The organism is Pseudomonas nitroreducens NBRC 12694 (assembly GCF_002091755.1).
GTDB lineage: Bacteria > Pseudomonadota > Gammaproteobacteria > Pseudomonadales > Pseudomonadaceae > Pseudomonas > Pseudomonas nitroreducens.
Genome location: NZ_BDAI01000005.1, coordinates 56,538 through 111,795, shown reverse-complemented (window position 1 = coordinate 111,795; position 55,258 = coordinate 56,538). Strand labels below are relative to the sequence as shown.

General features: G+C 62.4%; 53 protein-coding genes, 2 tRNA genes and 1 other RNA gene (2 of these 56 only partly in view). 36 read left to right on the top strand and 20 right to left on the bottom strand.

The features are described 5' to 3' along the window. The 4 genes in view from PNI01S_RS15345 to PNI01S_RS15330 are tightly spaced (at most 49 nt apart) and all read left to right on the top strand, a layout consistent with a single transcriptional unit that may run on beyond the window. Positions 1 to 957, top strand: the 3' portion of a protein-coding gene (locus PNI01S_RS15345) for a GMC oxidoreductase (RefSeq protein ID WP_024764801.1). 522 nt of this gene lie to the left of the window's left edge; 957 of the gene's 1,479 nt are visible here — the last part of the coding sequence; its start codon lies off the left edge, out of view; its stop codon occupies positions 955 to 957. After that, complete coding sequence (locus PNI01S_RS15340) at positions 954 to 1,958, top strand: WavE lipopolysaccharide synthesis family protein (protein WP_024764802.1); 1,005 nt, start codon at positions 954 to 956, stop codon at positions 1,956 to 1,958. Before PNI01S_RS15345 ends, PNI01S_RS15340 begins: the two co-directional genes overlap by 4 nt. Positions 1,959 to 2,007: 49 nt before the next feature. After that, a complete protein-coding gene (locus tag PNI01S_RS15335) occupies positions 2,008 to 2,418 on the top strand; it encodes a hypothetical protein (protein ID WP_024764803.1) in 411 nt (136 codons plus the stop codon). A 22-nt stretch (positions 2,419 to 2,440) separates the two neighbouring features. Next, on the top strand, positions 2,441 to 3,577 hold the full coding sequence (locus tag PNI01S_RS15330; protein WP_024764804.1) for a glycosyltransferase: 1,137 nt from the start codon (positions 2,441 to 2,443) through the stop codon (positions 3,575 to 3,577). Positions 3,578 to 3,622: 45 nt separating this feature from the next. Here the strand turns inward: PNI01S_RS15330 and PNI01S_RS15325 are convergent, their stop codons facing one another. Together PNI01S_RS15325 and PNI01S_RS15320 are read right to left on the bottom strand one after the other, a co-directional pair. After that, the gene (locus tag PNI01S_RS15325) at positions 3,623 to 5,107 is read right to left on the bottom strand and encodes an APC family permease (protein WP_024764805.1); all 1,485 of its coding nucleotides are present in this window, start codon (positions 5,105 to 5,107) and stop codon (positions 3,623 to 3,625) included. A 131-nt stretch (positions 5,108 to 5,238) separates the two neighbouring features. Continuing rightward, positions 5,239 to 6,732 carry an aldehyde dehydrogenase gene (locus tag PNI01S_RS15320; RefSeq protein ID WP_024764806.1) on the bottom strand — a complete coding sequence of 498 codons (1,494 nt, stop codon included), beginning with the start codon at positions 6,730 to 6,732 and terminating at the stop codon, positions 5,239 to 5,241. Between the two features lie 304 nt (positions 6,733 to 7,036). On the opposite strand from PNI01S_RS15320, the gene PNI01S_RS15315 reads away from it, so the two are divergent. From PNI01S_RS15315 to PNI01S_RS15295, 5 genes are all read left to right on the top strand, one after another. Continuing rightward, positions 7,037 to 7,783: a FadR/GntR family transcriptional regulator gene (locus PNI01S_RS15315; RefSeq protein ID WP_084358535.1), complete on the top strand. Its 747-nt coding sequence runs from the start codon at positions 7,037 to 7,039 to the stop codon at positions 7,781 to 7,783. A 108-nt stretch (positions 7,784 to 7,891) separates the two neighbouring features. Then, complete coding sequence (locus PNI01S_RS15310) at positions 7,892 to 8,647, top strand: cache domain-containing protein (protein WP_024764808.1); 756 nt, start codon at positions 7,892 to 7,894, stop codon at positions 8,645 to 8,647. A gap of 61 nt (positions 8,648 to 8,708) precedes the next feature. Continuing rightward, a complete protein-coding gene (locus PNI01S_RS15305; protein ID WP_024764809.1) occupies positions 8,709 to 9,380 on the top strand; it encodes a YceH family protein in 672 nt (223 codons plus the stop codon). Between the two features lie 109 nt (positions 9,381 to 9,489). Next, entirely contained in the window at positions 9,490 to 9,792 is a 303-nt protein-coding gene (locus PNI01S_RS15300) for a hypothetical protein (RefSeq protein ID WP_024764810.1), read from the top strand. 343 nt (positions 9,793 to 10,135) lie between these two features. After that, entirely contained in the window at positions 10,136 to 10,465 is a 330-nt protein-coding gene (locus PNI01S_RS15295) for an ankyrin repeat domain-containing protein (RefSeq protein WP_159457347.1), read from the top strand. A 245-nt stretch (positions 10,466 to 10,710) separates the two neighbouring features. Here PNI01S_RS15295 and PNI01S_RS15290 read toward each other — a convergent pair whose 3' ends face one another. From PNI01S_RS15290 to PNI01S_RS15280, 3 genes are all read right to left on the bottom strand, one after another. Beyond that, positions 10,711 to 11,412 carry a hypothetical protein gene (locus PNI01S_RS15290; protein WP_143514256.1) on the bottom strand — a complete coding sequence of 234 codons (702 nt, stop codon included), beginning with the start codon at positions 11,410 to 11,412 and terminating at the stop codon, positions 10,711 to 10,713. An 82-nt stretch (positions 11,413 to 11,494) separates the two neighbouring features. Further along, positions 11,495 to 12,001, bottom strand: coding sequence for a hypothetical protein (locus PNI01S_RS15285; RefSeq protein ID WP_084358532.1), 507 nt, complete (start codon positions 11,999 to 12,001; stop codon positions 11,495 to 11,497). Positions 12,002 to 12,133: 132 nt separating this feature from the next. Beyond that, positions 12,134 to 12,409 carry a hypothetical protein gene (locus PNI01S_RS15280; protein ID WP_033998342.1) on the bottom strand — a complete coding sequence of 92 codons (276 nt, stop codon included), beginning with the start codon at positions 12,407 to 12,409 and terminating at the stop codon, positions 12,134 to 12,136. Between the two features lie 210 nt (positions 12,410 to 12,619). Between PNI01S_RS15280 and PNI01S_RS28855 the strand changes: the two genes are divergently transcribed. The 6 genes from PNI01S_RS28855 (at position 12,620) to PNI01S_RS15250 (ending at position 16,267) form a co-directional block, all read left to right on the top strand. Further along, a complete protein-coding gene (locus tag PNI01S_RS28855) occupies positions 12,620 to 12,754 on the top strand; it encodes a hypothetical protein (RefSeq protein WP_023088508.1) in 135 nt (44 codons plus the stop codon). Further along, positions 12,751 to 12,966: a helix-turn-helix domain-containing protein gene (locus PNI01S_RS15270; protein ID WP_084358530.1), complete on the top strand. Its 216-nt coding sequence runs from the start codon at positions 12,751 to 12,753 to the stop codon at positions 12,964 to 12,966. The genes PNI01S_RS28855 and PNI01S_RS15270 overlap by 4 nt, the downstream gene beginning before the upstream one ends. Next, positions 12,959 to 13,348, top strand: coding sequence for a hypothetical protein (locus PNI01S_RS15265; protein ID WP_084358529.1), 390 nt, complete (start codon positions 12,959 to 12,961; stop codon positions 13,346 to 13,348). The genes PNI01S_RS15270 and PNI01S_RS15265 overlap by 8 nt, the downstream gene beginning before the upstream one ends. 375 nt (positions 13,349 to 13,723) lie before the next feature. Continuing rightward, positions 13,724 to 13,897, top strand: coding sequence for a hypothetical protein (locus tag PNI01S_RS28515; RefSeq protein ID WP_167632566.1), 174 nt, complete (start codon positions 13,724 to 13,726; stop codon positions 13,895 to 13,897). 85 nt (positions 13,898 to 13,982) lie between these two features. Then, positions 13,983 to 15,275, top strand: coding sequence for a phage replication initiation factor (locus tag PNI01S_RS15255; protein ID WP_084358528.1), 1,293 nt, complete (start codon positions 13,983 to 13,985; stop codon positions 15,273 to 15,275). Beyond that, positions 15,275 to 16,267: a phage integrase gene (locus PNI01S_RS15250; protein ID WP_084358527.1), complete on the top strand. Its 993-nt coding sequence runs from the start codon at positions 15,275 to 15,277 to the stop codon at positions 16,265 to 16,267. Before PNI01S_RS15255 ends, PNI01S_RS15250 begins: the two co-directional genes overlap by 1 nt. On the opposite strand, the gene PNI01S_RS15245 is transcribed toward PNI01S_RS15250, so the two are convergent. The 11 genes from PNI01S_RS15245 to PNI01S_RS15195 all read right to left on the bottom strand — a co-directional run bounded on the left by PNI01S_RS15245 (position 16,255) and on the right by PNI01S_RS15195 (position 31,972). Beyond that, entirely contained in the window at positions 16,255 to 17,112 is an 858-nt protein-coding gene (locus tag PNI01S_RS15245) for a toll/interleukin-1 receptor domain-containing protein (RefSeq protein ID WP_256576657.1), read from the bottom strand. The genes PNI01S_RS15250 and PNI01S_RS15245 overlap by 13 nt on opposite strands. A gap of 188 nt (positions 17,113 to 17,300) precedes the next feature. After that, positions 17,301 to 17,658: a transfer-messenger RNA gene (ssrA, locus tag PNI01S_RS15240) on the bottom strand. Positions 17,659 to 17,731: 73 nt separating this feature from the next. Next, positions 17,732 to 18,409, bottom strand: a complete 678-nt coding sequence (locus tag PNI01S_RS15235) for a type 1 glutamine amidotransferase domain-containing protein (protein ID WP_024764811.1) — start codon at positions 18,407 to 18,409, stop codon at positions 17,732 to 17,734. An 86-nt stretch (positions 18,410 to 18,495) separates the two neighbouring features. After that, on the bottom strand, positions 18,496 to 19,509 hold the full coding sequence (locus PNI01S_RS15230) for a sodium:calcium antiporter (protein WP_084358525.1): 1,014 nt from the start codon (positions 19,507 to 19,509) through the stop codon (positions 18,496 to 18,498). Between the two features lie 400 nt (positions 19,510 to 19,909). Then, a complete protein-coding gene (locus PNI01S_RS15225) occupies positions 19,910 to 23,194 on the bottom strand; it encodes an acetyl-CoA carboxylase family protein (RefSeq protein ID WP_084358524.1) in 3,285 nt (1,094 codons plus the stop codon). 150 nt (positions 23,195 to 23,344) lie between these two features. After that, positions 23,345 to 23,611, bottom strand: coding sequence for a PA2433 domain-containing protein (locus PNI01S_RS15220; RefSeq protein WP_024764813.1), 267 nt, complete (start codon positions 23,609 to 23,611; stop codon positions 23,345 to 23,347). A gap of 86 nt (positions 23,612 to 23,697) precedes the next feature. Then, a complete protein-coding gene (locus PNI01S_RS15215; RefSeq protein WP_084358673.1) occupies positions 23,698 to 25,050 on the bottom strand; it encodes a sensor histidine kinase in 1,353 nt (450 codons plus the stop codon). Positions 25,051 to 25,097: 47 nt separating this feature from the next. Continuing rightward, positions 25,098 to 25,775, bottom strand: coding sequence for a response regulator (locus PNI01S_RS15210; protein ID WP_037017122.1), 678 nt, complete (start codon positions 25,773 to 25,775; stop codon positions 25,098 to 25,100). 205 nt (positions 25,776 to 25,980) lie between these two features. Then, on the bottom strand, positions 25,981 to 28,791 hold the full coding sequence (locus tag PNI01S_RS15205; protein ID WP_084358523.1) for an FAD-binding and (Fe-S)-binding domain-containing protein: 2,811 nt from the start codon (positions 28,789 to 28,791) through the stop codon (positions 25,981 to 25,983). A gap of 194 nt (positions 28,792 to 28,985) precedes the next feature. Further along, the gene (lldD, locus tag PNI01S_RS15200) at positions 28,986 to 30,131 is read right to left on the bottom strand and encodes an FMN-dependent L-lactate dehydrogenase LldD (RefSeq protein ID WP_024764816.1); all 1,146 of its coding nucleotides are present in this window, start codon (positions 30,129 to 30,131) and stop codon (positions 28,986 to 28,988) included. Between the two features lie 161 nt (positions 30,132 to 30,292). Beyond that, positions 30,293 to 31,972 carry a lactate permease LctP family transporter gene (locus tag PNI01S_RS15195; RefSeq protein ID WP_084358522.1) on the bottom strand — a complete coding sequence of 560 codons (1,680 nt, stop codon included), beginning with the start codon at positions 31,970 to 31,972 and terminating at the stop codon, positions 30,293 to 30,295. A gap of 342 nt (positions 31,973 to 32,314) precedes the next feature. On the opposite strand from PNI01S_RS15195, the gene PNI01S_RS15190 reads away from it, so the two are divergent. Then, complete coding sequence (locus PNI01S_RS15190; RefSeq protein WP_024765303.1) at positions 32,315 to 33,091, top strand: FCD domain-containing protein; 777 nt, start codon at positions 32,315 to 32,317, stop codon at positions 33,089 to 33,091. A gap of 36 nt (positions 33,092 to 33,127) precedes the next feature. Here the strand turns inward: PNI01S_RS15190 and smpB are convergent, their stop codons facing one another. After that, on the bottom strand, positions 33,128 to 33,607 hold the full coding sequence (smpB, locus tag PNI01S_RS15185; protein ID WP_024765304.1) for an SsrA-binding protein SmpB: 480 nt from the start codon (positions 33,605 to 33,607) through the stop codon (positions 33,128 to 33,130). A gap of 176 nt (positions 33,608 to 33,783) precedes the next feature. Between smpB and PNI01S_RS15180 the strand changes: the two genes are divergently transcribed. Together PNI01S_RS15180 and PNI01S_RS15175 are read left to right on the top strand one after the other, a co-directional pair. Further along, entirely contained in the window at positions 33,784 to 34,218 is a 435-nt protein-coding gene (locus PNI01S_RS15180; protein ID WP_024765305.1) for a type II toxin-antitoxin system RatA family toxin, read from the top strand. Next, positions 34,211 to 34,519, top strand: coding sequence for an RnfH family protein (locus PNI01S_RS15175; protein WP_024765306.1), 309 nt, complete (start codon positions 34,211 to 34,213; stop codon positions 34,517 to 34,519). The genes PNI01S_RS15180 and PNI01S_RS15175 overlap by 8 nt, the downstream gene beginning before the upstream one ends. Before the next feature lie 72 nt (positions 34,520 to 34,591). Here PNI01S_RS15175 and PNI01S_RS15170 read toward each other — a convergent pair whose 3' ends face one another. Beyond that, complete coding sequence (locus PNI01S_RS15170; protein ID WP_024765307.1) at positions 34,592 to 35,128, bottom strand: outer membrane protein assembly factor BamE; 537 nt, start codon at positions 35,126 to 35,128, stop codon at positions 34,592 to 34,594. 96 nt (positions 35,129 to 35,224) lie between these two features. On the opposite strand from PNI01S_RS15170, the gene fur reads away from it, so the two are divergent. Next, on the top strand, positions 35,225 to 35,629 hold the full coding sequence (fur, locus tag PNI01S_RS15165; RefSeq protein ID WP_009613072.1) for a ferric iron uptake transcriptional regulator: 405 nt from the start codon (positions 35,225 to 35,227) through the stop codon (positions 35,627 to 35,629). Positions 35,630 to 35,702: 73 nt separating this feature from the next. Here fur and recN read toward each other — a convergent pair whose 3' ends face one another. Beyond that, a complete protein-coding gene (recN, locus tag PNI01S_RS15160; protein WP_037014362.1) occupies positions 35,703 to 37,379 on the bottom strand; it encodes a DNA repair protein RecN in 1,677 nt (558 codons plus the stop codon). A gap of 198 nt (positions 37,380 to 37,577) precedes the next feature. Here recN and grpE point away from each other — a divergent pair, with 198 nt between their 5' ends. From grpE to PNI01S_RS15115, 9 genes are all read left to right on the top strand, one after another. Then, a complete protein-coding gene (gene grpE / locus PNI01S_RS15155) occupies positions 37,578 to 38,141 on the top strand; it encodes a nucleotide exchange factor GrpE (protein ID WP_024765309.1) in 564 nt (187 codons plus the stop codon). 90 nt (positions 38,142 to 38,231) lie between these two features. Then, complete coding sequence (gene dnaK, locus PNI01S_RS15150; RefSeq protein WP_084358521.1) at positions 38,232 to 40,148, top strand: molecular chaperone DnaK; 1,917 nt, start codon at positions 38,232 to 38,234, stop codon at positions 40,146 to 40,148. Between the two features lie 122 nt (positions 40,149 to 40,270). After that, a complete protein-coding gene (gene dnaJ / locus PNI01S_RS15145; protein ID WP_038803372.1) occupies positions 40,271 to 41,401 on the top strand; it encodes a molecular chaperone DnaJ in 1,131 nt (376 codons plus the stop codon). Between the two features lie 57 nt (positions 41,402 to 41,458). After that, a complete protein-coding gene (dapB, locus tag PNI01S_RS15140) occupies positions 41,459 to 42,265 on the top strand; it encodes a 4-hydroxy-tetrahydrodipicolinate reductase (protein ID WP_024765311.1) in 807 nt (268 codons plus the stop codon). 188 nt (positions 42,266 to 42,453) lie between these two features. Further along, positions 42,454 to 43,590, top strand: a complete 1,137-nt coding sequence (gene carA / locus PNI01S_RS15135) for a glutamine-hydrolyzing carbamoyl-phosphate synthase small subunit (RefSeq protein ID WP_024765312.1) — start codon at positions 42,454 to 42,456, stop codon at positions 43,588 to 43,590. A 28-nt stretch (positions 43,591 to 43,618) separates the two neighbouring features. Continuing rightward, positions 43,619 to 44,272, top strand: a complete 654-nt coding sequence (leuE, locus tag PNI01S_RS15130; RefSeq protein WP_024765313.1) for a leucine efflux protein LeuE — start codon at positions 43,619 to 43,621, stop codon at positions 44,270 to 44,272. Between the two features lie 19 nt (positions 44,273 to 44,291). Further along, positions 44,292 to 47,513, top strand: coding sequence for a carbamoyl-phosphate synthase large subunit (carB, locus tag PNI01S_RS15125; protein ID WP_038803373.1), 3,222 nt, complete (start codon positions 44,292 to 44,294; stop codon positions 47,511 to 47,513). Then, the gene (gene greA, locus PNI01S_RS15120; RefSeq protein ID WP_017518953.1) at positions 47,510 to 47,986 is read left to right on the top strand and encodes a transcription elongation factor GreA; all 477 of its coding nucleotides are present in this window, start codon (positions 47,510 to 47,512) and stop codon (positions 47,984 to 47,986) included. Before carB ends, greA begins: the two co-directional genes overlap by 4 nt. Positions 47,987 to 47,996: 10 nt before the next feature. Continuing rightward, positions 47,997 to 48,401 carry a hypothetical protein gene (locus PNI01S_RS15115; protein WP_024765314.1) on the top strand — a complete coding sequence of 135 codons (405 nt, stop codon included), beginning with the start codon at positions 47,997 to 47,999 and terminating at the stop codon, positions 48,399 to 48,401. A gap of 42 nt (positions 48,402 to 48,443) precedes the next feature. Here PNI01S_RS15115 and PNI01S_RS15110 read toward each other — a convergent pair whose 3' ends face one another. Beyond that, the gene (locus PNI01S_RS15110) at positions 48,444 to 48,758 is read right to left on the bottom strand and encodes a YhbY family RNA-binding protein (protein ID WP_024765315.1); all 315 of its coding nucleotides are present in this window, start codon (positions 48,756 to 48,758) and stop codon (positions 48,444 to 48,446) included. A gap of 79 nt (positions 48,759 to 48,837) precedes the next feature. Between PNI01S_RS15110 and rlmE the strand changes: the two genes are divergently transcribed. From rlmE to PNI01S_RS15070, 8 genes are all read left to right on the top strand, one after another. After that, on the top strand, positions 48,838 to 49,461 hold the full coding sequence (gene rlmE / locus PNI01S_RS15105) for a 23S rRNA (uridine(2552)-2'-O)-methyltransferase RlmE (RefSeq protein WP_065085392.1): 624 nt from the start codon (positions 48,838 to 48,840) through the stop codon (positions 49,459 to 49,461). A 201-nt stretch (positions 49,462 to 49,662) separates the two neighbouring features. After that, the gene (gene ftsH, locus PNI01S_RS15100; protein ID WP_038803374.1) at positions 49,663 to 51,579 is read left to right on the top strand and encodes an ATP-dependent zinc metalloprotease FtsH; all 1,917 of its coding nucleotides are present in this window, start codon (positions 49,663 to 49,665) and stop codon (positions 51,577 to 51,579) included. Positions 51,580 to 51,588: 9 nt separating this feature from the next. Continuing rightward, the gene (gene folP / locus PNI01S_RS15095; RefSeq protein WP_024765317.1) at positions 51,589 to 52,458 is read left to right on the top strand and encodes a dihydropteroate synthase; all 870 of its coding nucleotides are present in this window, start codon (positions 51,589 to 51,591) and stop codon (positions 52,456 to 52,458) included. Then, on the top strand, positions 52,455 to 53,795 hold the full coding sequence (gene glmM, locus PNI01S_RS15090) for a phosphoglucosamine mutase (RefSeq protein ID WP_024765318.1): 1,341 nt from the start codon (positions 52,455 to 52,457) through the stop codon (positions 53,793 to 53,795). The genes folP and glmM overlap by 4 nt, the downstream gene beginning before the upstream one ends. A 65-nt stretch (positions 53,796 to 53,860) precedes the next feature. Then, positions 53,861 to 54,616, top strand: a complete 756-nt coding sequence (gene tpiA, locus PNI01S_RS15085) for a triose-phosphate isomerase (protein WP_024765319.1) — start codon at positions 53,861 to 53,863, stop codon at positions 54,614 to 54,616. Positions 54,617 to 54,618: 2 nt separating this feature from the next. After that, positions 54,619 to 55,011, top strand: coding sequence for a preprotein translocase subunit SecG (gene secG / locus PNI01S_RS15080; RefSeq protein ID WP_024765320.1), 393 nt, complete (start codon positions 54,619 to 54,621; stop codon positions 55,009 to 55,011). A gap of 16 nt (positions 55,012 to 55,027) precedes the next feature. Continuing rightward, a tRNA-Leu gene (locus PNI01S_RS15075) sits at positions 55,028 to 55,113 on the top strand. 92 nt (positions 55,114 to 55,205) lie between these two features. Next, a tRNA-Met gene (locus PNI01S_RS15070) sits at positions 55,206 to 55,258 on the top strand; it runs 24 nt beyond the window's last position.

Genomic DNA, 55,258 nt, shown 5'->3' with positions numbered 1-55,258 from the left:
TCTGTCGCCGATACCCAAGGACAGGGAGTATGTATGGGGGCAGGGGACTGCGAACTCTGCCCAATGGACGCGAAGACCCGATCGCTGCATATCCGTAACGATGTCGAGGTGCTCAATGAGGTCATGGTCGAGCACTTGCGCTTCGAAGGTGACAAGGCTGTCGAAGCGATCTGTCAGACTCCCAAGGGGCAACTGAAAATACGCTTCGACCGAGTGGTGGTGGCTGCACATGGCGTCGAATCGCTGAAGCTGTTGTGGAAGAGCAATCTTCCGCCGGCCACTCCTCAGGAGTTCATGGGCCACTACTATCAGGACCATGCCGTTGCCGAACTGGCCTGTTATCTGCCTGGCGCGAGGATTCCGTATTTCCAGGTCAATACTGCGGCCCAGGTGGTTATTCCCGAGCTGTCTGGCGAACTTGATGGGATCGAATACACCACGCTGGGACTGATGACACCGCCGAGCAGTCAGGCCCTGGCTGGTTCGCTGGATATTGACAAGCTCAATGCGGGCGCCGTCGAGGAAGCGATCGCCGACCTGGCGGGGACCATGAGCCTTTACATCCTGCTGGAAGTTCCGCCTGAGTGGGATGTATCACTCTTCTACGATGCTGGTGGAGTGCACATGGACTCCGACGGCTATCACGGTAACAAGCACCTCTACGACAAGGTCATCGAGGCCATCTACACGAAGATGCGAGCCTTGGGTGTCGTTCCGTTACTGTCGGCCGAACAGCGGCACTATCGCAATGCGTTCGGTACCCATCATCTGGTCGGGATGCTGAACATGAGCGATGGAGACAACGGGGTAGTCGATGCTGACTTCCGCCTGAAAGGAAGCGCCAATGTCTATGTCGCCGGCTCGTCTCTCTTCCCTCGCTGCGGTTCGCGAAATCCGACTGTGACCGTGGTGGCTTTGGGAATGATGCTGGCAGACAAGCTGAACGATAACGTATGACCATCGACTCCAGCCAATTGACGGTGCTACTCCAGGGGCCGCTGCGCGAGGCCGGCGAAGATATTGCCGGTCGTGCCATCGAGTCGATTCGTGAGCATTTGCCGCGCGCGCAGATCGTGCTGTCCACTACCGATACCGGTCCAATGCCGACATACGACGATGTGCTGATCGTGGTAGACCACTCCGCGGTTCATCTCAATGACGTCAATGGCAATGTCAATAACGTCAACAAGCTCATTTCCAGTATGGCCAATGGCCTGGCGGTGGCGGAGCGCGAGTACTGCCTCAAGCTGCGCACCGATCATCTGGTGCTTGGGGACCGAGTGCTCTCGTTGCTGGGCGAGGGGCAGAAAGCCCAGCTCTTCGGCGAGCGAATCAGCGTCTCCAATCTCTTTCTGCGTAACCCGACCCGGTTGTCCTACCTGTTTCATCTCACCGATACCCTGCAGTTCGGCCGGACGCAGGACTTACGCAAGCTCTGGAATATAGGCGCGCTGCCACAGGACTACGTCTATCTGAAGGATGGGCCTCGCACTAACCCGATCGGTACCTTCCAGGGCTTCACGTCGTTCCGTCTACTGCCCGAGCAGGCAATATTCCTGCGCTTTGCTCAGTTGAGCGGATTGCAGCTGGACCTACCGCATATCTCCTATACGAGTTATGCGTTGTTCTGTGCCTGGGAAGACCTGCTGGCGGAGAATTTCGAGGTGCACGACTGGCATCGCTTGATGATCCTGCCGCCCAAACGCTTTCTCAGCCGCCCCTATTCGCCAGAGTCGGTCATGACCCGGAGCGAACTGCAGTCCCTGCGCAAAAGACGCGCGCCGCGGCAACGGGCACTGCGCTATGCCCATCTGCTGATCAACAAATACCTGCTTTGCTGGTTCCGGCGCCGCTGGCTTGTCTCTGTCGCTTCACTGCTGCTGTTCTCGCTGTCTTCGGAGGTCGCGGTGAACGCGCGGGAACTGTATCGGCGCCTGACTGGTGCCCGGCGGGTCTGAAGCGAACCCTCTACTCAAGTTGATAACAATCCCCTCAGGAGTCACTTTCATGAACAAACTGTTCGTCGTTGGCGCGGCATTGCTTGCCCTAACCGGTTGCGACAAACCTGCAAATACCGTCGCGAAGCCGTCGGTAGCCAGCGTTCCGCAGCAGAACGGCCAATACCTACGCTTCAATCAGTTGGCTAACGGTGAGACTCGCCTAGAAGCTCATCGCATCGTGGGCAAGGTAGTGAAGGTCATCAGTGGCTATCCGGGTTTCGCTGTCGATCCGGGTAAGTTTCCGGATGTCAGCCCTCTGGTCGTGCGGATCAAGGACTGTGGCGTCATCACTTTCCGCAAGTCCACCAGTGGCGCTGACGGAATGTCGGCTGAGCGCACCGATGTCAGCGGCTTCAATGACCAGTGCCCCATCCAGAACCTCGATGGCACCTGGACACCGCTGACGGCAGGTATCTGATGTCTGCTGGCGTCTGCTTGCCATGAGGATCCTGCACTTCTACAAGACCTTCGGCCTGGAGCAATACGGTGGTGTCGAGATGTTCATTCGGCACCTGACCCATGCGACCTCGATCCAGGGTTGCCAGAACACTGTGCTGTCTCTGGCGAAGGAGCCGATGAAGCCCGTGACGACCTCCAGCTTCCGTCTGGTCCAGGCAAAGCAGGATCTGCAAATCGCGTCGACTGGGTTTTCCTGGTCTTCGTTGGGCGCATTCGCGCGCCTTGCGAGGCAAGCGGACGTCATCCACTACCATTTTCCCTGGCCCTTCATGGACCTGGTCCATTTGCTTAAAGGCCTGGGCAAACCTAGTGTGGTGACCTATCACTCGGATATCGTGCGGCAGAAGGCTTTGCTGCAACTCTATCGCCCCTTGATGCGAGCCTTTCTGGGACGAGTCGATTCGATTGCCGCGACCAGCCCCAACTACCTGGAAAGCTCAACTGTCCTGCAGCGTTATCAGGAAAAGGCCTGCTCCATTCCCATAGGCCTGGAGCAGGACCTCTACCCGCGCCCGGATGTCACCGAGGTGGGCAAGTTGCATCGGCATTATGGTGAGCGTTTCTTTCTGTTCGTTGGTGTGCTGCGCTACTACAAGGGCTTGCACTATTTGCTCGAAGCGGTGAAGTCGGCGCCTTGGCCGTTGCTGATCGTCGGTGCCGGGCCGATGGAGCAGGAACTCATGCAGATGGCAACGGCGCGCGGCCTGAGCAATGTGCATTTCCTGGGGCAGGTCAGCGAGCAGGAAAAGATCGATCTGATGTGGGCCTGCTATGGCGTGATCTTCCCCTCGCACCTGCGCTCGGAAGCATTTGGCATCGGCTTGCTGGAAGGTGCGATGATGGGCAAGCCGCTGATCTGCAGCGAGATTGGCACTGGCACCAGTTTCATCAATCAGCACGAGGAAACCGGCATCGTGGTTCCACCAGCCGACGCCTCGGCACTGCGCCAGGCCATGCAGAGGCTGTGGGACGATCCTGCACTAGCCGCAAGGTATGGCGAGGCTGCACGTGCTCGATTCCTCGCTATCTTCACTGCGCGTGGGATGGGGGAGGCCTACGCTGAACTTTACGCACGCGTGGCCGGGCAACAGCGCACTGGGCAATCACCCGCTCAATGAAAAGCGCCCGGCATCCCGCCGGGCGTTCTCATTTCACTCCAACACCTACTGCTGATGCAGCTTCCACGCATCCCCATGGGGCGCGGTGCCCTTGTCGTAGGGTCGGAACAGGGTCATGTAGGCCAGGCCCAGGACGATCACGATGCCGCCCACCAGGATGATCCCGTAGTTCAGGTACCAGGGCGCATCCGGCGTGCGCGGCCAGGACATGTTGATGATCGCCAGCACGCCGTAGGTCAGCGCCAGGATGTTCACGATCCAGCCCCAGTTGCCCAGGGTGAAGGCGCCGCTCGGCTTCCAGCCGCGCAGGCGGGCGAACAGGGCGCCGCCGACGATCATCTGGAACGACAGGTAGATGCCGATGGCGGCGAAGCTGACCACCATGGCAATGGCATTCTGCAGGTAGAAACCGGCGCAGACGATCACGCTTGGGATCACGCCGCAGGCGATCAGTGCAGCCACCGGTACGTGGGTGTTGGGCGACAGGCGTTTGAGCAGGCCGCTGCCCATCACCATTTCGTCGCGGGCGTAGGAGTACAGCAGGCGGCTGGCAGCAGCTTGCAGGCTGAGCACGCAGGAGACGAACGAGACGATGATCACCGCCATCACCAGGCGCGCGCCGGCCACGCCGAAGGCGTTGTCGAGGATGGTGGTCATCGGGTCCTTGTCGGCGCCGGAGATCACTGCCTGCATGTCCGGTACCGCGAGGATCAGCGCCAGGGCGGCGAAGATGGCTGCGCCGCCGCCGATCCAGATGGTCATGCGCATGGCCTTGGGAATCCGGCGGCTGGGGTTCGGGGTTTCCTCGGCGACATCACCGCAGGCCTCGAAGCCGTAGTAGAGGAACATCCCCGCCAGCGAGGCGGTGAGGAAGGCTGGCCAGTAGCTGCCGTCGATGCGGATGTCGAAGGTGTTGAACAGCACCGAGAACGGCTGGTGACGCTCGAAGATCAGCAGATAGGTGCCGATCACCAGCGCGCCGAGCAGTTCGCAGATAAAGCCGAACATCGCCACGCGGGCCAGCAGCTTGGTGCCGGACAGGTTGAGCAGGGTGGCGATCACCGTCAGCGCCAGGGCGACGAAGGTGTTGGTCACCGGCGTGGATTCGAAGCCGAGCAGTGTGGCGATGTACGGGCCCGCGCCAAGTGCCACGGCGGCGATGGTCACGCACAGCGACACGGAGTAGATCCAGCCGACCATCCAGGCCCAGCGCTTGCCCACCAGGCGCCGAGCCCATGGGTAGACGCCACCGGAGATGGGGAATTGCGAGACGACTTCGCAGAAGATCAGGCACACCAGCATCTGGCCGATACCCACCAGCAGGTAGGACCAGAACATCGGCGGTCCGCCGGCGGCCAGGCACAGGCCGAACAGGGTGTACACGCCGACCACCGGCGAGAGGTAGGTGAAGCCCAGGGCGAAGTTCTGCCAGAGGGTCATGCTGCGTTCGAAATTGGAGGTGTAGCCCAGCGCGCGTAGTTGCTCCGCGTCGCGGTCCAGGGCGGCGCCTGGCTGGATAGAGCTGTTCATCGTGGGGTTCCTGTCTGAGGTTTTCGCGTCGGCAGCCAATCGGGTGCAACGGAAAGCGTTGTTGTTATTGTTCGGCGCGCGGCATCAGCCGCGCGCCGTCTTGCTCCAAACCTCTCGTGTTCCGGATCGCGTTACAGCTTGATCCAGGTCGCCTTCAGCTCGGTGTACTTGTCGAAGGCGTGCAGCGACTTGTCGCGCCCGTTGCCAGACTGCTTGAAGCCGCCGAAGGGCGCGGTCATGTCGCCGCCGTCGTACATGTTCACCCACACGCTGCCGGCGCGCAGGGCACGGGCGGTGAGGTGGGCCTTGGAGATGTCGCGGGTCCAGACTGCCGCCGCCAGCCCGTACGGGGTGTCGTTGGCAATGCGGATCGCTTCTTCGGCGTCCTCGAACTCGATGACCGAGAGTACCGGGCCGAAGATTTCCTCGCGGGCGATCTTCATCGCGTTGCTCACGCCGTCGAACAGGGTCGGCTCGACGTAGGTGCCACCGGTTTCCTCCAGCACGCGCTTGCCGCCGGTGAGGATCTTCGCGCCTTCGTCCTGGCCTGCCTGGATATAGCCGAGCACCTGCTCCAGCTGGCGACCATCGACCAGGGCGCCGACGTTGGTTTCCGGGTCCAGCGGATGGCCGGCTTTCCAGCCTTTGAGCGCCTCGACCACCAGCGGCAGGAACTTCGCCTTGATCGACTTCTGCACCAGCAGGCGAGATCCGGCGGTGCAGACTTCGCCCTGGTTGAAGGCGATGGCGGCGGCGGCAGCTTCGGCGGCGGCCTGCAGGTCCGGGGCATCCTCGAAGACGATGTTCGGGCTCTTGCCGCCAGCTTCCAGCCAGACGCGCTTCATGTTCGATTCGCCGGCGTAGACCATCAGCTGCTTGGCGATCTTGGTGGAGCCGGTGAAGACCGCGGTGTCCACATCCATGTGCAGCGCCAGGGCCTTGCCGACGGTATGGCCGTAGCCGGGCAGCACGTTCAGCACGCCGGCCGGCAGGCCAGCGTCGATGGCCAACTGGGCGATGCGGATGGCGGTCAGCGGCGAGCGCTCGGACGGCTTGAGAATCACCGAGTTGCCGGTGGCCAGCGCCGGGCCAAGCTTCCAGGCCGCCATCATCAGCGGGAAGTTCCACGGCACGATGGCGGCGACCACGCCCACCGGTTCGCGGGTGACCAGGCCGAGCTGGTCATGGGCGGTCGCAGCGACTTCGTCGTAGACCTTGTCGATGGCCTCGCCGCTCCAGCGCAGGGAGTCGGCGGCGCCTGGCAGGTCGACGTTCAGCGAATCGCCGATGGGCTTGCCCATGTCCAGGGTTTCCAGCAGCGCCAGCTCCTCGGCATGTTCTTCCAGCAGGGCGGCGAAGCGGATCATCACGGCCTTGCGGGTGGCTGGCGCTTCACGCGACCAGACGCCGGAGTCGAAGGTGGCGCGGGCGCTCTGCACGGCACGCTCGGCGTCGGCGGCGTCACAGCTGGCGACCTTGGCCAGCAGACGGCCATCCACCGGGCTGATGCAATCGAAGGTGTCGCCGGAGGCGGCGGCGAGGTACTCGCCCTGGATGAAGGCGCGGCCTTCGATCTTCAAGGCCTTGGCGCGGGCTTCCCATTCGGCGCGGGTTGGCTGGCTCATGCGTATCGCTCCTCGTTCTTGCTGTTGTGGGCGGAGACGGCCTGCGGACCGTCGCTGGCAAATACATTTGAAACCATATCTTAAGATTTTGCGGTTGCCAATACAGGTCGAAAAATGAACGTTTCAAAGCTCTTTTCAGAGCGAAATACCTTGCTGAAAGTGCCGAAAGCGATTTAAAAATATGGAGACATAGTTTTGAACGAAGGTGCTGCCAGCCTGCAGATAGACTTCGTCATCACCGCCAGAACAGGAACTTTTCGCGCAGGAAGCGTCCGCCCCAAGCGCCCCCTTCGCACTGCCGCCTATGAACGAATTCAGGAAAGTCCGCCCCGCCAGCTTCATGCGCCTGCGCCAGGAAGGGCGCACCGAGGAAGTCGCGCGCCGTCTGGTGGAGGTGGTCGATCTCGGCCTCTACGCCGAGGGCGAGCAACTGCCCAGCGAAAGCGAGTTGGCCATGCAGTTCGGCGTCGCCACCGTGACCCTGCGCGATGCGCTGGCGGATTTGCGCGAACGCGGCGTGATCGAAACCCGCCGTGGGCGTAATGGCGGGAGTTTTGTCTGCTCGCCGCAGCACACGTCCGAGGACGCTCTGCTGGGGCAACTGCGCCAGATGAGTGCGCTGGAACTGCGCGACCTGGGCGACGAGCATGTCGCCATCGCCGGCGCCGCTGCGCGCCTGGCGGCGCAACGCTCCACCTCCGATGAGCAGGCGCGCATCGCTCAGTACCTGGATGCGCTGGCGAACGCCACGACTCGGCAGGAACAACGCCGCGCCGATGCGCGTTTCCATATCGAGATTGCCGTCGCCGCCCAGTCCGTGCGCCTGACCCACGCGGAGACGCGCCTGCAGGCGGAAATCGGCGAATGGCTTTGGCTGCTGGTGGAAGGCTTTCCGGGCGCTGCGGCCATCGAGCAGGAACACCGCGCCATTCTCGAAGCGATCAGTGCGGGCGACTCGAATCTCGCCAGCGCGCTGGCCGAAGCCCACGTCACCCGGGGCATCAGGCGGCTGATCAATCTGCGCCTGAGCTTGCTGGCCGACGACGGCTGAGTGGCACAACGCTTGCTGCTTTCCGGCGCGCACGAGTGGGTGCGCAGCGAACCGACTGAGCGGGCCTCTCTGGCCTGCGCGATAACAAGAACAGCGAGGCACGCGGTCATGTCCAGCGAACAACCCTCGGATGAACTCCAGCGCTGCGCCCAGCGCATTGACGCTTCCATCCGTAACGTTTTCCAGCGTCTCGACGAACTGGCGGGCGACGTCGTGGCGATCTGGCGGGCGCTGGCGGAGGAAGGCAAGCGTCCGTCCTCGAAGGATCTCGGTGCACTGCGCCCGCGCATCCAGCACGACCTCACCGATGACGGTACGCGTCTGCACGGCACCGGTGTGGTGATCGAGCCGGGAGAACTGGCCGACCAGGACATGTACCTGGAGTGGTGGTACCACGGCCGCGGCGACAAGGTCGTGCCCATGAGCCTGAACTTCAACCGGCGCAGCGAGAGCTTCTACAACTACCTCAACATGCCCTGGTTCTCGCGCCCGCGCGCCAGCGGCCAGCCCTCGGTGGTCGGGCCCTTCGTCGATCTCTATGGCACCGACCTGTACATCCTCGCCTTCTCCGTACCGATCCAGGTAGATGGCCGCTTCATCGGCGTCGCCGCCGCGGATATTGCCCTGCATGAGTTCGAGGGCGTGTTGCTGGGCAACCTGATGCAGATGGGGCATGAGGCCTTGGTGGTCAACGGCGAGGGCCGCGTGGTGGCCGCAAACACTGCCAACTGGTTCGCTGGCGACCTTGCCTACCGCTCGCTGGGGCGCGATGCGCAGGGCCGCGAACAGGAGCTGGCAGCATCCTTTTCCCACTGGGCAGTCATCGAACGACCGCTGAACCGCCGACTGTCCGGCGCGGCCTGAGGCTGCCAAACGCTGCGCAATTGGCTAGGCTAGGGCGGTTCCCAACCTGACGGAAACCGCCATGAGCCAGTCGCTCGACACACTGCCCGACTTCGAACCGCTGAGCGCCGTGGATGCTCGCGTACTCGGATGCCTGATCGAAAAGCAGCTCACCACGCCCGAAGCCTACCCGCTGACCCTCAACGCCCTGGTCACCGCCTGCAACCAGAAAACCAGCCGCGACCCGGTGATGAACCTCACCCCCGGTCAGGTCGGCCAATCCCTGCGCCACCTCGAAGGCCGCGAGATGACCCGTCTGGTGATGGGCAGCCGCGCCGACCGCTGGGAGCAGCGGCTGGACAAGGCGTTGGAGCTGGTCAAGCCGCAGGTGATACTGCTCGGCCTGCTGTTCCTGCGCGGCCCGCAGACGCTCAACGAACTGCTCACCCGCAGCCAGCGCATGCACGACTTCGACGACACCGAGGAAGTTCGCCACCAGCTCGAACGCCTCGCCGGCCGCGGCATGGCCATGCAGTTGGAACGCCTGGGCGGCCAGCGCGAAGACCGCTATATGCATTTGCTGGGCACCGAGGAGGACCGCGAGGCCGCCATCGCCGCCAGCGGTAGCCGAGCTTCTGGAGAGCGTAGCGACAGCGGCGGTCATGACGAAGGGCGACTGGTCGAGCTGGAAGGCCGCATTGCGGCTCTCGAAGAGCGTCTCGCCCTGCTGGAGCTGGGCGTCTCGCGCGACTGATGCGATGCACCGCGCAGGTGGACCCAGGTCAATCTGCGCGACGCTAATCCAGCGTTAAGATTTGCCGCCGATAGTTAGGCTTGACCCTTGCTGCACCCGGAGCTTTCTCATGAGCCATAAACCCTCCCAGGCCCAGCTGAATGCAGTGCTCAGCCAGCTCACGGAAAGCGACTTCAAATCCATCAGCGATCTGAGCGGGCCGCGCGAAGCCAACCTCCTCGCCATACGTGAGCTGTTCCGCCAGGGGCTGATCAAGGGTGTGCTGATTGATGACCCTTTCGGTACCGAAGACGACGACGGCCCGCTGCTGTGCAATGCCGAACGGTTGCGCCTGCGGAAGCCTTGTGCCCAAACGGTAGGGGAAGAGCGTGCCGAGTTGCTGATGCCGCGGCTGGGGTTCCTCACGCTCTAGGCAAATCGCAGACAAGAAAAAAGGCGCTGTGCTTGAGGCTCAGCGCCTTTTTCTTTGGACTTGGTGGAGCCGGGGGGATTTGAACCCGTTTTTTGGCTTGGCCATTGATGGTCATTATTGGCTAACACGGCAGAAATAGGGGCTTTCAGCAGGGGCATATAGGCCATTGATAGCAAGTGGTGGCAAGTGATTTCGACACTTTTTCGACTCGCACAACGGGACGATCTTGCTAGGCTAGGCGCATCCAGGCCGGCTTCGAAGGGAAGGCTTGCTGTTTTCAAGGACTGATTAGGCTACGAACCCCATGCGGTCACTCCAGGATATCTTCTCGGAAATTGCGAGTGTGCCCGACTTCTTCGAGCACCAGATTGACTCCGTTCATTATCGAAATGGCTGGGGCGACTCTCCGCTGCATGTCGTCAGCTGCTGGGGTGACTGCGAAGCCATCCGCGTTCTTGTCGCCGCCGGAGCTGATATCAACCTGCCTGGAGAGACTGGCTTTACTCCACTTCATTGTGCTGTAGAGCAGGACCGCCCGGAAGCCATAGCACTGCTTCTCGAACTCGGTGCTGAGATCATCAAGGATGCCAATGGGCTAACACCCGCTGATCTGGCATCTTCGCTAGGTCATGTGGACGTACTCGCAGCGCTGACCGTATCCCCAAGAGAGTAGGGATCTGAACCCGTTTCTCGCCATTGTCATTGATAGCCATACTTGGATATTGCTAGGCGGTGCACTGTCATCCGCGATTGGTAACTGGGTTTTGCGTGCAAGAGCTGGTCAGTATTTTCGACAGGCCTCAGCTGCTATTGTTTAAGTCTAGCAGTCTTGCTAGGAGGCCTGTACGGTCGGCTCCTTCATGAAATTGCGCGTTATATAGGCATATGCGGTGAGCTCGTTTTTATCTGATGACTTGCTCATGGTTCAGGGGCGTTCGAAAGGCTTTCATAGAATTTTATTAAGTTATTTAGCTCGTCCTCTAGCTTAATAGAGATATCTATTAAGCTAGCGGTTTCCTCGCAGTTTTCATCAACTAAAGGATCGCTCTCGCTTTTTCTCAACGCCAGAACATCATAAGCCATATTTCGAAAGTTTAGAATGTGGAGTCTCAGATTTTCAGATAGAAATATCACTGAAGAGTCATAGGCTCTTCCATACTCTTTGAGCCTTTTCAGAAGAGCCTTGCGCTCTTTTTTGAAGGCTTTTTCGTCGCCTTGGAGATCATGCTCCAAATGGGTGGTGATATCCGTATCGATGCCCATGTGGATATCTAAGATGGCTACTACTGCCTGAAATCTTCTTTCCGAGAACTTCAGAGCTATCGACTTTCTAACATCTTGAGTCGCTTTAGCTCGTTCTGCCTCTGCGATCAGGCTGACTTTGTAAGCCTCAAGTTCCCTCTGCATAGAAGCTTGCTGCTTAGCGAGTTCCATTGCGAAACCCGCCTTTAAATGTTCAACTTCAGATGCCAATGACTTAGCGAGAATTGATTTTATTTTTTCGCGATAATAGTATGCAAGAAGACCACAAAGAACCAGGAAAAATGGAGTGGACCTTGCTATGTAGTCCAAGGCGTTCGTATACCACGCAATATTGCTTGCTACAGATTCTAATGACATTCCTTTCCTTGACTCCATAGTAAGGTTAAAGCTGAATAATTATTTCAGTGTGGCTTGCTAAAGTAAGGGGAAGACGTAGCTATCAATCCCCACATGCTTCGGATTTTCTCTGCATTGTTCGCTCCGTGGGGTGCTGGCTATGCTGCTGCCACCAGAACTGGCACTGGGATGATTTGAAGCGCTCTTCCTGTTCCGCTCTGGCTTGTTCTGCATGTTTTTGAGCAATCTGCTCAGCGCGTCGCTGTTCTCTAGCGTCTTCCGCAACCGCCATTCTCTGCTGCATTGCTGCCTGCGCGCGTCTGGAGTCCTGCTCGGCTTGCTTCATAGACTGCTGCATGTAGGCAGCGGCTTCGTTGAAGGCGGCCTTGATGCGCTGTTCCTGGATGTAGTCGTAGAGAAGCTTCCCGCCCCATAGACCACTGACGATGATGATCGCAGCCAGGATGATGGCGTGGCTGGGGTCCATGGGAGTGTGGGCGTGGCGGGGTGGTGTAGCTTTGTGGCCTCGACGCTCGTTGCGATCGTCGATTTCCTCGTCCATTTCGAAGCTCAGGCTTTTGAGTTGCTCGTCAATCTCGCGCTTTTCCATGCACGTCGTGTCCTTGCTTGCAGAGAGGCCGCCTGATAACAGGAGTGTCAGACCTGGCCTCTTCTTTTTCCACTATCTCTCGGCCGCTGGAGCGCCATGCGTACCAGCGTTTGCTCACTTCAGTGGTGAGCGTCACCCCGCGCCTTGATTGGCCAAATTTTGATTCGCGTCTTCGTAGTCAGGGCTGGTTTGCCCTACCTCTGGCATCACTTCGCCGGTCAGCAACCACCAACGGAACTGCGGGAAAACTTTCGCGATTGCCAGAATTTCCTCTTCCTTGATTTCCCTGTTCTTGGACGGGTTTTTCAGGTTGCTCCAGGTGTAGCGGCTGATTCCCGTTAGCTCCTCGAGCTTAGGAAGCCGGATATCGGACCACGACAGAATGGTTATGACGCGCTGTTTGATCATTACTTATTCATCTAAATAAACTCTAGTCAAATTGACTTGAGCTGAATATGCTTCATTCCAGCTAGAGTCAATCTGACTTTAGCTGTTGCCAGTATTGACCAGCATAGTGCAGCAAAGGCCATGAATGTAGAAGGACTCAACCTGTCTCAAAAAGACCTTTCTAGCCCGCCTCCAGTGATGCCCTGGAGAGAGTTCGCTGATTGGATTCGCATGGGTGACCGCCATGACGTTGTCTGGGGCTGGATTCGCAACGGCTATATCCCCCACGAGAAAGTCGGCAAGCACGTGCTGGTCAACGTCGCGCTATTCACCAGCCAGCTTATGGAAAAGGAGTTGCCCCTATGAGCGAACACGAATCGAGCCCCGACATTTGCACCATCCCCGCCTTCGCCGAAATGTGCGGAGTGAGTGTTGAAGAAGCTGAGGAATGGGTGCGTAACGGCACCATCCCCAGCACCACCATGGGGGAAATGCAGGTGGTGAACATGGTCCGCTTCCGAGCTGAGCTGCTCAGTGGCAAAGAGAGTTTCGAAGCGGGGGACTACACCAATGACTAGCAACCGTGTCTCCCTGGATACCGAAAGCGCCCTGACCTATCTGGGGCAAACCGTCCTCTTCGAATTGGTATGGGAACAAGACCCCGAGCCGCTCTGGTGTCTCCTTCATGTTGTTGGCGTCGTCCTGGCACTCGAAGGCGTTAACAGTGATCCCTACTTCCTCGTCGTCGCGGCCAACGGCGAGGGGCACTACCCGAACGAATTGTTCTGGTCTGACATTCGCACGATCCGGGTGATGCGGCACCGCGACCGGCATGGTTCCGGCAACGTACTGGACCGCATCGCCCACCCTAACGATACGCGCTCAAGGGCCGCGCTCCCGGCTCGTCGGAACAGCCCTACCGTTCCGGCGAACGGAAGCACGGGCGTAGCGAACCCTTGAACGCATGCCCGCCATCAGCCTTGGCCGGTGAGCGTGGGGCAGCTTCTCCGCCCCGCGCTCCCGAGCCCTCGGCGGCAAGAGCGGGATGACAAGGGCAGAGCCCTTGGTGTTGGGCGATGCAGGTCGTGCATACCAGAGCGGAGTGAATGGGCTTAATTGGATAGTGTTGGACTACGTTTCCGGCCCCATTCCCCTTCGGCATAGCCCCGTTCCAGCACCTGTTTTTGTGGTGAGATAACCACAGCGGCGCGCCCCAGAGCCCCGTTTCAGAGCCTCTCAATTTCATCATTTCCGAACGCTGAATCACTGGCGCGAGCGCCTGCATTCCGGCGACGGGCACGCTCATGCCCAGGAAATGCAAACGAGGAAAACGCGATGAGCCTAGAGGGACTGATCAACGTCGTTGCTCTCGTGCTGACGGCCTACCTCCTGGGCGGCGGCGCTCAGCTCAAGCAGCCCATCATCCCTTCCTGCTGGATCAGTCCGGTGCAGCTGGAGTGCTGGACGTTCGCCGCGACGCCGGCCGGGAGCGCCAGGCACGAGCGGTAGGCCGAAGGCGCGGCGACGTCCCTGTAACACGTCTAACAACACACGTAGCGAATTGGACATTAATGGATAACGTTGGAGAATTCAGATGGCAAAGTTTGGTGATCAGCGTCGACTGCTCGTTCAACCTGACGGTCAAATCATCGAGTCACCGCGAGGCCGCCTCTTCATCGACGGCTATACGGCGAAAATGACCGACCTTTCCGGGGTGCGCGTTTTGCGCTGCGGCGTGGATACCGTCCGCCAGTTGTACAACGGACTGATTCGCCCCGAGGTCATCGCGCTATTCGACTCCCAGGAACCTTTCGTCGAGTTCGCCGGCTACGAGTGGTCCAAGGGGCGTATCGGGCGCGACTCCGGGTATCAGTTCCGTCTGCAGAATGCAGACCTCGGCCTGATCCTGCTGATCAAGAATCACAACATGAAGCTGGAGAGCATCGGCTCTCACCTCAAGATTGAGGTTTCGCCACATGCGATTGATGGCGTAGCTCCGAAGGCGCTCCAGGGACTTATGGATTCCCTCGCGGCAGCGGTGACGACTCACTGCGAACCTAACCAATGTGCCGTCCACATCGCCCTGGACGTGCAAGGTTGGACCCCGAAAGAAAATATCGTGGATCGCATGCACTGCCGATCCAATCGGGTACGCCAGATCAGCGGCATCGACCGCATCGAGTTCAACGGCAACGCCTCGGTCTACGGACGTGGTGAAACCTACATGTTCGGCTCGCCGACAGGGATTCAGTTGGCGGTCTACAACAAGTCGCTACAGGCCCGCGCTACCGACAAGCTCGATTACTGGAACGCAGTCTGGTCCACCCACAACGGCAATCCGTTTGGTGACAGCGACGCAGCCTACAACCCCAAGGAACCGGTCTGGCGCATCGAGTTTCGCTACCACCACACCATCATCAATCAGTTCGCTCAGGGCTCCATAAAGGCCTCTGGTGGCGTGATCGGCACCCGGACCTATGAAGGTATCTCCCAGCACCTCGATCACCTCTGGGTGTACGGCTGCGAGGCGTATCGGCTGCTCGGTCTGCGTACTCAGCATGACCCGTTCTGGACGCTCATCATGCAAGACGTGAAGGTCCAGGTGGAGGCCGATCCGCTCATCGAGCGTGTCGAGTATCGGCGCTATCGCAAGACCGCTATGGGCTTCTCCGGCAAGAACTGTGAGATGTTCTTGGGCCAGTTCATCAGCCTGATTGCACGCGAGCGCATCCCCGCAAAAAAGGCGATTGAGTCCGCCTACAGCCTCGAATTCTGGCACGTGATCGAAGACCACTACTTAGCGAAGGGTTGGACTCGGCGGGACCTCGAAAAGCACATCAAGAACCTGATCTCAGACCGCTATTTGCGAAGGGGATATGCCGTCTGATGGCAATCACGAAGCTGGAGGATGGACGCTGGCTGGCTGATATCGAACCCATCAAGGGCAAGCGCTTCCGCAAGCGATTCAAGACCAAGGGCGAGGCTCAACGCTTCGAAGCCACGGTTCGGCAGAAATGCATCGAGAATCCTGTGTGGAGCATCAAGCCCAAGGATCGCCGTAGGCTCTCCGAGTTGGTGCAACTCTGGTACGACCTGCACGGCCATTCACTGCGTGATGCGCCTCGGCGGCTGTCCAAAATGCTGCAATTGGCTGCTCGCTTGGGGGACCCGGTGGCGACGGCCTTGGATGCGTCTTTGTATGCGAGCTTGCGGCGGAAGCGGCTTGAGGAGGGGATATCCGGGAAGACCCTGAACAATGAACTGGGCTACCTCCGCGCGGTGTTCAATGAACTGAAAGATCTGGGCCAGATCGACTACGGCAACCCGCTGGCGGGGGTGAAGCTGCTCAAGCTGCAAGAGCGCGAACTGTCATGGCTGACTACCGAGCAGATTGGCGAGCTTCTCGACTCCATCCGCACCCGTTGCGACAACCCGCATACCGAGCTGGTGACGCTGCTTTGCCTGGCTACCGGTGCTCGATGGTCCGAGGCGGAAAAGCTGCCTGCGCATCGACTCCAGGGCAACGTCGTAACCTATGCCGGAACCAAGTCAGGGAAGGTACGCCATGTACCGATTCCACCAGAGCTGGCTGACCGGGTGAGGGCGCATTGGCGAATGCACGGCCCGTTCACGTCCTGCATCACATCCTTTCGCCGCGCCCTGGAGCGCACCTCTATCCATTTACCGCAAGGCCAAGCTAGCCACGCTCTCCGGCACACATTCGCCAGCCACTTCATGATGAATGGTGGCAACATTCTCACTTTGCAGAAAATCCTAGGACATTCAACTCTCGCAATGACTATGCGATATGCACATTTGTCCCCTGATCACTTGAAGGACTCGATCAGATTTGGCCCCCTTCAGAGCTACATGTTGTAGTACTTTGAGCCGAAAGCTACCGTAAGTGGCGCCCCGTCATAAAGGCAGCTTGCAGTTATTTTAAGCTGTCTTTTGTGGTCGTAATATGTGTGGAAATGAGTTTTTGTTCGAACTAGTTCTAGTTCGGATAGGCCGATGCTCAGTGCGCCTAAAAGAGCTTCGGAATTGAATTCTTGGTTCTGGTAGTGAGGTTCGGTTTTTTTGAAGTCAATTTCAATAAAGCTAATGAAGTTTCCTTCTGATTGAAGGGTCATTTTGCAATCTTCATTTGCTACTACGATGTTTCCGAACTCGTTAACTTTTTCGCCTGTTGCTATCTCGGCGCGATCGATAGTTAAACCGATATACTGGAAGGGACGATGAAACGGTCGGCTCATTAGGCGTAGGCCATAGGAAATGGCCTTGTCAGTGGCGGTAGCGAGGCTGCTCTCGGTTTTCTTGGGGTTTAGAATGTTCTGGTTGTAAACTACACCCATTGAAGCTAGGAGCTTCTTGAAAGACCCTTCGTATTGGCTCTCATCCTTGAAGTCACCGTAGAGTTTTCCAGGTAGTAATCCAGGAAGCTCGCATTCTGCCACTACAAGGGGAAGTACTTTAATTTTCTTTCCACCTATCTGATAACTCATCGCTACGTCGAGTTCATTAGCGACCCAAGGTGCAGCGATGGAGTGGGGCGATACGATAACTGCAAAGTAGTCTGAGTTATCAATTCCTTCTCTGATTTTTTGAATCAGGGAGTCCCCAATTTGCATCTCTGCTTCATCCAGCCAGCATATGACGTTGTGCGCTTCTAGATCCGCAGCGAGTTTCCGGACAAAAGGCTTATCGTGGTGGTTGTGGCTCAAGAAAACTCTAATGCTCATAGCTGGCTAATCCTTTAGGCTGCTTTCAGTCATGTGTCGTCTGCTGAGCAGAGCAGGCGGCTGCTCTGCGGTGCAGCTGAGGCATTTTCGACATTTCTTCGACAATTTGCAGCAGAAACGAAAAAGCCCCTGAAATTCACTAGGAAAATCAGGGGCTTATCGTTTGCGTTTGGTGGAGCCGGGGGGATTTGAACCCCCGTCCGCCAGTTCTCCGCTGTCGGTTCTACATGCTTAGCCATCTCTACTAGGTTAACTCCTCGCGGCCCGAGTGGCAGGGCGCTTGGAGCGAGCTGTATGAGTTTTAGCCGTTACGTCTACAGCGAACTTGGCGGCGATCCTGTTCTATATGACAGACCTAATCTTCGGGTTTACAGGCATCCCCTAGGGTCTGCTAGCGGCACTTAGGCTGCTAGGGCGTAGTTGTCGTCGTTGGCAACTATAAAGTTGTGGCAGCTGATTTACGAGAACTGTCACCTACTCGGCATGCCCCTAGAGTTTTGTTACCGGCGTCGAATCCTAATCGGCCCCAAAACCTGTCAAGGTCGGGATTCATTCTACGGGAAAGCCGCCCCGATAGCCACCGGGGCGGTGTGAAGGCTTGTCAGGCCAGGAATTTCAGGACGGCTTCGGCCACGGCCTCGGACGATGCGGGGTTCTGACCGGTGATCAGGCCGCGGTCGACTTCGACGTGGCTCTGCCAGTCCGGGCCCTTGCTGTAGCGGGCGCCGTTGGCTTTGAGCATGTCCTGGACGAGGAAGGGCACGACGTCGGTGAGGCCGACGGCTTCCTCTTCGCTGTTGGAGAAACCGGTGACGTGGCGACCCTGTACCAGCGGTTGGCCGTCCAGCCCGCGAGGATGGCGGAACACGGCCGGGGCGTGGCAGACGGCGGAAACGGTCTTGCCGCTGGAGTGGAAGGCTTCGATCAGGGCCACCGAGGCGCGGTCCTCGGCCAGGTCCCAGAGGGGGCCGTGGCCGCCGGGGTAGAAGACGGCATCGAAGTCGTCGGCCTTCACCTCGCTGAGCTTCACGGTGCTGGCCAGCGCGGCCTGGGCTTCGCTGTCCTGGCGGAAGCGCAGGGTGGCCGGGGTTTGTGCGTCTTCCTCGTCGCTCTTGGGGTCCAGCGGTGGTTGGCCGCCTTTGGGCGAGGCCAGCGTCAGGCTGGCGCCGGCATCCTTGAAGACATAGTAGGGCGCGGCGAACTCCTCGAGCCAGAACCCTGTTTTCTTGCCGGTGTTGCCGAGCTGGTCGTGGGAGGTCAGGACTACCAGGATTTTCATGCTCACTCCTTCGGCGTATCGCTAGTCGTGCGGCTGCCGCCGAAGCGGCAGCCCGGACTGTCAGTGTAGGCAATGAGCCGCGCGCGTCAGCGCGACAGGGTGACACCCAGATAGGCGGCATACAGCACGCCGTTGAGCAGCAGCACCCAGACCGGCAATCCACTGCTGCGCTGGGCGTTGAGTCGTAGCCAAAACGCGGCGCCCAGCGTGATCAGCACGCCGGTGAGGACCTCGATGCGCGGCTGCCAGGGCGTGAGCAGGATGCCGATGGCGGGCAGCAGGGTGCCCTGGAAGACCATGGCGCCACTGATGTTGCCGAAGGCCAGGGTGTCGCGGCCGCGGCGGACCCAGAGGATGCTGTTGATCTTCTCCGGCAGCTCCGTGGCGATGGGGATGATCAGCAGCGACAGCAGCAGCGCGGAGAGGCCCAGCAGGTGCGACAAGCCTTCCACCCCATGGATGAAGCCCTTCGCGCCCAGCACCAGCAGCGCCACACCCAGCAACAGCTGGAGCAGGATGGTGGCGAGGTTGATCGGCAGGCCGATGCGCGACAGGTACATGTGGTGGTCGGCTTCGGTGCCGTGGCCGTCGTCCACCAGGCTCCGCGAGGCGCGCAGGGTCAGGGTGATGTAGGCGACGTAGGTGAGTACCAGCAGCACGCTGAGGGCGATGCGCACGGAGCGCAATTGCGCTGGTACGAACATGGCGATGGTGGCGAAGCTGAAGGCGACCAGGAAGAAGTTCAGGTCACGCTGCAGGCCGCTGCGTTCCGGGCGGATGCGTCCGAGTAGGCCGCGGGCGCGCCAGGCGAAGCAGGCCATCAGGCAGGTGGAGAGGGTAGAGAGCATCAGCGGTGCGCCGAGGATGGCGCCGACGCCGACTTCCTCGTTGAGCGTGATGTTGCTCGTGCCGGCGAACAGGGCGAGCAGCGGGATCAGGGTTTCCGGCAGCGCCGTGCCGACGGCGGCGAACAGCGAGCCGGTGACGCCTTCGGAGATACCCAGGCGTTCGCCGAAGTGTTCCAGTGCGTTGGTGAAGAGTTCGGCGGCGACCAGGATCACCAGCAGCATGCCGAGCAGTTCGAGGATGAAGGTCAGCATGCGTGCAGCTCCAGACAAGTGGAGCGAAGAATGGGGTGGTGCATCACGGTGAAGCTCCCGGCCGGTGTAGTACCCATGACCACGCATCTCCCCGGCCGTTGCGGAGATCACGTGGTCAAAGGTCTTGCCAGGCTAGTCTGCTGGCGACGCCATGGCCTGAAATCCGTCTACGATCTGCTGCGCGTCGGCATAACTGCGTTGAGAACAGCTGAGAAATGCTCATTTACTATTCGTAAACTGCGCTTTCTCCGCTGCTCTCGCCTTGTTCTGCTCTAGCTCGCGAGATCGTCAACTGATTTGGGCCAAGTGTGTTGACGTCGCCCCCGTTCGCGGAACGGTCGGCTACTCCCCAATGACGCCGCGCATTTTAGCGGATCGGCCGCGCAGCTCAACCCATGGCTTACCAGGTATCGATCAGTGGACGCTTTTTCCCCTGGCGCTGCGCCGGACGTGGCGTCGAAGCCAGCCCGCGGAGCAGCCAGCGACGGGTGTCGGCCGGGTCGATGACGTCGTCGATCTCCAGGTAGCTCGCCAGATTCAGGCCCTTGCCGTTGCGGTAGGCCGCGGCGACCAGCTTGTCGAACATCGCCTGGCGCTCCTGCGCATCTTCCACGGCAGCCAGTTCCTTGGCGTAACCGAGACGGATAGCACCTTCCAGGCCCATGGCGCCGAATTCGCCGCTGGGCCAGGCCACGGTGAACAGCGCCGCGTGGAAGCTGCCGGCGGCCATGGCCTGTGCGCCGAGGCCGTAGCCCTTGCGCAGCACGACGGTGAAGAAGGGCACCGTAAGGCTGGCGGCAGTAACGAACATGCGCGAAACGTGGCGCACGGTGGCGGTCTTTTCCGCCTCCGGGCCGACCATGAAGCCGGGGGTGTCGCACAGCGAGATGATCGGCAGGTCGAAGGCATCGCACAGCTGCATGAAGCGCGCGGCCTTGTCGCCGGCCTCGGCATCGATGGCGCCGCCCAGGTGCATGGGGTTGTTGGCGATCAGGCCGAAGGGTTTGCCTTCGATGCGCACCAGCGCGGTGATCATTCCGGCGGCGAAGCCACGGCGCAGCTCCAGCACCGAGCCACTGTCCGCCAATTGTTCGATGACCTGGCGGATGTCGTAGACGCGCAGACGATTCTCCGGCACCGCATGGCGCAGCAGGCGCTGGTCGGCGCACTGCCAGTCGGTGATGTCACCCTGGAAGTAGGCGAGGTACTGGCGGGCGATACGGGTGGCTTCGGCTTCATCTTCCACCAGCACGTCGATCACCCCGTTGGCGCTCTGCACGTCGCTGGGGCCGACTTCCTCGGGGGCGAATTTGCCCAGGCCGCCGCCTTCGATCATGGCCGGGCCGGCCATCCCCAGGCTGGTGTCGCGGGTGGCGATGATCACGTCGCAGCAGCCGAGCAGGGCGGCGTTGCCGGCGAAGCAGCGTCCGGAGACCACGCCCACCAGCGGCACCAGCCCGGAGAGCCGCGCCAGGCCGACGAAGCTCATGTTGTCCAGCCCGGCCACGCCGACGAAGTCGGTATCGCCGGGGCGCCCGCCGCCGCCTTCGGCGTAGAGCACCAGCGGGATGCGCCATTGCTCGGCAAGGTGCAGCATGCGGTCGGTCTTCTTGTGGTTCATCACGCCCTGGGTACCGGCGAACACCGTGTAGTCGTAGGCCAGCACCAGGCAACGGGCCTTTTCGTCGCCGAATTGCGCGGCGTTGATACTGCCCAGGCCGCTGACCAGGCCGTCGGCGGGGCTGCTGGCGATCAATTCCTCGACGCTGCGGCGACGACGCTGGGCGGCGATGGCCAATGCGCCGTATTCGATGAAGCTGCCTTCATCGAGCAGGTCGGCGAGGTTTTCGCGGGTGGTGCGCTTGCCGTTTCGGTGGCGCTTGGCGACAGCGTCCGGGCGGCGCTCGTCGAGGCCGATGGCGTGGCGTTCGATGACTTCCGCGAGGTCCGCGCGGATGGCGTCGAGAGCGATGGCGGCGCTGCTTTCGTGGTCCTGCGCTTCGATGTCGGCCGGCTCAACGAACAGCAGCGCTTCGCCTTCGCCGAGGCTATCGCCGGGGGTGGCGGCCAGGCTATGGACGATGCCGCTGGCGCCGGCCTTTACCTCGAACTCCATCTTCATCGCCTCGACCACGGCGATGGTCTGGCCCAGGGCGACGGCGTCGCCGGGAGCCACCTGCAGGCTGACGAGGACTCCCGCACTGGGCGTGGCCAGCGGAACGCAGCCGGTGGGGGCTTCACTCGCGCGCTGGGCTTGCGGCGCAGCGCTGGCGTGGCTGAAGAATCGGTGCGGATGGGTGTGGTCCTGCGCATCGAGCAGCGCCGGCAGGTGTTCTTCGATATAGCGCGTGGTGACCTGGTTGTCCGCCACTGCAGGCTGGCGCAGCAGGTTGAGCAGCAGCGGAATGTTGCTCGCCACACCTTCGAGGCGGAATTCGCAGAGGGCGCGGTAGGCGCGCTGCACCAGCTGTGGATAACCGCTGCTGCCGTGGACGATCAGCTTGGCCAGCAGCGAGTCGTAACCGGCGCTGTTGCGGTAGCCTGCGTAACCGTAGCCGTCCACGCGCAGGCCGGGGCCGCTGGGTGGTTCGTAAGCGCTGAGGGTGCCGCAGGCCAGATGCGGTGTGCCATCGCTGGCGAGGCTTTCCAGGTTGATCCGCAGTTGCAGGGCGTGGCCGCGCGGCGCGGGAATCTCGGCCTGAGTCAGGTTCAGCTCGGCGAGGCTGGCGCCGGCGGCGATGCGCAGTTGCGCCTGTACCAGGTCGATGCCGGTGACCGCTTCGGTGACGGTGTGTTCCACCTGCAGGCGCGGGTTGGCTTCCATGAACACGAAGTCGCCGCTGTCCTCGTCCAGGAGGAATTCGAAGGTGCCCAGCCCGCGATAGTTCACTGCCTCGGCCAGGCGCACGGCGGCGGCGAGGATGGCGCCGCGCAGGCGTGGGTGCAGGTTGGGGCTCGGGGCGATCTCCAGCAGCTTCTGGTTGCGTCGCTGCAGGGTACAGTCGCGTTCCCACAGGTGGCTGACGCTGCGGCCGTCGCCGATCACCTGCACTTCGATGTGTCGGGCGCGCTGGATCAGGCGCTCGACGTAGAGGCGATCATCGCCGAAGGCCGCGCGGGCTTCGGCCTGACAGCGGGTGTAGGCGTCGGGGATTTCCTCGCCGCTGCGCACCGCGCGCATGCCGCGGCCACCGCCGCCGGCCAGTGCCTTGATCATCATTCCGGCGCCGGCGGGCAGTTCGCGGAAGAAGCGCTCGGCGTCTTGCTGCGAAGTGGCGTGATTGCTGCCGGCGACCAGTGCCACACCGTGGTCGCGGGCGAGATCGCGGGCGCGGGCCTTGTCGCCGAAGGCCTCCAGCACGTCTGCCGATGGGCCGACGAAGGTCAGGCCGGCGGCTTCGCAGCGGCGGGCGAAGTCGGCGTTCTCGGAGAGGAAGCCGTAACCCGGGTGCACCGCGTCGCAGCCTTGGGCCAGGGCGATGTCGATGATCTGTTGCTGATCGAGGTAGGCGCTGGCAGCGCGCCCCTTGAGGGCAGCAGCCTGGTCGGTCTGGCGAGTGTGCAACGAGGCGGCGTCGTCTTCGGCGAAGATCGCCAGCGTGTGGATACCCAGCTCGGCGGCGGCGCGGGCAATGCGGATGGCGATTTCGCCACGGTTGGCGATGAGCAAGCGGGAGACGGGCATGGCGATTCCGTTGTGATTCTTGTGATCGGGAATCGCACCATCTTAGGGAGCGGCGGAGGCGGGGGAACGAACTGCGGCCTCGCGAATGGCGCAGGCTTCGCCGCCGTTATGGGCGGCGACCGGCGCAGTGGCCGGTCACCGCGACCGGGGTCACCCGTTGGCTCCGCCGTCGCCGGCGTTGTCCTTGAGCAGCTTCAGGGCTTTTTCGGTGTGCGCGATGCATTCCTTGGTGTTGCCGGCGGCCTGGGCCTGGGCGGCCTTTTCCTGCAGGCGCATCGCCTGTTCCTGGGCCTGGGTGTTGTTGGTGGTGGTTTTCACCGCGTCGTCGACTTTCTGCAGGTTGGTGCTGCACAGGTCGTCAGCAAAGGCCGGCGAGGCCAGCAGGGCGGCGGTGATGAGCAGGGCGGCGCGTTTCATGGCAGTTCTCCTGTCACGTTGGACCGATGGTCGGCGGCCCGGAAAGGCCGGCCGTACAGGGTGGACTGCGGTTTTTTACGCGGGGTTCAGAGTATTTGGCCGGTTGTTGTCGGGAGTTCGACGCAAACGCCAAGGCCTGCGCCTTCCAGCCCTTCGTGCAGGCTGATGCGCCCGCGGTGGATTTCCACGATGCGCTTGACGATGGGCAGGCCCAGCCCGCTGCCGCTGCTGCTGGCGACGCTGGGGCTGCGGTAGAAGCGGGTGAAGATCGCCGCACGCTCGGCGGGGGCGACGCCGGGGCCGTTGTCGCGGACCCAGAGCGTCAGACGGTCGCTGCTGGTTTCCAGGGTGACGGAAACGCGGCCGCCTTCGGGGGTGTAGCGCAAGGCATTGCCGACCAGGTTGGTGAGCATCACCCCGAGCCAGGCGGCGACGCCTGGCAGGGTGGCTTCCTGGCTGTCGAGAGTCAGGTCGATCTGCTTGTCGATTGCCTGGGGCGCGAGGTCGGCGATGGTGTCTTCGGCCAGCAGGCGCAGGTCCACGGGGGCGAAGATCTCGTGCAGTTCTTCGGCGTCCAGACGGGCCAGGAGGAGAATCTGCTCCATCAGCGCGCTGATCCGCTCGACACTGCGGCTGACCTGTTGCAGGCCATGGGCGTGGGCGGCAGGGTCGGAAGAGCGCAGCGCTACCTGGGCGTGGGTGCGCAGGCTCGCCAATGGTGTGCGGATTTCGTGGGCGGCATCGCTGGTCAGGCGGCGTTCGGCCTCCATCGCCGAGTTCAGGCGCTCCAGCAGCAGGTTCAGTTCGTTGACCAGGCTGTGTACCTCCACTGGCGCCCGGCTCAAGGCCAGTGGGTGCAGACTGTGGGCGCTGCGCTGGTGCACCTGCTCGATCAGGCTGCGCAAGGGAGCCAGACCCTGGCGCACGCCGAACCACACCAGCACACCGATCAGCGGCAGCGCCAGCAATAGCGGGAACAGAGCGCTGAACAGCAAGAGGTGCAGCGTCTTGTGGCGGTAATGCAGGTTCTCGAAGACCCAGATGCGCACTTCGTCGGCGCCCGGCGTGGCCATCTGCAGTACACGCCAGTTGACGTCGCCGCTGAGCAGGTCGGAGAAGCCCGGCGGTTGTGCCTCGATGCCGTTCGGGGGCTTGTGCGTGGCGAGCAGCGGTTGGCCGCGATACCAGATAGCGTAGCCAAGTGAGGCTTCGCGGCGAAGCAGCGGCAGCCCTTCGATGGCTTTGCGGCTGCGCGCGAGGATTTCCATGGCGTCGCTGGACTGCGGATCGATGGCGTCGGCGATGTCCACCAGGCTCAGGGCGGCCTGGCCGAAGTCGATCATGTCCTGGTCGTAGAGGCGGTTCACCTGTTCGCGGGTCAACTGATAGGTGAACAGCCCGGCCACCAGCCACAGCAGGGAAACGCCGCCGATCAGCATCAGCAGCAGGCGCCGGCTGATGGAGCCGGCGCGGCGCGGCGTGCCGCTCAAGGTTGGGTGGCGCCTTCGGGGCGGTCGATTCCGTAGCCGATGCCGCGCACGGTGCGGATCAGGCTGTTGCCCAGTTTGCGCCGCAGGTGGTGAATGTGGACTTCGATGGCGTTGCTCTCCAGGTCACCGTCCCAGCCGTAGAGGGCTTCCACCAGTCGCGCACGGGACAGCACCTTGCCGCGTTGCTCCAGCAGCAGGCGTAGCAGCGCGTATTCGCGCGGGGCCAGATCGACCGGTGCGCCCGCCAGGCTGACCTGGTGGGTGGCCGGGTCCAGTGAGAGTTCACCATGTTTCAGCAGCGGTGCGGCGCGCCCGGTATGGCGACGGGTGAGGGCGCGGACGCGGGCCAGCAGCTCGTCGAGGTCGAAGGGTTTGGTCAGGTAGTCGTCGGCGCCGGCGTCCAGGCCTGCCACGCGATCAGCCACCTTGTCGCGGGCGGTGAGGATCAGGACCGGCGTCAGGTCGCCGCGCCGACGCAGGCTGCGCAGCACCTCCAGACCGTCCTTGCGCGGCAGGCCAAGGTCGAGCACCAGCAGGTCGAACTCGTCGGTTTCCAGCGCCTGCTCGGCAGCGACACCGTCGTTCACCCAGTCCACCGTGTCGCCTTCCAGCCCCAGCCCCGCGCGAATGCCATCGCCCAGCAACTGGTCGTCTTCCGCCAACAGGATTCTCATCTTCGCTCCCTTATCGCGCAGCGCCGCCGCGGCCATCCCGAGCAGGATAGCCGCCGCGGCGGTTTTGCGGCAGAGGGTGACAGCGCCGGCTTAACAGGGCGTTAACAAGGGATGACGCCGTGGGCTGGGGGCGAGCGCGGACAGAGTCCGCTTCCTCGTTGGCCGGGGGCCGGCAGGAGCCAGCCATGTTCGCGACCCACCAGCGTTAGAGAGGGCGCGCCCGAGTCACGCGGTCCACCAGATAGACCACCCCGCGATAGTCGATGCCGCCGTGGGCGGACAGGCCGATTTCGCAGGTGCGGCTGGTGGAGACGCCTTCCTCGCAGTACTGCACCGCGTCCTTGAGCGTGCGCAGCGAGTGGGCGTTGAGCTCGGGCGTGGTGAAGCCCTTGTCGCCAGCGAAGCCACAGCAGTGGATGCCCTCGGGGATCACGACTTCGCGGGTGCAGCGCTTGACCAGCTCGATCAGCGCCTGGCTTTCGCCCAGGTGCTGGGTGCTGCAGGTGACATGCACGGCCACCGGCTTGTCCTGCGGCTGGAAGTCCAGGCGCTCGACCAAGTGGGTGCGGATGAACTTCACCGGGTCGTAGATCTTCAACCGGTCGTCCGCCAGGTCCTGCACCAGGCGCAGGGTGCAGGGGCTGGTGTCGCAGTAGATCGGATCGAGGCCGCCACGGCTGGCGCGCAGCAGCTCGGCGAGCAGCTCGTCGCGCTTGGCGTCAGCCTGCTGCTGGTAGCCCTTGGAGGCGAAAGGCTGGCCGCAGCAGAGGTTGTCGGCGTTGTCCGGGAAGATCACCTGATAGCCGGCTTTCTCCAGCAACTGACGAGTCTTGTCGATCAGCGGCATCTGTTCCTCGTCCGCCGCCGCCGGACCCATGGCGCGGGACACGCAGGCAGTCAGGTAGACCACGCGTGGGCGGCTGTCATCGAGTGTGCGCGGCGCTGCTGCGAGGCGCACCGGTTGCGGCATTGCCGGCGTCCACTGCGGCACACGGCCCTTGCTGGCGTGGCTCAGGGAGGCGCTGAGGCGGGCCAGGCGAGGCGCACCGAGCAGCATGCGCGCACCGTTGGCCGCATGCAGCATGAACTTCGTGCCCTTGATGGCGGTTGAGAAGTTGCGTGCCAGCCAGGTGGCAGTGCCGGCGTGGTGCGCCTCTTCGCCGCGCAACTTCCTGATCAGCTCGCCGGTGTTGATGTTCACCGGGCAGCGCTGGGCGCACAGGCCGGTGGCGGCGCAGGTGTCGATGCCCTGGTACTGGTAGTCGCGCTCCAGTTCGGTGGTGTCGATGCCGGCGCGGCGCTTGGCCTGGATGTCGCGCCACATCACGATGCGCTGGCGCGGGCTCAGGGTCAGCCCCTTGGACGGGCAGACCGGCTCGCAGAAGCCGCATTCGATGCACTTGTCGACGATCTCGTCGGCGGCCGGCAGCGGCTTGAGGTTCTTCAGGTGCAGCTGTGGGTCGTCGGTCAGCACCACGCCGGGATTGAGGATGCCAGTGGGGTCGAGGAGACGCTTGAGTTGCCACATCAGCTGGTAGGCGTCATGGCCCCATTCCAACTCGACGAAGGGCGCCATGTTGCGCCCAGTGCCGTGTTCGGCCTTCAGCGAGCCGCCGTACTCCACGGCGACCAGGTGCGCGACGTCGTCCATGAAGGCCGAGTAGCGGGTGATCTGTTCGGGGGACTCGAAGCCCTGGGTGAAGACGAAGTGCAGGTTCCCCTCCAGCGCGTGGCCGAACAGGATGGCTTCGTCGTAGCCGTGCTTGTCGAACAGCCCGATCAGGCGGTTCACGCCCTCGGCGAGCTGTTCGACGGGGAAGGTGACGTCCTCGATGATCACCGTGGTGCCAGTCTCACGCACCGCGCCGACGGCCGGGAAGGTGTCCTTGCGAATGCGCCAGAGCTGGTTGTAGACGACCGGGTCTTCGCTGAAGTCGACCTGCTTCTCAACCGGGTAATCGGCGATGGAGGCCATGATTTGTTCAAGCTGTTCGTGCAGTAGCGACTGGGTCGCCGCGCGGGATTCGATGAGCAGCGCGCAGGCGCCTTCGGAGAGGCTCTTCACCCATACCGGCATGCCTTGCATGTTTTCCACCGAGCGCAGGCTGCGGCGGTCCAGCAGCTCCACGGCGGAGACCGGTTGCTGCTTGAGCACGGTCACGGCCTTGCAGCAGGTTTCCACGTCGGGGAAGACGATCAGCGCGCTGGCCTTGTGCGGGTGATCCGGCACGGTGTCGTAGGTCACTGCGCTGATGAAGCCCAGGGTGCCCTCGGAGCCGACCATCAGGTGGGTGAGGATATCCAGCGGCTCGTCGTAATCGACCAGCGCATTGAGTGACAGCCCGGTGGTGTTCTTCAGACGGTACTTGTGGCGGATTTTCGCGGCCAGCGAGGGGTTGGCGCGGGTCTGTCGGCCCAGTTCGGCGAGCTGCTCGAGCAACGCGCCGTGGCTTTCGCGGAAGGCGGCGATGCTCCCGGGCAACTCGCTGTCCAGCAGGGTGCCATCGGCCAGCAGCAGGCGCATGCCAGCGAGGGTGTGGTAGCTGTTCTGCGCCGTTCCGCAGCACATGCCGCTGGCATTGTTGGCGACGATGCCGCCGATCTTGCAGGCGTTGATCGAGGCCGGGTCCGGGCCGATCTTGCGGCCGAAAGGCGCCAGCCAGGCGTTGGCCTGGGCACCGATGACGCCGGGCAGCAGGCGGATCTGCGTGCCGCCTTCGCGAATGTCGCGGCCATTCCAGTTGTCACCCAGCACCAGCAGTACCGAGTCGCTCACGGCCTGGCCGGAGAGGCTGGTGCCGGCAGCGCGGAAGGTCACTGCGACCTGGTGGGCGTGGGCGGATTTGAGCAGCGTGGCGACTTCATCCTCGCTCTCGACGCGGATCACCAGCTTGGGGATCAGCCGATAGAAGCTGGCATCGGTGCCGAAGGCCAGGGTCGAGAGCGGGTCGTCGAAACGGCGTTCGCGGGGAATCAGGTGTTCTACCGTATCGAGGAAGGCGGTGGGGAGGCTCATGGCAGCTCCATTCATCATCGGTGAGCGTGGGCCGCTGGACGGCCCATCGGTGTTCTTTTTTTGCGTACACAAGGTGCGCTTTTTGCCGGGATGCTCCCAGGCTACCGCTCTCGTAGGGTGTATAACGCGCCAGCGTCATACACCGCAGGAACGTCGCATAGCCCGTTCCAGGTTATGCGCGCTACGAAGAGCGATTACGCGCCCAGTTCGCGCACCAGCGAATCACGGGTGATCTCGCCGATGGTCTTGGTGCCAGTGAGCACCATGGCCACGCGCATTTCCTTCTCGAACAGGTCCAGCAAGTTCTTCACGCCGGCCTCGCCGTGGGTGGCCAGGGCGTAGAGGAAGGCGCGGCCAATGAGCACAGTGTCCGCGCCCAGGGCGATCATGCGCACCACATCCAGGCCGTTGCGGATGCCCGAGTCGGCGAGGATCTTCAGGTCGCCTTTCACCGCATCGGCAATCGCCGGCAGGGCGCGGGCGCTGGAGAGTACGCCGTCGAGCTGGCGGCCGCCGTGGTTGGAGACGACGATGCCGTCGGCGCCGAATTTCACCGCGTCCTTGGCATCTTCCGGATCGAGGATGCCCTTGATGATCATCGGGCCGTCCCAGAACTCGCGGATCCACTCCAGGTCCTTCCAGGAAATCGACGGGTCGAAGTTGGCGCCCAGCCAGCCGATATAGTCGGCAAGGCCGGTGGGGTTGCCGCGGTACTTGGAGATGTTGCCCAGATCATGGGGCTTGCCCAGCAGGCCGACGTCCAGTGCCCAGGCCGGGTGGGTCATAGCCTGCCAGACACGGCGCAGCGGCGCGTTCGGGCCGCTCATGCCGGAGTGGGCGTCGCGGTAGCGGGCGCCGGGCACCGGCATGTCGACGGTGAACACCAGGGTCTTCACACCGGCGGCCTTGGCGCGCTCCAGCGCGTTGCGCATGAAGCCGCGGTCCTTGAGCACGTAGAGCTGGAACCACATGGGGCGGTCGATGGCCGGGGCGACTTCCTCGATAGGGCAGACCGACACCGTGGACAGCGTGAAGGGAATGCCTTTGGCGGCCGCTGCGCGGGCTGCCTGTACTTCACCGCGCCGGGCGTACATGCCGGTCAGGCCGACCGGGGCCAGGGCGATGGGCATGCTCAACGTCTCGTCGAACAGCTTCGTCTCCAGGCTCAGTTCGGACATGTTCTTCAGCACGCGCTGGCGCAGGGCGATGCTGGCCAGGTCGTCGACGTTGTTGCGCAGGGTGCGCTCGGCGTAGGCGCCACCGTCGGCGTAGTGGAAGAGGAACGGCGGCAGCTTGCGTTGGGCCGCGGGGCGGTAGTCGGTAGAGGCAGAAATGATCATGGGCGTCCCATCGTTGAAGGTCTGTCGATTAAGGCGTCACGGTGACGGCAGGAACCCTGAACAAGCTAGACGCTTTGCCGGGCTTGTTGCAGCTATCGCGTGGCGCCTGGGCCGGCCGCCCCGCCGTTCTGTCTGTGAACGACGGGGCGGCGATGACTCCCTTAATGCACGAGCATGCCGGTGAAGATGTACGCCTGCGCGAGGGTGATCAGGCCCACCATGGCGGCGAACATCAGGCTGTGCTTGAGGGTGAAACGGAACAGGTCGGACTCCTTGCCGACCATGCCGGTGGCGGCGCAGGCCACGGCAATGGACTGCGGCGAGATCATCTTGCCGGTCACGCCACCGCTGGTGTTCGCCGCGACCAGGAGGGTGTCGTTGACGCCGATCTGGTGCGCGGTGGTGGCTTGCAGCGAGCTGAACAGCGCGTTGGAGGAGGTATCCGAACCGGTGAGGAACACGCCCAGCCAGCCGAGGAAAGGCGAGAAGAACGGGAACGCTGCGCCGGTGCCGGCCAGGACCAGCGCCAGGGTGGTGGACATGCCCGAGTAGTTGGTGACGAAGGCGAAGGCCAGCACCATGCCGATGGAGAGAATCGGCCACTTCAGCTCAAGCAGGGTTTCCTTGAAGGTGGTCAGACCAGTTTTCGCAGTGATCCGCAGAACAAGCATCGAGATCACGGCGGAGAGGAAGATCGCGGTGCCGGTGGCGGAAATCGGGTCCAGCTTGAACACGGCGGCAATCGGCGTCGGGTTGGCGACGATGGGGGCGGTTTTCACCACCAGTTGGTCCAGGTGCGGGATGGAGAAGTTGAACACCAGGCTATACAGCGCGCCGCCCGGCGCGAACAACGCCTTGAACGGCTTCAGGGTCCAGAGGGTGACCAGTACGGTCAGTATCAGGAAGGGCGACCAGGCTTTGAGGATTGCGCCGAAGCTGTAGGGCGACGGTTCGGTGCTGCGAGCGCCGTTGCCGCTGCCCATGACCGCCGCGCCACCTGCGGTAGCGACCACTGCACGCTCGCTGGCCGGCTGCCAGACCTTGAGGAACAGGGTCAGGGAAATCAGGCTGACCAGCGCGGAGGTGATGTCCGGCAGTTCCGGGCCGATGAAGTTGGAGGTGAAGTACTGAGTGATGGCGAAGCTGCCCCCGGCGACCAGGGCGGCCGGCCAGGTTTCCTTCACGCCCTTGAAGCCGTCCATCATGAACACCAGCCAGAACGGTACGAGGATCGACAGGAACGGCAATTGGCGGCCGGTCATGGCGCCGATCTTGAAGGCGTCGATACCGGTGACCTGGCCGGCCACGATGATCGGGATGCCCAGGGCGCCGAAGGCCACCGGCGCGGTGTTGGCGATCAGGCACAGGCCGGCAGCGTACAGCGGGTTGAAGCCCAGGCCGACGAGTAGGGCGGCAGTGATTGCCACCGGTGCGCCGAAGCCCGCCGCACCTTCAAGGAACGCGCCGAAGGAGAAGCCAATCAGCAGCACCTGCAGGCGCTGGTCGCCGGTGATCGACAGCACCGAGCTGCGGATCACTTCGAACTGGCCGCTCTTGACCGTGAGTTTGTAGAGGAACACCGCCGCGACGATGATCCAGGCGATCGGCCACAGGCCGTAGGCGAAGCCATAGCCGGCAGCGGCGATGGCCATGTCGGCGGGCATGCCGAAGGCGGCAATGGCGATGATGACGGAAAGGGCGAGGGTGATGCTGCCGGCGACGTGGCCCTTGAGGCGGAACACGGCGAGGGCGAGGAAGAAGAACACGATCGGGATGACGGCGACCAGCGCGGACAGGCCGAGGCTGCCGAGCGGGGTATAGATCTGCTGCCAGGTTTGCATCTGTGTTGGCTCCCTAATTGTTTTTGGGTGGAGGGCCTGGTTGCCGGTCGGGCGATTCCGGTGCGCTTGTGGCGCGTGGGCAGACGGTCGACTGATCGCGGCTTTATGTTGTGGTGCAATCCAGCTTGCGGTAAATTGGTATTACCAATTTACAAGGCTGAGCGCTCAGGGTAAAAGCCCTGCTGGCGACGTGTCAATTTGCTGCTCTGCGACTTTTGTCGAGGGCGCTCGGGAACGTGAGCTGGTCTTGTTGCCGGCGGCGCCACTGGGTAGGCTGCCGCGCGCTGTGCAGAGCGCGTCTGGAGCGCGGCTCAGAGTGAGAGAGCGAGGGGGTTCACGAAGATGAGTTTTGGTCAGGTCAAGCAGCGCCGTTTGTCGGACGACATCGTCGAGCGGCTGGAAGCGATGATCCTCGAGGGCACTCTCAAGGCCGGCGAGCGCTTGCCCGCCGAGCGCGTGCTGGCCGAGCAGTTCGGCGTGTCGCGGCCCTCACTGCGCGAGGCGATCCAGAAGCTCGGCGCCAAGGGGCTGCTGGTCAGTCGCCAGGGCGGAGGCAACTATGTCAGCGAGGGGTTGGGCTCCATGTTCAGCGATCCGCTGCTGCACCTGCTGGAAAGCAATCCGGAGGCACAGCGCGATCTGCTGGAGTTCCGCCACACCCTGGAAGGCTCCTGCGCCTATTACGCGGCGTTGCGTGCAACCGAGGTGGATCACCAGCGCCTGAAGCAGTCCTTCGATACGCTGCAGGATTGCTATCTGCGGGTGGGCAAGGTCAGTCGTGCGGAGGAGGGGGCGGCGGACGCGGCGTTCCATCTGGCCATCGCCGAGGCCAGCCACAACGCCGTGCTGCTGCACACCATTCGTGGCCTGTTCGATTTGCTCAAGCGCAATGTGGTGACCAATATCGGCGGGATGTACGCACAGCGTGACGAGACGCGCGAGCAACTGATGCGTCAGCACCGCGAGTTGTACGAGGCGATTATTGGCGGGCACGCGGAAGCGGCGCGGGAGATTTCCCAGCGGCATATCGACTACGTGCAGGAAGTGCTGGCCGAGGTGCAGGCGAAGGAATTGCGCCTGCAACGCGCGCAGCGACGCCAGGGCGCGGTGGACGCTTGACCGGCAACGCGCCCTCGCAGGAGGGCGCTTGGAGGCTCAGTCGTCCTTGCCGTGACGAATGGCGCGCTGGATTTCCCGGTCGGAGTCGCGCTCCTTCTCGGTGCCGCGCTTGTCGTACTCTTTCTTGCCCTTGGCCAGTGCGATCTCGCACTTGATCAGGTGCTTCTTCCAGTACATCGACAGCGCAACGCAGGCGTAGCCCTTCTGCTGCACGGCGCCGAACAGCTTGCCCAGCTCGCGCTTGTGCAGCAGCAGCTTGCGCGTGCGCACCGGGTCGGCGATGACGTGGGTGCTGGCAGTGGTCAGCGGCGTGATGTGACTGCCGAGCAGCCAGGCCTCGCCATCCTTGAGCAGCACGTAGCTGTCCACCAGCTGCGCCTTGCCGGCGCGCAGGCTTTTCACTTCCCAGCCGGCCAGGGCGATGCCTGCCTCGAAGCGCTGCTCGATGAAGTAGTCGTGCAGAGCCTTCTTGTTCTGCGCGATGGTCCCCGAAGGGTGTTTCTTCTGTTTAGCCATAGGCCGCGCATTATAGGGAGTCACTCGCCGCGCCGCTATCGGGACAGCATGCGACGGCATGCAAGCTTGAGGGTGCGTGGCTAATCTCGGAGAATGCGCGCTGTTTTTTTGATCAGAGGGCGCTGCTGTCCGGTCAGATGTCGGTCAGATGCCCCACAACACAAAGCGAGAAATCTATGAGCACGCATATCCAGCGTTCGGCCCTGCTGCCCTATCCGGCGAAGGCGCTGTACGACCTGGTCAACGATGTGGCGCGCTACCCGGAGTTCCTGCCCTGGTGTTCGGCTTCCACCGTACTGGCGGAAAGCGATACGGCCATGCGCGCCGAGCTGACCGTGGCCAAGGGCAGCATTACCCAGCGCTTCACCACCCGTAACGTGCTGGTGCCGGGGCAGAGCATCGAGATGAACCTCGAGGAGGGGCCGTTCACCCAGCTGCATGGCGTGTGGACCTTCAAGGCGCTGGGTGACAAGGCCTGCAAGATTTCCCTGGACCTGACCTTCGACTACGCCGGAGCGCTGGTGAAAGCCACGCTCGGCCCGCTGTTCACCCAGGCAGCGAACACCATGGTCGACGCCTTCTGCCAGCGTGCCAAGCAGCTGCATGGTTGAATCCGCGAGTATCGCCATCGAGGTGGTCTATGCCTTGCCGGAAAAGCAGATGCTGCTGCGCCTGAGTGTTCCCCGTGGCACTCGGATGCGCGAGGCGGTGGCGCTGTCGGATATTTCCGCTCATTTTCCCGATCTGGATGTGCAGAGCTGTCCGCTGGGCATCTTCGGCAAGGTAGTGGCCAGGCCCGACGAGCGCGTGCTGGAAGAAGGGGAGCGGGTAGAAATCTATCGCCCGCTGATCGCCGATCCCAAGGAAGTGCGCAAGCAGCGCGCGGCGAGAGCCAAGGCGGCGCGCGGCTGATACTTCGGTGACGAAACCACGGGCAACAAAAAAGCCCGGCATTGGCCGGGCTTTTTTGTTGGCACGAATCCCTTACTGCGGATTCTTGTCCAGCGGTTCCGGAGTCGGGATCGGTACGGTTTCCACCTGATCGACTTCCTTCTGGATCTGCTCTTCCACGGAGCCGGGCTTGGCCGGTTGCTCCTTGGGTTGCTCGGGCTGCTGCTGAGGCGCTTCCGGGGCCAGTGGCGGGGTGACGCCGTCCTTGCCGAGGATCGATTCGTCGCGACTGACGCCAGGCATGAAGTCACCGTTCAGGCCGACCAACTGGTCGTTCTGGCCGAAATACAGGCTCATCCGCTCCTGCTGGCGCTGACCGCCGCCGGGCTGGATGCTGTACAGGTAATCCCAGCGATTGGGGTGGAAAGTATCCACGATCAACGGGTTGCCCATGATAAACCGCACTTGGCGTCGGGTCATTCCGGGCTTCAACTGGTCTATCATATCCTGCGTTACAACGTTGCCCTGCTGGATATCGATCTTGTAGACCCCCGGGAACGAGCAACCGGCGAGTGCGGCGAGTCCCAGCCCGAAAGCGAGACTGGTCAGCATGAGCTTGGCGTTTTGCATCAAGGGGTGACTTCCACTATCTTGGCTGAGCGACGAAATCCCGATCATACCTGTATTGAGGGGTGCTGCGAAGCATTCCGCGGCGAGAAAGCACACATGGTTGAAAATAGCGAACTGCGCAAAGCCGGACTCAAGGTCACGCTGCCGCGCGTCAAGATCCTCCAGATGCTCGACTCCGCCGAGCAGCGCCATATGAGCGCAGAGGATGTTTACAAGGCGCTGATGGAGGCGGGTGAAGACGTCGGTCTGGCCACCGTCTACCGCGTCCTGACCCAGTTCGAAGCCGCCGGCCTGGTGGTGCGCCACAACTTCGACGGCGGCCATGCCGTCTTCGAGCTGGCCGACAGCGGTCACCATGACCACATGGTCTGCGTCGACACCGGCGAAGTCATCGAGTTCATGGACTCTGAAATCGAGAAACGCCAGAAAGAGATCGTCAAGGAGCGCGGCTTCGAGCTCGTCGATCACAACCTGGTGCTCTACGTGCGCAAGAAGAAGTAAGCGTACGCAGATGCAGAAACGGCGACCCTCGGGTCGCCGTTTTCGTTTGTGCTCGCTCCTTCCAAGAAAGGGGTCAATCCTGCACGGCGGAGTCCACCATCTTGCGCGCGTGGGCCAGGGACTCCTTGGTCAGGTCGACGCCGCCGAGCATGCGGGCGACTTCCTCGATGCGTTCGGCTTTTTTCAGGTTGGCCACGGCGGTGCGGGTTTCGCTGGTGTCGCGGTCCTTGTGCACGAACAGGTGCTGGTGGCCCTGTGCGGCGACCTGCGGCAGGTGGGTGACGGTCAGCACCTGGCCGCGATCGCCGAGGCGGCGCAGCAACTGGCCGACCACTTCGGCGGTGGGGCCACCGATGCCAACGTCCACCTCGTCGAAGACCAGGGTGGGAATGCGCGAGGTCTGCGCGGTGATCACCTGGATGGCCAGGCTGATGCGCGACAGCTCACCGCCCGAGGCGACTTTCGCCAGGCCTTTCATGGGTTGGCCGGGGTTGGCGCTGACCAGGAATTCCAGCTGTTCCAGGCCGTTCACCTGAGGCTCATCGGAGGTGGCGTCGCGCAAATCGATGGAGAAGCGGCCCCCAGGCATCCCCAGGCGCTGCATTTCCACTTCCACGGCCTTGGCCAGTTGTGGTGCGGCGGCGCGACGAAGTTGGCTGAGCTCTGCAGCTTTCTCCTGGTAATGACGAGCGTAGGCGGCGAGCTCTTCGCCCAGGCGGTCGACGGCTTCGTCGTCGGCATTCAGCGCTTCCAGCTCGTCCAGCAGGCGTTGTTGCAGATCCTGTAGTTCGTGGGGCTGCACGCGGTGCTTGCGGGCGAGGCTATAGATAGCATCCATGCGCTCTTCCAGCTGCTGCAGGCGCAGGGGGTCGGCGTCGAAGTGGTCGACGAAACGGTTCAGTTCGCCGATAGCTTCCTCCACCTGTATTTGCGCGCTGGACAGCAGGTTCACCGCTTCGCTCAAGGCGATTGGCTGGCTCTGGAAGGCGGTGAGCCGATTGAGACTGGAAGTCAGCGCCGACAGCACATTGCCGGCGTCGTTTTCGCTGCACAGTTCGACCACCTGGCGGCAGGCGGCGATCAGGCTGCCGGCGTTGCTCTGGGTCTTGTGTTCGGCTTCCAGAGCCTCCAGTTCATTGTCACCCAGGCCGAGATTCTCCAGTTCTTCCAGCTGATAGCTGAGCAACTGATGACGAGCGCGCTGTTCGTCACCGTTGCGTGACAGGCGGTCCAGTTCCTGGTGGGTCTGCTTCCAGCGTTGCGCGGCGAGGTGCACCTGGCGCGCCAGATCCTGGCTGCCGGCAAATTCGTCGAGCAGGCGGCGGTGGGTATCGGCCTTGAGCAGCGACTGGTGTTCGTGCTGGCTGTGGATGTCGATCAGCAGTTCGCCCAGGTGCTTGAGGTCACCGAGTGGGCAGGGTGTGCCATTGATGTAGGCGCGGGAGCGACCTTCGGCGGTGATCACCCGGCGCAGGATGCACGGGCCATCCTGTTCCAGGTCGCGCTCTGCGAGCCAGTCGCGGGCTTCGGCAATCGCGCTGACATCGAAGCTGGCGAGAATGTCGGCCTTGTCGCAGCCGGGGCGTACCACGCCGCTGTCGGCACGGTCGCCCAGGGCAAGGCCGAGGGCGTCGAGCATGATCGACTTGCCGGCGCCGGTTTCGCCGGTGATCACGGTCATGCCGGCGGCGAGCTCGAGATCGAGGTGCTCGACGATGGCGTAATTGTGAACGGACAGATGAACCAACATGGGCGGCGGCTCCGCAAAGATGTCTGTTTATTTATACAGTATTTTTTGCGGCTGGCAATTCTCCCTCGTCGCTTGCTGGTTGGTCCCTGAAGTCCAAGCCCTTGAAGTAAAAAAAAAGCGCCCCATATACACGCCAGAGCCGCGGACCATTGGGTTCGCCTTGTTTTCAAAGGCTTATTTTCTTTTTAGGAGAGTGGCATGTCTGACGAACAACAGACTCAGGATTCCCAGTTCAACGAGCAGCCCGAAGCCGGCGCTACCGGGGATCTGAACGCCCGCGTGCTGGAGCTGGAAGAACAGGTGGCGGCGGCGAAGGACCAGAGCCTGCGCGCTGTTGCCGAGCTGCAGAACGTCCGCCGCCGTGCCGAGCAGGACGTGGAGAAGGCGCACAAGTTCGCGTTGGAGAAATTCGCCGGCGACTTGCTGCCGATCGTCGATACCCTCGAGCGGGCGCTGGAGATGTCGAACCCGGAAGACGAAGCGATCAAGCCGATGCGCGAAGGCATCGAGCTGACGCTGAAGATGTTCCACGACACGCTGGTGCGCTACAACCTTGAGCCGGTCGACCCGCACGGCGAGCCGTTCAACCCCGAGCACCACCAGGCAATGGCCATGGAAGAGAGCATCCGCCTCGAGCCGGGCAGTGTGGTCAAGGTGTTCCAGAAGGGCTACCTGCTCAACGGTCGCCTGCTGCGCCCGGCCATGGTCGTGGTCAGCAAGGCGCCGGAACAAACTCCGCCTTCGATCGACGAGAAGGCTTGAAATCCATCACCCGGTCCCCATCTGGGTAATCAACCGAGCCAAAGACCCGCAACAGGGTCAGCGCGGAATCTAATTTCTGGAGAGTGAATTATGGGCAAAATCATTGGTATCGACCTGGGGACCACCAACTCCTGTGTGTCCATCCTGGAGAACGGTAACGTCAAGGTCATCGAGAACGCCGAAGGCGCTCGTACCACCCCGTCGATCATTGGCTACGCCAACGATGGCGAAATCCTCGTAGGTCAGCCGGCGAAGCGCCAGGCTGTGACCAACCCGAAGAACACTTTGTATGCGGTCAAGCGTCTGATCGGCCGTCGCTTCGAAGAAGATGTCGTACAGAAAGACATCAAGATGGTGCCTTACAACATCGTCAAGGCTGACAACGGCGATGCGTGGGTCGAGGCCAAGGGCCAGAAGATGGCTCCGCCGCAGGTCTCCGCCGAAGTCCTGAAGAAGATGAAGAAGACTGCCGAGGACTACCTGGGCGAGCCGGTCACCGAAGCGGTCATTACCGTCCCGGCCTACTTCAACGACAGCCAGCGTCAGGCCACCAAGGATGCCGGCCGCATTGCCGGTCTGGACGTCAAGCGCATCATCAACGAGCCGACCGCGGCTGCGCTGGCCTATGGCCTGGACAAGGCCAAGGGCGACCACACCATCATTGTCTATGACCTGGGTGGCGGTACCTTCGACGTTTCCGTGATCGAAATTGCCGAAGTCGACGGCGAGCACCAGTTCGAAGTGCTGGCCACCAACGGCGACACCTTCCTGGGTGGTGAAGACTTCGACCTGCGCCTGATCGACTACCTCGTCGAGGAGTTCAAGAAAGAATCCGGCATGGACCTCAAGGGCGACCCGCTGGCCATGCAGCGCCTGAAGGAAGCTGCCGAGAAGGCCAAGATCGAGCTGTCCTCGACCCAGCAGACCGACGTCAACCTGCCGTACGTCACCGCTGACGCTTCCGGCCCGAAACACCTGAACGTCAAGGTGTCCCGCGCCAAGCTGGAATCCCTGGTGGAAGATCTGGTTGCTCGCACCATCGAGCCGTGCCGCGTTGCGCTGAAAGATGCGGGCCTCGATGTCTCGAAGATCGACGAAGTGATCCTGGTCGGCGGTCAGACCCGCATGCCGCTGGTGCAGAAGACCGTTGCCGAGTTCTTCGGCAAGGAAGCGCGCAAGGACGTCAACCCGGACGAAGCCGTTGCCATGGGGGCTGCCATCCAGGGCGCCGTGCTGGCTGGCGACGTGAAGGACGTGCTGCTGCTCGACGTCACCCCGCTCACCCTGGGTATCGAAACCCTCGGTGGCGTGATGACCGCGCTGATCGACAAGAACACCACCATCCCGACCAAGAAGTCGCAGGTGTTCTCCACTGCCGATGACAACCAGGGCGCCGTGACCATCCACGTGCTGCAGGGCGAGCGCAAGCAAGCCGCGCAGAACAAGTCGCTGGGCAAGTTCGACCTGGCCGACATCCCGCCGGCTCCGCGCGGCGTGCCGCAGATCGAAGTGACCTTCGACATCGACGCCAACGGCATCCTGCACGTCGGTGCCAAGGACAAGGCTACCGGCAAGCAGCAGTCCATCGTGATCAAGGCTTCCTCCGGTCTGTCCGAGGACGAGATCCAGCAGATGGTCCGCGACGCCGAGGCGAATGCCGAGGAAGACCGCAAGTTCGAGGAGCTGGCCGCTGCCCGCAACCAGGGTGACGCGCTGGTCCATGCGACTCGCAAGATGGTTACCGAGGCTGGCGACAAGGCCACTGCCGAGGAGAAGGCTGCCATCGAGAAGGCTCTCGGCGAGCTGGAAGTGGCCGTGAAAGGCGACGACAAGGCCGAGATCGAAGCGAAGATGAACGCGCTGTCCCAGGCGTCCACTCCGCTGGCGCAGAAGATGTACGCCGAACAGCCGCAGCCGGGTGCTGCCGCTCAGGGCGAGGCCGCTGACGACAAGGCTGGCGACGACGTCGTCGACGCCGAGTTCGAAGAGGTCAAGGAGAACAAGTAAGCCGCGTGCTTGCTTCCGCTCCGGCGCACCGACCAGCGTGTCGGTGCGCATGAAACGTCACGCGGGGGCTTGCTCCCGCGTTGGCGTGTCTGGGGGAACGGTTTTTAGAGTGCAGGAAAGTTATGGCCAAACGTGATTTTTACGAGGTACTGGGTGTCGAGCGCGGCGCCAGCGAAGCGGACCTGAAGAAGGCCTATCGCCGGCTCGCCATGAAGTTCCACCCGGACCGCAATCCCGGCGACAAGGAGGCCGAGGATAAATTCAAGGAGGCCAACGAGGCGTACGAGGTCCTGTCCGACGCCAGCAAACGTGCGGCCTACGATCAGTACGGCCATGCCGGTGTCGATCCGCAGATGGGTGGCGGCGGTGCAGGCTTTGGTGGCGCAAGCTTCTCGGACATCTTCGGTGATGTCTTCAGTGACTTCTTCGGTGGTGGTGGCGGCCGCGGCGGCTCTCGCGGCGGCCCGGCCCGTGGCGCGGACCTGCGCTACACCCTCGACTTGGACCTGGAAGACGCGGTGCGCGGCACTACCGTGACCATCCGCGTTCCGACCCTGGTCGGCTGCAAGACCTGCAGCGGGAGTGGCGCCAAGCCCGGCACTACGCCGGTCACCTGTACCACCTGCGGTGGTATCGGCCAGGTGCGCATGCAGCAGGGCTTCTTCTCGGTGCAGCAGACCTGCCCGCGCTGCCATGGCAGCGGCAAGATGATCACCGACCCTTGTGGCTCCTGCCACGGCCAGGGTCGTGTGGAAGAGCACAAGACCCTGTCGGTGAAAGTGCCGGCCGGCGTCGATACCGGTGACCGCATCCGCCTGACCGGCGAAGGCGAGGCCGGCGCCCACGGTGGCCCGGCGGGCGATCTGTATGTGGTGGTGAACGTGCGTGAGCACGACATCTTCCAGCGTGACGGCAAGCACCTGTACTGCGAAGTGCCGATCAGCTTCGCCGATGCTGCCCTGGGTGGCGAGCTGGAAGTGCCGACCCTGGATGGACGCGTGAAGCTGAAGATCCCCGAAGGCACCCAGACCGGCAAGCTGTTCCGTCTGCGCGGTAAGGGCGTTGCCCCGGTGCGCGGCGGCGGTGCCGGCGACCTGATGTGTCGCGTGGTGGTGGAGACGCCAGTGCAGCTGGACAAGCGTCAGCGCGAGCTGCTCGAAGAGTTCCGTGGCACCCTGCAGGGCAACTCCTCCAATTCGCCCAAGGCCAGTGGCTGGTTCGAGGGCATGAAGCGCTTCTTCGACGATCTGTGATACAGGGCCCCGGCGGTGCGAATCGCCCGGGGCCTTTTTAGCTTGGAGCTGTTTTATATGCGACGTATAGCTGTAATGGGCGCCGCCGGGCGCATGGGCAAGACCCTGATCGAGGCCGTGCAGCAGACTGGCGGCAGCGCTGGCCTGACTGCTGCGGTAGACCGCCCGGACAGCACCCTGGTGGGCGCCGACGCGGGCGAGCTGGCCGGCCTGGGCCGTATCGGTGTGCCGCTGTCGGGCGACCTGGCCAAGGTGGTCGACGAGTTCGATGTGCTGATCGACTTCACTCATCCGACCGTGACCCTGAAGAACCTGGAAGTCTGCCGCAAGGCCGGCAAGGCCATGGTCATCGGCACCACGGGCTTTTCCGCGGCCGAGAAGGAGCTGCTGAACGAAGCGGCGAAGGACATCCCGATCGTCTTCGCAGCCAACTACAGCGTGGGCGTGAACCTCTGCCTGAAGCTACTCGATACCGCCGCCCGCGTGCTGGGTGACGATGTGGATATCGAGATCCTCGAGGCGCATCACCGTCACAAGGTCGACGCGCCCTCCGGCACCGCGCTGCGCATGGGGGAAGTGGTTGCCAACGCCCTGGGCCGTGATCTCGAGAAGGTGGCTGTCTACGGTCGTGAAGGTCAGACCGGCGCTCGTTCGCGCGAGACCATCGGTTTTGCCACCGTACGTGCCGGCGACGTGGTGGGCGACCACACCGTGCTGTTCGCCGCGGATGGCGAGCGCGTGGAAATCACCCACAAGGCCTCGAGCCGCATGACCTTTGCTCGTGGCGCCGTGCGTGCCGCGCAATGGCTGGAAGGGCAGGCCAGCGGCCTGTACGACATGCAGGACGTACTTGGCCTTCGCTGAGTGGCATGGCCGTACGTCGTGCAAAAGGTGGACCATGATGTCGCATTTCTGTAAACTACAGCTTTAGTGTGTCCACTAAAAGCAGCGCAGCATGAATCACATAAAAAGCGGGATGACTTCTTCTGATGTCATCCCGCTTTTTTACAATCTGCGCACGCCCAGCCAGGCTTGAACTACGGGAGGTCTTCTTGACTAAGCCAGCCATACTTGCACTTGCCGACGGCAGCGTTTTTCGCGGTGAAGCCATCGGCGCCGACGGCCAGACCGTCGGAGAGGTGGTGTTCAACACCGCCATGACCGGCTACCAGGAAATCCTTACCGATCCTTCCTACGCCCAACAGATCGTCACCCTGACCTACCCGCACATCGGTAACACCGGCACCACGCCCGAAGACGCCGAGTCGAACAAGGTCTGGGCCGCCGGCCTGATCATTCGCGACCTGCCGCTGCTGTCCAGCAGTTGGCGCGACAAGCAGTCCCTGCCGGACTACCTGAAAGAGAACGGCACCGTTGCCATCGCTGGCATCGACACCCGCCGCCTGACCCGCATCCTGCGCGAGAAAGGTTCGCAGAACGGCTGCATCCTGGTCGGCGACGACGCCACCGAGGAAAAAGCTCTCGAACTGGCACGCGGCTTCCCGGGCCTGAAGGGCATGGACCTGGCGAAAGTCGTGTCCTCCACCGAGAAGTACGAGTGGCGCTCCAGCGTCTGGAACCTGGAAACCGACAGCCACCCGGAAATCGCCGCCGCCGACCTGCCGTACCACGTGGTCGCCTACGACTTCGGCGTGAAGCTGAACATCCTGCGCATGCTGGTCGCCCGCGGCTGCCGCCTGACCGTGGTGCCGGCGCAGACCCCGGCGAGCGAAGTGCTGGCCCTGAACCCGGACGGCATCTTCCTCTCCAACGGCCCTGGCGACCCCGAGCCGTGCGACTACGCCATCCAGGCCATCCGCGAGTTCCTCGACACCGAGACGCCGATCTTCGGCATCTGCCTGGGGCACCAACTGCTGGCCCTGGCTTCCGGCGCGAAAACCGTGAAGATGGGCCACGGCCACCATGGCGCCAACCACCCGGTGCAGGACCTGGATTCGGGTGTGGTGATGATCACCAGCCAGAACCACGGTTTTGCCGTGGACGAGGCAAGCATGCCGGCCAACCTGCGCGCTACCCACAAGTCGCTGTTCGACGGCACCCTGCAGGGCGTCGAGCGTACCGATAAAGTGGCCTTCAGCTTCCAGGGCCACCCGGAAGCCAGCCCCGGCCCGCACGACGTTGCCCCGCTGTTCGACCGCTTCATCGCGGCGATGGCCGAGCGCCGCTGAGTCCGAGCTCGAAGAGGGAAAGAAGATGATGCCGACCCTTGGAATCACCGACCTCTGGACCTACGTCCTGGGTACGTTGTTCATCGTCCTGCTGCCGGGGCCGAACTCGCTGTTCGTCCTCGCCACTGCCGCCCAGCGCGGCGTGGCCTCGGGCTACCGGGCGGCGAGCGCGGTGTTCCTGGGCGATGCGATCCTGATGTTCCTGTCGGCGCTGGGTATCGCCTCGGTCCTCAAGGCCGAGCCGATGCTGTTCCTGGGCCTGAAGTACGTCGGCGCCGCCTACCTGTTCTACTTAGGGGTAGGCATGCTCCGTGGAGGCTGGCAGAAGCTGCGCCAACCACTGGATGCGGCCGCCGCGCCGGCCAAGGAAGTGGACGTCAACCAGCCGTTCCGCAAGGCGCTGCTGCTGAGCCTGTCCAACCCCAAGGCGATCCTCTTCTTCATCTCCTTCTTCATCCAGTTCGTCGACCCGGGTTACGCCTATCCCGGCCTGTCGTTCCTGGTACTGGGCACGATCCTCGAGATCATCAGCGCCTTGTACCTGAGTTTCCTGATTTTCTCCGGTGTGCGTCTGGCGGCCTGGTTCCGTCGGCGGCAACGGCTGGCTGCCGGCGCTTCGAGCGGCGTCGGCGCCCTGTTCGTCGGCTTTGGCGTGAAGCTGGCCAGCGCAACCCTTTCCTGAATATTGCAACGAGAGTCCCATGCCCAAGCGTACAGACATCAAGAGCATCCTGATCCTCGGCGCCGGCCCGATCGTCATCGGCCAGGCCTGCGAGTTCGACTACTCCGGCGCACAGGCCTGTAAGGCCCTGAAGGAAGAAGGCTTCCGTGTCATCCTGGTGAACTCCAACCCGGCCACCATCATGACCGACCCGGCCATGGCCGACGCCACCTACATCGAGCCGATCAAGTGGCAGACCGTCGCCAAGATCATCGAGAAGGAACGCCCCGACGCGCTGCTGCCGACCATGGGCGGCCAGACCGCGCTGAACTGCGCCCTGGACCTGGAGCGTCACGGCGTTCTGGAGCAGTTCGGCGTGGAAATGATCGGCGCCAACGCCGACACCATCGACAAGGCCGAAGACCGTTCGCGCTTCGACAAGGCCATGCGCGACATCGGCCTGGCCTGCCCGCGCTCGGGCATCGCCCACAGCATGGAAGAAGCCTACGGCGTGCTGGAGAAGGTCAACTTCCCGTGCATCATCCGCCCGTCCTTCACCATGGGCGGCACCGGCGGCGGCATTGCCTACAACCGTGAGGAGTTCGAGGAAATCTGCACCCGCGGTCTGGATCTGTCGCCGACCAACGAACTGCTGATCGACGAATCGCTGATCGGCTGGAAGGAATACGAGATGGAAGTTGTCCGCGACAAGAAGGACAACTGCATCATCGTCTGCGCCATCGAGAACTTCGACCCGATGGGCGTGCACACCGGTGACTCGATCACCGTCGCGCCGGCGCAGACCCTGACCGACAAGGAATACCAGATCATGCGCAACGCCTCACTGGCGGTGCTGCGTGAGATCGGCGTGGAAACCGGCGGTTCCAACGTGCAGTTCGGCATCTGCCCGAACACCGGCCGCATGGTGGTGATCGAAATGAACCCGCGCGTATCGCGTTCCTCGGCGCTGGCGTCCAAGGCTACCGGCTTCCCGATCGCCAAGATCGCCGCCAAGCTGGCTGTCGGCTACACCCTCGACGAACTGCAGAACGACATCACTGGCGGCCGCACCCCGGCGTCCTTCGAGCCGGCGATTGACTACGTCGTCACCAAGATCCCGCGTTTCGCCTTCGAGAAATTCCCCAAAGCCGACGCCCGCCTGACCACCCAGATGAAATCCGTGGGTGAAGTCATGGCCATCGGCCGTACCTTCCAGGAGTCCGTGCAGAAAGCCCTGCGCGGCCTGGAAGTCGGCGCCACCGGTTTCGATCCGAAGCTCGACCTGAGTAATCCGGAAGCCGAGAGCATCCTCAAGCGCGAGCTGACCGTGCCCAATGCCGACCGCATCTGGTACGTCGCCGACGCCTTCCGCGCCGGCAAGAGCATTGCCGAAGTCTTCGACCTGACCCGCATCGACGAGTGGTTCCTGGTGCAGATCGAAGACCTGATCAAGGACGAGGAGCGTGTAAAGACCCTGGGTCTGTCCGCCATCGATCGCGACCTGATGCTCAAGCTCAAGCGCAAGGGCTTCTCCGATGCGCGCCTGGCCACCCTGCTGGGTGTGACCGAGAAGAACCTGCGCAACCATCGCCACAAGCTCAAGGTGCTGCCGGTGTACAAGCGCGTGGACACCTGCGCCGCCGAGTTCGCCACCGACACCGCCTACATGTACTCGACCTACGAGGAAGAGTGCGAAGCCAATCCGTCGACTCGCGACAAGATCATGATCCTGGGCGGCGGTCCGAACCGCATCGGCCAGGGTATCGAGTTCGACTACTGCTGCGTACACGCCGCGCTGGCCATGCGTGAAGACGGTTACGAGACCATCATGGTCAACTGCAACCCGGAAACCGTTTCCACCGACTACGACACCTCCGATCGCCTGTACTTCGAGCCGGTGACCCTGGAAGACGTGCTGGAAATCGTCCGCGTCGAGCAGCCCAAGGGCGTCATCGTGCAGTACGGCGGCCAGACCCCGCTGAAACTCTGCCGCGCCCTGGAAGAAGCCGGCGTACCGATCATCGGTACCAGCCCGGACGCCATCGACCGCGCCGAAGACCGCGAGCGCTTCCAGCAGATGGTCCAGCGTCTGAACCTGCGCCAGCCGGCCAACGCCACTGCGCGCAGCGAAGACCAGGCCCTGGAGCTGTCGAAGAACATCGGCTACCCGATGGTGGTGCGCCCGTCGTACGTACTGGGCGGCCGCGCGATGGAAATCGTCTACCAGGAAGAAGAGCTCAAGCGCTACATGCGCGAGGCCGTGAAGGTTTCCAACGACAGCCCGGTGCTGCTGGACCGCTTCCTGAACTGCGCCATTGAAGTCGACATCGATGCGGTGTGCGACGGCGAGACCGTGGTGATCGGCGCCATCATGCAGCACATCGAGCAGGCTGGCGTGCACTCCGGTGACTCCGCCTGCTCGCTGCCGCCGTACTCGCTGCCGCAGCACATCCAGGATGAGATTCGCGAACAGGTCAAGAAGATGGCCCTGGAGCTCGGCGTGGTCGGCCTGATGAACGTGCAGATGGCCGTTCAGGGCGAGGACATCTATGTGATCGAGGTGAACCCGCGTGCGTCCCGTACCGTGCCGTTCGTCTCCAAGTGCATCGGCGAGTCGCTGGCGAAAGTGGCGGCCCGCGTCATGGCTGGCAAGTCCCTGGCCGAAGTCGGCTTCACCGAAGAGGTGATCCCGCCTTACTATAGCGTCAAGGAAGCGGTGTTCCCGTTCGCCAAGTTCCCCGGCGTCGACCCGATCCTCGGCCCAGAGATGAAGTCCACTGGCGAGGTGATGGGTGTCGGCGACAGCTTCGGTGAGGCCTTCGCGAAAGCCCAGCTGGGCGCCAGTGAAATCCTGCCGAACGCCGGTTGCGCCTTCATCAGCGTCCGCGAGGACGACAAGCCGCAAGCCGTTCAGGTCGCCCGCGATCTGGTCGCGCTGGGCTTCGAGGTAGTCGCCACCGCCGGCACCGCCAAGGTGATCGAGGCTGCCGGCCTGCCGGTGCGTCGCGTGAACAAGGTGACCGAGGGCCGTCCTCACGTGGTCGACATGATCAAGAACGACGAAGTCACTCTGATCATCAACACCACCGAAGGCCGCCAGTCCATCGCTGACTCGTATTCCATCCGTCGTAACGCCCTGCAGCACAAGATCTACTGCACCACCACCATCGCGGCGGGGCAGGCGATCTGTGAGGCGCTCAAGTTCGGTCCCGAGAAGACCGTTCGCCGTCTGCAGGATCTCCATGCAGGAATCAACGCATGAGCAAATTTCCAATGACCGTCCAGGGCGCTCGCGCCCTGGAAGAAGAACTGAAATACCTGAAGACCGTTCTGCGTCCGCAGATCACCCAGGCCATCGCCGAAGCGCGTGAACTGGGCGACCTCAAGGAAAACGCCGAGTACCACGCCGCCCGTGAGCAGCAGGGCATGTCCGAGGCTCGCATCCGCGACATCGAGGCCAAGCTGTCCAACGCGCAGATCATCGACGTGACCACCATTCCGCACAGTGGCAAGGTGATCTTCGGTACTACCGTGGACATCGCCAACGTCGAGACCGACGAGACGGTGACCTACCAGATCGTCGGTGACGACGAGGCGGACATCAAGAACAGCAAGATCTCCGTCAACTCGCCGATCGCCCGTGCGCTGATCGGCAAGACCGAAGGCGATGCCGTTCTGGTGAAGACTCCGGGTGGCGATGTCGAGTACGAGATCGTTGAAGTCCGCCACGCCTGATCGGCAACCACTGAACGCAGGCGCCATCAGTTGGCTGCTGGCCCAGACATTCTGGGTCGGCGGCCTTTGGCTGCTTCAGTTCGTGGTGCTGCCGGCGCTGGACAAGATCGGCCTGGCGCCGCTGCTGGTGGAGTCCGTCGCTGACGCGCTGAAGCCGCTGCTGCTGGGTTTTGCCGGTTTCTGTGCAGTGCTGCAGGGGTTGGTGCTCTGGCAGGCCCGTGGCGCCGTCGCCTTCCTGCGGGAAGTGCGCGGACAACTGCTGCTGGCGGTGCTGGGGATGACCCTGACTTTCTTCGTCGTGCGCCAATTCGTGCCGGATGCCCAGCGCTGGTTCTGGTTCAACTATCTGGTGGTGGCGCTGTTCGGTCTGCTGCTGGTGCTGCAACCGGTACCGGGGCGGGACGAGCGGGCCTGACGCGGCGGAGCCTTGCCGGCTCCGCGTTGCCGGTCTTGACTGTCAGAGGCCGCTGAAACGGCTGATGTTCGACAGGTTCTTGTTCGGCTTCGGATTGCGACGGTAGATCAGTGCCATCTTGCCGATGGTCTGAACCAGTTCGCAGCTGCCGTTCTGGCAAAGTTCGTCGATCAGTGCGCGACGGTCGTCGCGTTCAGTGATGCGGAACTGCACCTTGATCAGTTCATGATCGTTGAGCGCGCGCTCAAGCTCGGCCATCACACCTTCCGAAAGACCGTTTTCAGCAACGGTCAATACCGGTTTCAGGTGATGCCCGATAGATTTGAACTGCTTTTTCTGCTCCTGAGAGAGCGCCATAATCTGACCCCTGGTAAAAAAGGCGGATATTCTACCCGAGTTTCGGTACTACCGGGATGCCGCTCAGACGAGGTAATACGTGGCCCGTTCCAAGACTAGCCATCGCTGGCTGAAAGAACATTTCGACGATCCGTACGTGAAGATGGCACAGCGCGACGGCTATCGCTCGCGTGCCAGCTACAAGCTGTTGGAAATCCAGGAGAAGGATCGCATCCTGCGTCCCGGCATGACCGTGGTCGACCTCGGCGCGGCGCCGGGCGGCTGGTCGCAGGTCACCAGCCGAGTGATCGGCGATAAGGGCACCCTGATCGCCTCGGACATCCTGCCGATGGACAGCATCCCGGATGTGACCTTCATCCAGGGGGACTTCACCGAGGACGAAGTCTTCGCCCAGTTGCTTGAGGCCATCGGAGAAAATCCGGTAGACCTTGTGATTTCCGATATGGCCCCCAATATGAGTGGATTGCCCGCCGTGGACATGCCTCGTGCCATGTTCCTCTGCGAGCTGGCCCTGGATCTGTGCACCCGTGTGCTGCGTCCGGGGGGCGATTTCCTGATCAAGATTTTCCAGGGTGAGGGTTTCGACGCTTACCACAAGCAGGTTCGCGAGAACTTCGAGAAGGTGCAGATGCGCAAGCCGCTGTCGTCACGCGACCGTTCACGGGAGCAGTATCTGCTCGCACGAGGCTTTCGCGGCGCCTAGACTGGAATGATTGGGCAGGCTTCTGGTCTATGCCTTGCAGGTTTTGCTTGTACCGGTGAAAGCCGGGGTTCATAAAGGGTTACAGACGGCGCCTGCCTGGCGGCGGGCGTTGTGTAGTAATTTTGGCCGGAAGGAGTCTGGCCGTCGTGAGAAGCGGTTTCCAGGGCGGAGCCGGCTTCAGAGGGTAGTCAATTGAACGACATGGCAAAGAACCTGATTCTGTGGCTGATCATCGCGGCGGTACTCGTCACCGTGATGAACAACTTCTCCAGCCCGAGCGAGCCGCAGACGCTCAACTATTCGGACTTCATCCAGCAGGTGAAGGACGGTAAGGTCGAGCGCGTGACCGTGGACGGCGCGGTCATCACTGGCAAGCGCCAGGACGGTGACACCTTCAAGACCATCCGCCCGGCCATCGCCGACAACGGCCTGATCGGCGACCTGGTCAACAACAATGTCGTTGTCGAAGGCAAGCAGCCCGAGCAGCAGAGCATCTGGACTCAGCTCCTGGTGGCCAGCTTCCCTATCCTGGTGATCATCGCCGTCTTCATGTTCTTCATGCGCCAGATGCAGGGTGGCGGCGGTGGCCGCGGCGGCCCGATGAGCTTCGGCAAGAGCAAGGCGCGCCTGCTGTCGGAAGACCAGGTGAAGACCACCTTCGCCGACGTCGCCGGTTGCGACGAGGCCAAGGAAGAGGTCAGCGAACTGGTGGAATTCCTCCGCGATCCGGGCAAGTTCCAGCGCCTGGGCGGTCGTATCCCGCGCGGCGTGCTGATGGTCGGCCCGCCCGGTACCGGTAAGACTCTGCTCGCCAAGGCCATCGCCGGCGAAGCCAAAGTGCCGTTCTTCACCATTTCCGGTTCGGACTTCGTGGAAATGTTCGTCGGCGTGGGCGCCTCGCGCGTTCGCGACATGTTCGACCAGGCCAAGAAGCACGCTCCCTGCATCATCTTCATCGACGAAATCGACGCCGTCGGTCGCCATCGTGGCGCCGGCCTGGGTGGCGGTCACGATGAGCGCGAGCAGACCCTCAACCAGTTGCTGGTGGAGATGGACGGCTTCGAGATGAATGACGGCATCATCGTCATCGCCGCGACCAACCGTCCGGACGTGCTCGACCCCGCGCTGCTGCGTCCGGGCCGCTTCGACCGCCAGGTGGTGGTTGGCCTGCCGGACATCCGTGGTCGTGAGCAGATTCTCAAAGTACACATGCGCAAGGTTCCGCTGGGCGACAACGTCGATCCGGCCGTGATCGCGCGCGGTACACCGGGCTTCTCCGGTGCCGACCTGGCCAATCTGGTTAACGAGGCCTCTCTGTTCGCTGCCCGTTCCAACAAGCGTATCGTCGACATGCGCGAATTCGAACTGGCCAAGGACAAGATCATGATGGGCGCCGAGCGCAAGACCATGGTCATGTCCGAGAAAGAGAAGAAGAACACCGCGTTCCACGAAGCCGGCCACGCTATCGTTGGCCGCCTGGTTCCGGAGCACGATCCGGTCTACAAGGTTTCCATCATTCCGCGCGGCCGCGCCCTGGGCGTGACCATGTTCCTGCCGGAAGAGGATCGTTACAGCCTGTCCAAACGCGCTCTGGAAAGCCAGATCTGCTCGCTGTTCGGTGGCCGTATCGCCGAAGAGATGACCCTGGGCTTCGAAGGGGTTACCACCGGTGCCTCCAACGACATCATGCGGGCCACCCAACTGGCGCGGAACATGGTGACCAAGTGGGGCCTGTCGGAAAAGCTCGGTCCGCTGATGTACGCGGAAGAAGAGGGCGAGGTGTTCTTGGGTCGTAGTGCCGGTAGCCAGCACGCCAACGTGTCCGGCGAAACCGCCAAGCTGATCGACCAGGAAGTGCGCCGCATCATCGACGACTGCTACGGCACCGCCAAGCGCCTGCTGGAAGAGAATCGCGACAAGCTCGACACAATGGCCGACGCGCTGATGAAGTATGAAACCATCGACGCCGATCAGATCGACGACATCATGGCCGGTCGTACCCCGCGCGAGCCGCGTGACTGGCAGGGGGGCAACTCCGGCTCTTCCGGCAACGCAGCTGCGCCCCGCGATGAAGGTCGCCAGGAAAACCCCATTGGCGGGCCTGCCGGCGAACACTGAGAGCACTGAATGAGTTCGTTGTACCACCCGACCCGGTTGCCTTGCGGCAACCGGGTTCTTGATTTAAGCCGCCCGCACGTCATGGGCATCCTCAATGTCACTCCCGATTCCTTCTCCGACGGCGGGTGCTTCAATCGGCATGATGCTGCATTGCGCCATGCGGCGGAGATGGTCGCGGCCGGCGCCACACTGATCGATATCGGCGGCGAGTCGACCCGTCCCGGCGCTCGCGTGGTTTCGCCCACCGAGGAGTTGGAGCGCGTCGCGCCGGTGGTCGAGGCGATTGCCCGCGAGCTGGATGTAGTGATCTCGGTGGATACCTCCACCCCGGCGGTGATGCGTGAAACCGCTCGTCTCGGGGCTGGCTTGATCAACGATGTGCGCTCACTGCAGCGTGATGGAGCCCTGGATGCCGCTGTGGACACGGGGCTTCCGGTTTGCCTGATGCATATGCGCGGCGAGCCGGGAAACATGCAGGACGATCCGCGTTATCCGAATATCCTCCAGGAGGTTCACGATTTCCTCGAGGAGCGCATCGCCGTCTGCGAAGCCGTGGGCATTGCCCGGGAACGGATCGTCATCGATCCTGGCTTCGGTTTTGCCAAGACGCAGAGTCATAACCTGAATCTGTTCCGGCAGATGGAGTGCCTGATGTCGTTGGGCTGTCCATTGCTGGTCGGTGTCTCGCGCAAGAGCATGGTCGGGCGCGCGCTCGGTCGTGAGGTGGGCGAGCGCCTGTACGGCAGCCTGGCCCTTGCGGCTCTGGCGGTCGCCAAGGGAGCCAGCATCATCCGCGTCCATGATGTCGCCGAGACGGTGGATGTGGTTCGAATGATTCACGCAGTGGAAAGTGCAACAGAAGAGGGGATGTCCGCATGAGCAGGAAGTATTTTGGTACCGATGGAATTCGCGGACGCGTAGGCACCCCGCCGATCACCCCAGACTTCGTGCTCAAGCTGGGCTGGGCCGTGGGCATGGCTTTCCGTCAGCAAGGCAAGTGTCGCGTGCTGGTGGGCAAGGACACTCGGATTTCCGGCTACATGTTCGAGTCCGCGCTGGAGGCTGGCTTGTCCGCCGCCGGTGCCGACGTGATGTTGCTCGGCCCCATGCCGACCCCGGGTATCGCCTATCTGACCCGTACCTTCCACGCCGAGGCGGGTATCGTCATCAGTGCCTCGCACAATCCGCACGACGACAACGGCATCAAATTCTTCTCCGGCCAGGGCACCAAGCTGCCGGACGAGGTGGAGCTGATCATCGAGGAGCTTCTCGATGCGCCGATGACGGTCGTCGAGTCCGCCCGCCTGGGCAAGGTCTCGCGGATCAACGATGCCGCCGGCCGCTACATCGAGTTCTGCAAGAGCAGCGTGCCATCGAACACCAGTTTCGCTGGTCTGCGTATCGCGCTCGATTGCGCCCATGGTGCTACTTACAAGATCGCTCCCAACGTATTCAGGGAACTGGGTGCCGAAGTGTTCGTCATCGGTGCGGAGCCAAACGGCCTGAACATCAATGACAAGTGCGGCTCCACCCATATGGGGGCGTTGCAGGAGGCCGTGCTGGCCCATCATGCGGATATCGGCATCGCCTTCGACGGCGACGGCGACCGGGTGATGTTGGTCGATCACACCGGCACCATCGTCGATGGTGACGAGATTCTCTACCTCATTGCGCGTGACATGCTTGATCGTGGCAAGCTGCACGGTGGCGTGGTAGGGACACTGATGAGCAACCTCGGGCTCGAGCTCGCTCTGCAGGAACTGCACATTCCCTTCGCCCGCGCCAAGGTAGGGGATCGCTACGTGATGTCCGAGCTGCAGTCGCGCAACTGGCAGTTGGGTGGAGAGAATTCCGGCCATGTTGTCTGTTGCCAGCACACCACGACCGGCGACGCGATCATCGCCGCGCTGCAGGTGCTGATGGCGCTGAAAACCCGAGGTCAGAACCTGGCTGAGGCGCGCATGGGCATTCGCAAGTGTCCGCAAGTGCTGATCAACGTGCGCTTTGCTGGTGGCGGGGTGGACCCGTTGGAGCATCCGGCGGTGAAGGAAGCCTGCGCCAAGGTGACCGAAGAGATGGCCGGTCGTGGTCGGGTGCTGCTGCGTAAATCCGGCACCGAGCCACTGGTGCGGGTGATGGTCGAAGGCGACGAGGAAGCACGCGTGCGCGCCTATGCCGAGCAGCTGGCGAAAGTGGTTACAGAGGTATGTGCTTGATTTCTCTTGTCAGTTCCAAAAGCGTCGAGTAATATCTGCGCCCACTTTGCTCAGCGAGGTACAGCATGCGTCGACCCTTGGTGGCCGGTAATTGGAAAATGCACGGTACCCGCTCCAGCGTAACGGAGCTGATCAAAGGCCTGCGTCAACTGGCTCTTCCCACGGGTGTCGATGTGGCGGTGTTTCCGCCTTGTCTGTACATCAATCAGGCTGTTCAAGGTCTGAATGGAAAGGCGGTTGCCGTCGGTGCGCAGAATTGCGCGGTTGAGCCGATGCAGGGCGCCCTGACAGGCGAAGTTGCAGCCAGCCAGTTGGCGGATGCGAGCTGTTCCCTGGTGCTGGTCGGTCATTCCGAGCGTCGCCTGATTCTGGGTGAGAGCGATGGTGTGGTCAGTCGCAAGTTTGCGGCGGCTCAATCGTGTGGCCTGATTCCGATCCTGTGCGTGGGGGAAACCCGTGAGCAGCGTGAGGCGGGCAAGACTCTTGAGGTTGTCGGGCGCCAGTTGGGCTCGGTAATCGAAGATCTCGGTGTCGGGGCTTTTTCCCGCGCCGTTGTGGCTTACGAGCCGGTGTGGGCGATTGGGACGGGGCTGACCGCTTCTCCCGAGCAGGCCCAGGAAGTACATGCGGCGATTCGCTCGCAGATCTCGGCGGAAAACGCAGAGGTGGCAAGCGGCCTTCGTCTCCTGTACGGCGGCAGCGTCAAGGCAGCCAGTGCTGCCCAGCTGTTCGCGATGCCGGATATCGATGGGGGGCTCATTGGTGGGGCTTCCCTGAATGCGGATGAGTTCGGTGCGATCTGTCGCGCCGCAGGAAACTGAAGATGTTGGAAACAGTTGTAATCGTGATTCACCTGCTGATGGCGCTGGGTCTGGTTGTGCTGGTCCTGCTTCAGCAAGGCAAGGGTGCCGACGCCGGTGCGTCGTTCGGTGCAGGTGCTTCGGCCACCGTTTTCGGTAGCCAAGGTTCTGCTACCTTCCTGAGCCGCTTTACTGCTATACTCGCTGCGGTTTTTTTCATTACCAGCTTGGGTTTAGCGTATTTTGCTAAAGAAAAAGCTGATATGATTCGTCACGCTGGGCTTCCTGATCCGGCAGTGATGGAGCAGAAGCAGGAACAAGCTCCGGCAGCTAGCGATGTGCCGGGCGCGCAAGGGCAACCTCAAGCCCCTGCAGGCGGTAACGGCGACGTTCCGGCGGCTCCTGAGCAGAAGTAAGCAGGCAAGAGTTTTTGCCGAGGTGGTGGAATTGGTAGACACGCTACCTTGAGGTGGTAGTGGCCATAGGCTGTAGGGGTTCGAGTCCCCTCCTCGGTACCATATACGAAAGGGCCCGCAGTGCGGGCCTTGTCGTTTCGGAGTTTCGGTTGACCTTCAAGGGGCTCAGCCGTATAATTTCGCACCAGCTTTGACGCGGGATGGAGCAGTCTGGTAGCTCGTCGGGCTCATAACCCGAAGGTCGTTG

Excerpts from the sequence above, each read along its gene's own strand:
- tpiA (WP_024765319.1), top strand. The coding sequence starts at position 53,861 with ATGCGTCGACCCTTGGTGGCCGGTAATTGGAAAATGCACGGTACCCGC.
- secG (WP_024765320.1), top strand. The coding sequence starts at position 54,619 with ATGTTGGAAACAGTTGTAATCGTGATTCACCTGCTGATGGCGCTGGGT.
- PNI01S_RS15250 (WP_084358527.1), top strand. The coding sequence starts at position 15,275 with ATGGCAATCACGAAGCTGGAGGATGGACGCTGGCTGGCTGATATCGAA.
- PNI01S_RS28855 (WP_023088508.1), top strand. The coding sequence starts at position 12,620 with ATGGGTGACCGCCATGACGTTGTCTGGGGCTGGATTCGCAACGGCTAT.
- PNI01S_RS15300 (WP_024764810.1), top strand. The coding sequence starts at position 9,490 with ATGAGCCATAAACCCTCCCAGGCCCAGCTGAATGCAGTGCTCAGCCAG.
- PNI01S_RS15220 (WP_024764813.1), bottom strand. The coding sequence starts at position 23,611 with ATGAAACGCGCCGCCCTGCTCATCACCGCCGCCCTGCTGGCCTCGCCG.
- PNI01S_RS15290 (WP_143514256.1), bottom strand. The coding sequence starts at position 11,412 with ATGTCATTAGAATCTGTAGCAAGCAATATTGCGTGGTATACGAACGCC.
- ftsH (WP_038803374.1), top strand. The coding sequence starts at position 49,663 with ATGGCAAAGAACCTGATTCTGTGGCTGATCATCGCGGCGGTACTCGTC.
- PNI01S_RS15310 (WP_024764808.1), top strand. The coding sequence starts at position 7,892 with ATGTCCAGCGAACAACCCTCGGATGAACTCCAGCGCTGCGCCCAGCGC.
- PNI01S_RS15285 (WP_084358532.1), bottom strand. The coding sequence starts at position 12,001 with ATGGAAAAGCGCGAGATTGACGAGCAACTCAAAAGCCTGAGCTTCGAA.
- PNI01S_RS15230 (WP_084358525.1), bottom strand. The coding sequence starts at position 19,509 with ATGCTGACCTTCATCCTCGAACTGCTCGGCATGCTGCTGGTGATCCTG.
- PNI01S_RS15170 (WP_024765307.1), bottom strand. The coding sequence starts at position 35,128 with ATGCAAAACGCCAAGCTCATGCTGACCAGTCTCGCTTTCGGGCTGGGA.
- PNI01S_RS15320 (WP_024764806.1), bottom strand. The coding sequence starts at position 6,732 with ATGAGCCAGCCAACCCGCGCCGAATGGGAAGCCCGCGCCAAGGCCTTG.
- PNI01S_RS15225 (WP_084358524.1), bottom strand. The coding sequence starts at position 23,194 with ATGCCCGTCTCCCGCTTGCTCATCGCCAACCGTGGCGAAATCGCCATC.
- dnaJ (WP_038803372.1), top strand. The coding sequence starts at position 40,271 with ATGGCCAAACGTGATTTTTACGAGGTACTGGGTGTCGAGCGCGGCGCC.
- PNI01S_RS15330 (WP_024764804.1), top strand. The coding sequence starts at position 2,441 with ATGAGGATCCTGCACTTCTACAAGACCTTCGGCCTGGAGCAATACGGT.
- recN (WP_037014362.1), bottom strand. The coding sequence starts at position 37,379 with ATGTTGGTTCATCTGTCCGTTCACAATTACGCCATCGTCGAGCACCTC.
- leuE (WP_024765313.1), top strand. The coding sequence starts at position 43,619 with ATGCCGACCCTTGGAATCACCGACCTCTGGACCTACGTCCTGGGTACG.
- smpB (WP_024765304.1), bottom strand. The coding sequence starts at position 33,607 with ATGGCTAAACAGAAGAAACACCCTTCGGGGACCATCGCGCAGAACAAG.
- PNI01S_RS15270 (WP_084358530.1), top strand. The coding sequence starts at position 12,751 with ATGAGCGAACACGAATCGAGCCCCGACATTTGCACCATCCCCGCCTTC.
- PNI01S_RS15255 (WP_084358528.1), top strand. The coding sequence starts at position 13,983 with ATGGCAAAGTTTGGTGATCAGCGTCGACTGCTCGTTCAACCTGACGGT.
- dapB (WP_024765311.1), top strand. The coding sequence starts at position 41,459 with ATGCGACGTATAGCTGTAATGGGCGCCGCCGGGCGCATGGGCAAGACC.
- PNI01S_RS15325 (WP_024764805.1), bottom strand. The coding sequence starts at position 5,107 with ATGAACAGCTCTATCCAGCCAGGCGCCGCCCTGGACCGCGACGCGGAG.
- lldD (WP_024764816.1), bottom strand. The coding sequence starts at position 30,131 with ATGATCATTTCTGCCTCTACCGACTACCGCCCCGCGGCCCAACGCAAG.
- grpE (WP_024765309.1), top strand. The coding sequence starts at position 37,578 with ATGTCTGACGAACAACAGACTCAGGATTCCCAGTTCAACGAGCAGCCC.
- dnaK (WP_084358521.1), top strand. The coding sequence starts at position 38,232 with ATGGGCAAAATCATTGGTATCGACCTGGGGACCACCAACTCCTGTGTG.
- greA (WP_017518953.1), top strand. The coding sequence starts at position 47,510 with ATGAGCAAATTTCCAATGACCGTCCAGGGCGCTCGCGCCCTGGAAGAA.
- glmM (WP_024765318.1), top strand. The coding sequence starts at position 52,455 with ATGAGCAGGAAGTATTTTGGTACCGATGGAATTCGCGGACGCGTAGGC.
- PNI01S_RS15180 (WP_024765305.1), top strand. The coding sequence starts at position 33,784 with ATGAGCACGCATATCCAGCGTTCGGCCCTGCTGCCCTATCCGGCGAAG.
- PNI01S_RS15265 (WP_084358529.1), top strand. The coding sequence starts at position 12,959 with ATGACTAGCAACCGTGTCTCCCTGGATACCGAAAGCGCCCTGACCTAT.
- PNI01S_RS15110 (WP_024765315.1), bottom strand. The coding sequence starts at position 48,758 with ATGGCGCTCTCTCAGGAGCAGAAAAAGCAGTTCAAATCTATCGGGCAT.
- PNI01S_RS15335 (WP_024764803.1), top strand. The coding sequence starts at position 2,008 with ATGAACAAACTGTTCGTCGTTGGCGCGGCATTGCTTGCCCTAACCGGT.
- carB (WP_038803373.1), top strand. The coding sequence starts at position 44,292 with ATGCCCAAGCGTACAGACATCAAGAGCATCCTGATCCTCGGCGCCGGC.
- folP (WP_024765317.1), top strand. The coding sequence starts at position 51,589 with ATGAGTTCGTTGTACCACCCGACCCGGTTGCCTTGCGGCAACCGGGTT.
- PNI01S_RS15215 (WP_084358673.1), bottom strand. The coding sequence starts at position 25,050 with ATGCTGATCGGCGGCGTTTCCCTGCTGTGGCTGGTGGCCGGGCTGTTC.
- PNI01S_RS15175 (WP_024765306.1), top strand. The coding sequence starts at position 34,211 with ATGGTTGAATCCGCGAGTATCGCCATCGAGGTGGTCTATGCCTTGCCG.
- PNI01S_RS15210 (WP_037017122.1), bottom strand. The coding sequence starts at position 25,775 with ATGAGAATCCTGTTGGCGGAAGACGACCAGTTGCTGGGCGATGGCATT.
- PNI01S_RS15280 (WP_033998342.1), bottom strand. The coding sequence starts at position 12,409 with ATGATCAAACAGCGCGTCATAACCATTCTGTCGTGGTCCGATATCCGG.
- PNI01S_RS28515 (WP_167632566.1), top strand. The coding sequence starts at position 13,724 with ATGAGCCTAGAGGGACTGATCAACGTCGTTGCTCTCGTGCTGACGGCC.
- PNI01S_RS15340 (WP_024764802.1), top strand. The coding sequence starts at position 954 with ATGACCATCGACTCCAGCCAATTGACGGTGCTACTCCAGGGGCCGCTG.
- PNI01S_RS15205 (WP_084358523.1), bottom strand. The coding sequence starts at position 28,791 with ATGAGCCTCCCCACCGCCTTCCTCGATACGGTAGAACACCTGATTCCC.
- fur (WP_009613072.1), top strand. The coding sequence starts at position 35,225 with ATGGTTGAAAATAGCGAACTGCGCAAAGCCGGACTCAAGGTCACGCTG.
- PNI01S_RS15195 (WP_084358522.1), bottom strand. The coding sequence starts at position 31,972 with ATGCAAACCTGGCAGCAGATCTATACCCCGCTCGGCAGCCTCGGCCTG.
- PNI01S_RS15235 (WP_024764811.1), bottom strand. The coding sequence starts at position 18,409 with ATGAAAATCCTGGTAGTCCTGACCTCCCACGACCAGCTCGGCAACACC.
- PNI01S_RS15305 (WP_024764809.1), top strand. The coding sequence starts at position 8,709 with ATGAGCCAGTCGCTCGACACACTGCCCGACTTCGAACCGCTGAGCGCC.
- PNI01S_RS15315 (WP_084358535.1), top strand. The coding sequence starts at position 7,037 with ATGAACGAATTCAGGAAAGTCCGCCCCGCCAGCTTCATGCGCCTGCGC.
- PNI01S_RS15190 (WP_024765303.1), top strand. The coding sequence starts at position 32,315 with ATGAGTTTTGGTCAGGTCAAGCAGCGCCGTTTGTCGGACGACATCGTC.